The following is a 57553-nucleotide window of genomic DNA, read 5'->3' on the forward strand; positions in this document are numbered from 1 at the left end:
TGGAACTCAGCCAGCGGAGCGCCGCCAGTGTAGGCATCGCCGACAGGGCGAATGCCCCATGAGCGATCCTTGATTCCAAAAGTTGTAGCGCCGTCTACCACCAATTCTTTGCCATCGTAACGAATCCACCCTGACCAAAAACCAAATTGATCCAGGCGAGTCGCGTCCATCACAACATGACGTTCGTTGCGCAAGGTTTGGCGCCCTTCCTCAAGACAGGACGTGCGAGGGGTGAACAAGAGATCGCAGGAAATTCCAGTTTCGTTGTCTGCAATAATCAACCGGTGCCTACCCATTGGTTCGAGTATCTGCAATTCCATCGGCCCAATACTAAGATCCGTTGGCTCATGGGGCGCTCGGCAAGAGCCGTGAAAAGCGTATTGCCTGCCATCGATGGCGAGACTCAGGCTGCCATCAAGGATGCCCAGGTTAGGGTAGCGACACATGCCGACCCCAAAATAGAAGCTGCCGTCTTTTGCGTGAGCGTTATACCAGTACCGATCGTAATGAAAACGATCGCTGGAGGCGGTGTGGAAAATGGGCTGGACCGTCTGGTGAATCGGGTAGTCGTCTAACTTGGACAGCATCATCTGTCTCCATAATAGTTAACTGTACGCCCGCATAGTAGACAAGCGAGCCATCACTGAACAGCCATCTATTTGTACCGCAGGCAAGTCTTTATAAAACAGCGGCACCTTTCTGGCTCCGCTGCCTTGTAGGTCTGTTATTGGTGTCGCTTTATTTCTTTGTCTAAAAGAAGCCCAGCGGATTAGTATCATGGCTGACCAACATATTCTTGGTCTGCTGGTAGTGTTCCAATGCCATCTTGTGGGTTTCTCTACCGATGCCTGACTTCTTGTAACCTCCAAAAGCGGCATGGGCAGGATAGGCGTGATAGCAATTCATCCACACCCGCCCCGCTTTGATACCCCTGGCCATACGGAAGGCCCGATTGGTATCCCTGGTCCAGACGCCCGCCCCCAACCCATACTCGGTGGCGTTAGCTATCGCGAGGGCTTCCTCCTCAGTCTTGAAACTGGTCAGGCCCAGAGTGGGACCAAAGATTTCCTCCTGGAACACACGCATATCATTAGTCCCCTGAAGCAGCGTAGGCTGAATGTAATAACCCCCTGCGATATCACTGGCAACCTCTGCCCTGTCGCCGCCGATCAGGAACTTGGCGCCGTCCTGCCGGGCAACCTCCATATAGCTCATAATCTTATCGAATTGTTCCTTGGACGCCTGGGCGCCTATCATGGTCTCGGTATCCAGCGGACTTCCTTGTTCAATGTTCCTCGCGCGCTCCAGCACCCTTTCCACAAAGTCGTCGTAGATACTTTCCTGTATCAAGGCTCGGGACGGGCAAGTACATACCTCCCCCTGATTGAAAAAGCCCAGCAACACGCCCTCGACGCATTTACTAACGAAGTCCTCCTCCTGCTGCATGATGTCTTCAAAGAAAATACTGGGCGACTTACCGCCTAATTCGACGGTGGAAGGAATCAGGGTTTTCGCCGCATTTGCCAGAATCAAGTGCCCTACTGCCGTTGACCCGGTAAACGCAATTTTGGCAATACGATTTGAACTGGCCAAGGCTTCACCAATTTCCTCACCATAGCCGTTGATCACATTCACCACCCCATCGGGCAACAGGTCCCCAATCATTTCCATCAACACCAGAATGGATGCGGGAGTCTGCTCAGCCGGCTTTAAAACCACACAATTACCCGCTGCCAGGGCCGGCCCAAGTTTCCAACCCGCCATCAGAAGCGGGAAATTCCAGGGAATGATTTGACCGACCACGCCTAATGGTTCATGAAAATGATAGCTGACTGTATTGGCATCAATCTCTGCCGCGCTCCCCTCTTGCGCCCTGATACACCCGGCGAAGTAGCGAAAATGATCCACTAGTAACGGAATATCTGCATTGAGTGTTTCGCGAATGCTCTTGCCATTGTCCCAGGTTTCCACATAGGCCAGGGTTTCTAGGTTTGCTTCTATCCGGTCTGCAATTTTAAGCAACACATTGGAACGTTCTGTGGCAGACGTCTTACCCCAGACATCAGCGGCAGCATGGGCAGCATCAAGGGCCGCGGCAAGGTCTGGGTCACCAGATCGAGGAATTTCACAGAATGCCTGTCCGGTCACTGGAGTGATGTTCTCGAAGTAGTTTCCGGAGGCCGGCGCAACCCACTGACCGCCGATAAAGTTTTCATATCGTGACTTGAAGGTAAACAGTGCATCTTCACTGCCTGGCATAGCGTACAGCATGACTGGCTCTCCTGAGCTGTTGTAGTTAATGACAACTATAGTTCAAATTTCCGAAAAAAGGGGTCGGACTACACGCATTGCCCCGCGGGGTATGAGGCATTAACATCCTCAGCTGTCTATACCTGAGAATTGAACAAAAAATGGACCTGACTATTCTAGCTTTGCCGGTATTTGCCTTGTTGATGTTGGCCGAAGCCATCATCACGGCTGTTCGTGGACAGGAAGCCTATGAATGGCGCGATTTCGGTGCATCGATGTCGCAATTAGCAATGAATATCGTAATTAGATTTGGCTTCAATGCTCTGATTATCGGTCTGCATTTTTATCTCTACCAACACCGCTTTTTTGAGCTGGGGCATGGTCCGCTGCAATGGCTGTTCACCCTGCTGGTGCTGGACTTCATGTTTTATTGGTATCACCGTGCTTCCCACCGCATACGATTTCTATGGTGCGCCCACGTGGTGCATCATTCCAGCGAGCGGATGAACTTTGGCACTGCCCTGCGCCAGTCTCCCACCGGACCGCTGACGCGCGCTTTGTTTTATTGGCCTCTGCCGCTTCTGGGCTTCGATCCGCTGGTCATCGCCAGTGCTGGGGCCATTGCCACTATCTATGGCTTCTGGACGCACACTGAAATGGTAAAAAAGCTCTGGACTCCAGTAGAGTACCTGTTTGTCACTCCCTCACATCATCGGGCCCACCACGGTTCAAACCCCGAATATATCGACAAAAATTATGCCAACATGTTGATTGTCTGGGACCGGCTATTCGGCACTTTCGTCGAGGAAAAAGCGGCAGTGCAGTACGGGCTGATTAATAACATCGGCACCTACAATCCATTGCGAATTGCATTTAACGAATGGGTTAAACTATTTGTCAGCAGCGTCAGAGCAGACTCTATGGTCTCGGCCCTAATGCTTTGGCTCCATCCTCCCGGCTGGAGGCAGGATAAGCCGATTATGAAGGAGGCGCTTAAATGAAACAGCATGGCAATGCGCTACCCCGACGTGCCATATGGGCCAATCTATGGTTACTTGCACCTCTGCTGACCAACACACCGACGGCCTGGAGCCAGGGCGCGAGTCAATTAGAAGAAGTAATAGTGACCGCCAACCGCAGGCAATCAAGCTTGTTGGATACCCCAATCGCCATCAGCGCATTTGACGCGGCAACGCTTGGTAAATTTTCAATCAATAGCGCGCAGGACCTTGTGGCTCGTACCCCTTCGCTGAGTATGACCGGGACACCATCGAAGGTAAGCATCAGGGGTGTGGGAAGACCAAACAACGCTCTTGGGTCCGACCCCGGTGTCGCTCTTTATAGTGATGGCGTGTACACCACAGAGGCTGGTTTATTCGAATACACCAACATGTTCGACACCGACAGAGTTGAAGTACTGCGCGGCCCTCAGGGCACACTTTACGGCCGCAATGCGGTGGGCGGCGCCATTAACATCATCAGTATGGGCCCCACGATCACCTGGAAAAGCAAAGTCAACCTGGAACTTGGCAACTACGACTACCAGGCACTGCAAGGCCTCATCAGCGGACCTATAACGGACCAGCTGTCCATGGTTGCGGCTGCATCCTCTATCAAACGGTCGGGCTTTCAAGAAGAAGTGACTTCCGGCGAAGATTTCGACGACAAAGACACGCGCTATCTGCGCCTGTCGTTCAAGTATCACTGGAATAATCTATGGTACTCACGTATTCAGTTTTCCGATGTCGACTTAAACCGACGCCCATCCAACGGGTATCGAACTCTGCCTTTCAACACCGACTACCTGCAGATAGTGCCGGATGCCAGTAGCGGCGCTCCGCTCAATCTGCCAGGGACCTTTCCGGGACAAAATTTTGTCAACTTTCACCAGGGTTACACCAAGTCGAACGCTGCCATTTCTGATGAAAGCAAAACTCAGTCGGATATCATTCCGGTGGAAAGCACTGACACCCGCTCGGTTTATCTGCTGAACGAAATTGCACTAGGGAATTATCGCCTGAAGCATCTTGCCTCTTATTATGAATATGATTATGCCAAGCGCGTGGACAACGACGCCACCAACGCAGCAGATGCTGGCTTTAGCTGGAGCGAAATTTTTCTTGGCAACACTCCGGTGTCTGCACTAACCGGCATAGATCACGCTCCACCTATGGTGACAGACAATACGGCACAGGAAGCTAACTTTACCTCGCAAGATTTGCAGTTCTATTCCGAACTCGATGGTGCTATCAACTTTGTGTCAGGGCTCTATTACTATCGCAGCGATGAAGAGCAGTTCTTCGCTGTCCGCGAGGACAACGACGACGTGATGGCGGTCTACGCTTTTCTTGGCAATCTGGTCGGACGCAATACCAGCACAGAGAATTGGCTCTACCGCGGCAATTCTAATCTCATCACCACGACCTATGCCGCCTACGGGCAGGGCACCTGGGATTTCTCCAGCCAATGGCGACTGACAGCAGGGCTACGCTATTCTCAGGATGACAAAGACGGCGGCGATACGACATTCGTGCAATGGGTCGGCGATGGCGACATCAGCCGGAAAGCCAAAGACAATTGGGACAGCGTGGATTGGCGCCTCGGCCTGGACTATACCTTTATGTCGGGCCAGATGCTTTATGGCAGCTTGGCCACAGGTTATCGCAGCGGTGGATTCAATTTCATGAAGCCCACTGCTTCAACGGATGTTGACCGCGTTGCTCCTGAAGATCTGCTGTCACTGGAGTTGGGATACAAAGGGGCATTAATCGACAATCGTCTGCAATTAGCTGCCGCCGCCTATTTTTACGATTACCAGGATTTACAGGTTATCCGTCAGGATGTTGTCAATGGGGTCGCCTTGCGCAGCTTCAGCAACGCCGACGAGGCCCATGCCTACGGAATAGAAGTGGAGGCCACCGCTCTGCTAAACCAATACCTTAGCGCCGGTGCCGCCTGGTCCTGGAACCAGACCAGCTATGATGAGTTCGCCAGTACAGACGCCAATGCCTGCGCGTTGGGACCGCTGGCACAAGGCAACTCAGATGACCCACTTTGCACCGAAAAACAAAACCTTGAAGGCAATTCCTTTCCGCTCACCCCGGAACATAAATTCAGCCTGTGGGCCAGCGCCCAGTGGGAATGGCAGTGGGCACAAATGTCTGCATCGGTGAGCTACATGTATGTAGGTGATCAATACATGTCACCGTTTAATCTGGATGAGTACGACAAAGTAAAAGCCTGGGATCGCTGGGACAGCCAGTTGAGCGCTTCCTATGGCCCCTGGAGCATGACCGCCTTTGTCAAAAACATTGCCGATGAGCGCAACTGGATATTCCGTGAGCGCCCATCCAGCGTGACTCATAACTATGGACCAGGCACTCAGTTAAGCGCGCCCAGGACCTGGGGTTTGCGCCTGTCACACGAGCTTTGACAGAGGGCCCTGCAGCACCGTCACGAGCAGGGCATTCCAGGGCGACGCATGCCAGCGAACCAACCGCCGTCGGCAACAAACTCTGAGCCCGTGCTGTAACTGGCCTCATCCGTTGCTAAAAATAAAGTCACGTAGGCCACTTCTTCGGGTTGACCGGTTCTAGGAATTGGAAAATCCTTGTAAATAGATTTGTTCAGGTCATCCTCCGAGATCACCCCCTTGCCACCCATCTCGGTAAATATTCCGCCGGGATGTACGCTATTGACACGAATACCGTATTGGCCCAGCTCGATCGCTGCTGCTTTGGTGAAACCGCGCACCGCCCACTTACTGGCAGAATAGGCCCCAAGGCCGGCACATGAATGCAAACCATCAATGGAAGAAACGTTAATGATGGAGCCACAGCCCGCCGCTTTCATTGGCTCTATCACTGCTCGAACGCCCAGAAAAGTGCTCAACTGATTAACCTCGACTACTCGCATAAAGTCTTGCGGCGAGGTGTCCAGAATCGAGGCCATGTGCACCATACCCGCATTGTTAACCAATACATTCAGTGGGCCCAAAGCCTGGGCAGCGGCAACAGCTTTATCCCAATCGGCTTCCGATGTCACATCCATGCGACAGAAAACGGCCACCTCACCCAACTCATTTGCTAACGCCTGCCCCGCGTCCTCGGCAATATCACCGATAACGACCTTGGCGCCGTGTTCCACGAACAGCCTGACTGTGGCTTCGCCCATGCCATTCGCACCACCGGTTACGATAGCGACTTTTCCTGCTAAACGTTGCATCTGGACCTCCCTGATTGTTGCGCCCGATTATAAACCTGCTTCTGAAGGTCGCTGGTCCAACAGATTACACCAGCCCCCTAAGGCAGCTGCGCCTGAGCCCCAAGCGGCTCGCGAGTAGTGTATTTCGCACCGTGAGGCGTTATCTTGATGACTGTATATCAGACGGCCAAAGAGATAACAGCCATGTATGACCTCATCATTCGCAACGCGCACATTGTCGACGGCACCGGAGCTCCCGCTTTTGACGGAGACCTGGCCATAACCAACGGCCGTATCGCCGCTCTGGGAGCAGTTAACGGCACTGCCAGGCGTGAAATAGATGCAGAAGGCAAGCTCCTCACCCCCGGCTGGGTGGATGTTCATTCCCATATGGACGGTCAGGCTACCTGGGACCCTCTTTGCAGTCCTGCTGCCAATCACGGTATCACCACCCTGATTATGGGTAACTGTGGCGTGGGGTTTGCCCCCTGCGAGCCCAGCGATACCGCACATGACCGCTTAATCGCGGTGATGGAGGATGTCGAAGATATTCCCGGCTCCGCCCTTCATGAGGGAATCAGTTGGGACTGGGAATCCTTCCCAGAATATCTTGATGCGGTAGAGGCATTCCCTCGAGCAATCGACGTGGGTGCGCAGGTTCCCCACTGCGCAGTGCGCACTTATGTCATGGGCGACAGGGGTACGCACAATGAAAAAGCCACGAGTGAAGATATTGAGAAAATGGCAAGCATTGTTAAAGAGGGCGTAAGCGCTGGGGCGATCGGCTTCACCACGTCGCGGACCGAGCTACATACCACGCGTGAAGAGCAGGCGATGCCCGGCACTTATGCAGACGAAAATGAGTTACTCGGCATAGGAAAAGCGATCGGTGACCTTGGCGGCGAGGCTATATTTGGCCTGGTTTCCGACTTCACCAACTGGCAGGAAGAGATGGACTGGATGAAACGACTGTCCATCGACAACAACTGCCAGATTAACTTTGTACTATTTTTTCGCGAAGAATCTGACTGGCCCCGCGTTCAAGCCCAACTGGAGTTTTGCCGTAAAGCGGCAGTTGAAGGTGCCCAGTTAATTCCACATATTGGCGCAAGGCCAGTCAACCTGCTGCTGTCCTGGGACGGCACTATTCATCCATTCAGTTTTCACGCCAATTACGCACCATTGTCTATTCTTTCCCATGAGGAACGACTGAACGAACTTCGAAAAACACAAGTACGGGCGGCGATACTCGCTGAGGAATTGCCATTAATGGGCGACGACTTCATGGACACCATTATCGGTGGCTATGACAAGCTCTACGAGCTGGGTACGCCGCCTAACTACGAGCCAGGCCCACAGGACAGTATTGCCGCCAAGGCCAGGGAAGCTGGAATCTCGCCGCAGCAGTATTGCTATGATCTGATGATGGAAAGAAATGGCAAGAACGTTGTTTACTTCCCCTGCTTTGGCTACGGTGCCAATGACTTGAGCCGACAAGTTGAACTATTAGAAGATGAGGCGACGGTGATTTCGCTCGCTGATACCGGTGCCCATTGCGGCGTATTGTGCGATGCCAGCGTGCCCACCCAGATGCTCAGTTTTTATGTGCGTGACCGCGAGCGCGGCCATCGCCTGGGTCTGGAGCAGGCGGTCAAAATGCAAACTATGGATACGGCGCGCTGCGTGGGCCTTAACGATAGGGGCACTCTACAAGTGGGTATGAAAGCGGACCTTAATCTTATCGACTTCGAACAACTGCAATTGGAAGCCCCCGAGATTATCTTTGACCTGCCCGCAGGCGGCCGGAGAATGTTCCAGGGCGCCACTGGCTACCTTGCCACGATCGTCAATGGTGAAGTCATTATGGAGAACGGGCGTTATACCGGAGCAGTGCCCGGCAAGCTGATACGAGGAGCTCAAGCTGCTCCTGCCGTTTGATCACCGGATAACGCACTCATAAAAAAAGGGCCTTGCGGCCCTTTTTTTATAATCCAACTACAGATCAGTCCTGGGCTGAGACCCAGTCTTCCGAGTCGTCAAGCATAAGAGCGATCCATTCCATCAGCGGAACACCGCCCGCGGTCTGATCGGGTTCTGCCTGCAGAAAGGTGTGACCGACGGCTTTAGGGATCCAGTAATGACTGCGCTCCGGGTGTGCGTCTTCTAACTGCTGCATTTCCGGATATAGCGCTTCTTTCCAGGCATCGAAACCGATCATGAGAAACACCAACGCAAATACCGTATCGTCACTGTGGCTGAGCATGCCACGACGTACGTTGGGATCTTCATTCATTTGCCATACATGGTAGTCGCTCAAGTGACCATCCTCTGGGATACACTCGGGGCAACTCTCCGGGAAAAACGCCTCTGAATTCCAATCATTCGTCAACAGTTCCAGAAATTCTGGCTGATTCGGGCGGTTGACGCCCACGCCAGCGTCATTAACGATATCGATGCGCACATCGGGGAACTGGTAGCGCACCAAAGGTAGGGCAAACGTCGTACCCAGGCCGCCGGCGCTAGACCCCATCAGAACGACGCGGCGCGGATTGGGAAACTCTCGCAGTGCTACATCCAATCCTGCGGACAGATTATGAAGGCCACGCTGGAAGCGATCAGCGTCGCCGTCGCCGTCGGAGTCAGTATCCCTATCGCTGCCATGCAGTCCGCCGTCGCAGTAAGGAAAATAAGCTACGTTGTAATCCTTCACCGGATTATCAGCTCGCGTCGGGTCCAAAATGCCAGACTGTGGAATGCCCGAGCTAGCAGTTTCTGTGCACGAGTTAGGAAGCTCAGACCAGCACGCCCCGCCGCCCTGCAGGAAGATCACCAGGTCTTGTGATCCCGCGTCGAGGGTGGCCATCCTGAATTCAGACCCATCAATACACAGAGGGCCATCGCCTGTTCCGAAGCTGTGAGTGACGATGCCCTCTTCCTCTTCGGACAGCATCGGCGTGTATTCACCGATATACCGACTGATGCCCTGGTCGTACAGTTCCTGAAATGGCGCCACTACGGTTTCAGGAGGCTCCGGCTCTGGTGCTGCGGCTGGCCTGTCACTGCTGCTGTCTGAACACCCTGCCAGCGATCCCGCGGCTGCTAAAACAGAGACAGCAAGCCACTTGCTGAAGGGGGCAGAAAAAATGGGGTTTACCAGGTTTGGATTCGACATAATGGTTTGGCGGGCCTCAAGATTTTCGCGATGAATCAATTTGGTTCGGCATTTTCCTCACTTACACGCGTGGAAGCAAGGCTTTGGAGGTGGCATTTACGTTACTTTTCAGGTTTCACACGCACCCAATAACTCATACGGGCGCTATCGTCTATCGGATGAGTTATCCTGACCAAATGGGCTCTGAATTTAAGATGGTTTGGCTACTGGCACTGATTAGTGCTATCGCTATGTCTGCGTCACCCATGCTAATGCTGATTGGCAGTATTATCGGCGCCCAATTGGCCAGCAACGCCCAATTGGCCACGTTGCCCATCGCTTTGATGGTGGTCGGCACCGCCTTAGGCGTTCTTCCTGCATCACGCGGGATGGCGCGGTTTGGTCGCAAAAAAACATTCCTGGCTTTCACCGGCCTGGGCATTACCGCCACCCTGCTTGCCGGCCAAGCCCTGGCACTTGGCAGCTTCACTTTGTTCTGTGCCAGCTCGGCAATTCTGGGAATCGCCAATGCCGCAATGCACCAAATCCGCTTCGCCGCTATGGAGTGTGTGCCTCTGAAGAAAGGACCGACAGCCGCATCTATCATTATGTGTGCCGGTATCGTCGCCGCTTTTTTAGGGCCAGAAATGGCCCTGTGGGGGCAGCACCTTGATTCTGTTCCGTTCAGAGGCTCGTTCTGGCTCGGCATGGTCGGATTTTTCACTGCAGGACTATTATTGTTGTTCTACGTACCCGCCGAGCGGTTTGGTCAAGAACACCATGGGCAGGCCAGACCACTGCGCGAGATGCTGAGCAACCCTTCTTTGGTACTGGCCATGGCAAGCGGCACCGTCGCTTTCGTGGTCATGTCATTTGTGATGACGGCAACCCCCATCAGCATGCACATTCATAATGGATACAGCATGGAAGATACCAAGTGGGTCATACAGTCACATATTGCAGCCATGTTCCTGCCTTCCCTGCTCACAGCCTGGCTCTTTAAAGCCTTCAGTATCAGGGGACTTATGATTGCTGGGCTAGGCTGCTATGGCCTGACTATTGTGATCGGCCTCAGCGATGCAACTGTCATGGGTTTCTGGGGACAGCTAGTGATGCTGGGTATTGGCTGGAATTTCTTATTTGTCGCCGGTACAGCCCTGCTTCCAATGTCCTACGAAGGAGGTGAGCAGCATAAGGCTCAGGCTATCAACGACACCGCTATCTTTTCCAGCCAGGCCATCGCTTCTCTTTCAGCGGGTCTTGCGGTTAGTTTGCTTAGCTGGGAGTCCATATTATTGCTATGCCTGTTACCTATCGCGGCAATGATCGGGGCTCTGGCGTGGAATAGAAAACAGCTTTAGGCCTATTCAGCATCCAAAAGAGCCGCCCTGCTGCGAATGACGCAAACAGATGACAGGAGCCTGCGACTGCCTGAACGGCGCAGAGTGACGTCAATAATTTGCCGTGGATGTGGTGATAAGCAGGCTGTTTGTCTGCCATGACCCTCCGTTCCAAACACAGTGCCTCTGGTAAGACCTGTGAGCCCCGACGATTTTAGGCAAGAAAACTCAGTAACTTTTTTCGCGCGAAGCCTAGCGGACCTGCCTGGGAGGCGCGGAAAAAAAAGATTCAAGAAGGCATATCAATTGGTCCACCATAAGCTTTCTATTTGCCACCGGACTGGTTGGCGTTTGTTGACTGGTTCGGTAAATATCGGCGAGGGTATGAAAGGTAATGGTTACCACCAGGTAGATACGCCGCCGTGCCTCCCGGGAAGACACTGCGACTAGCGCGCGATTGAATACGGCCTCCAGTGATTTGGTGCGGGGAAAGTGAACTCCCCCCGCTGGGCCTGAAGCAGTGCCGTTCTGGTAAACCGCCGCAATCTGGGAAACCAGCCTCACGAAATTCACCCCGTCTCCGTTGCTCTCCATGTAGTCGACAATTGGCATCACCAGACAGCGAGCCGCAGCTTCGCCCGGCGACCATTTCTTTTCCTGTGTATCCCTAATATAAGCGTCGCGTAACAGCCCGATTTGAGCTGAATGCTTATCGATGATTGCCTGCAGCAGCCCATCTCTATCGCCAAAATGATATTGCAGAGCGTTGGGATTCTTCTGTCCCGCCTCCACGGCAATCTCCCTGAGAGACACGGCATCCATGCTGCTATTCCCATAAAGCGAGACCGCTGCATCGATCAGTTTGTCTCGGGTTTTGGCAGAGTTCAGCTGCCGCTTGCCAATGGCAGACACCGCCACTAGCCCATCCCCGTTGAAAATCCGCCATCCACAGCGAGAGTCTGCCCCGTCACCCAGCTTGCGGCAGGCGATGTCAGGAACAACACAGCTGCGGCAATATCTTCCCCCTCCCCAACCCGCTTCAAACCCTGGCGTTCAAACATGCCTTCGATTAATTCTGGCATGCCATCAATAACCGGCGCAGTCAGGTTACTACGCGTCATTCCCGCGGCCACCGCGTTGGCGCGAATTCCGCTGGGGCCCCAGCTGATTCCCAGTGTTTTGACTAACTGCACCAGTCCCGCCTTGGCGGCGCCGTAACCGGGCGTCCACTCATAACCAAAATAAGAAGTCATCGAGGCAATTCCAACAATACTGGCGCCACCCTCAAACTGGCTGGCTTCAAGTAAATGCTTGCAGGCAGCACTCAGATGATAGGCACTGCTCAGGTTGATACTGACTGACTGGTCAAAGCCGTCGTGCCCCCACTCGTCTGCCTGCGCACCTCCAGCGTTATTAATCAGTATGTCGAGAGTGTCAAGACTATTGGCCAACTCGATCAAAGCATCACGCGAACTGACATCCAGTTGCCGGTAATCCAGCCCACTCAAGTCATGCTCATAATCACTGGCGCCTTCCCTACGACCGGTAATCATGACGCTGGCACCTGCGGCCAGGTATTCACGGGCGATCGCCAAACCGATACCATTGGATCCGCCTGTCACCAGTACCGATGCTCCGCTGTAGTTAAACGAAACGCGCTTGTTCATAACCCTACTCCCAAACCAGTGGTTTACTTGTTTATCCAACTGGCGAGAATTATATTTATGCACTTGTTATATTACAACAGTTGTTTTAATTTGAGCTAATCGAATCATCTGTAATCAACCGCGGAGCTAACGAAGGAGGCAAAATGAGTACTGATTTAAGAGACACACTTGAATTACCTGAAGTCGATCAAATTGGATTTGTAGTGCAGGATCTTGAGAAAGCATTGGCGCACTACGAGCCTTTGTTTGGCCCATTCACTGTCATGGATGCGCTCGACATGGAGTGGGACTATCGCGGAGTTCAGGAAACCAGCTCGCTGAAAATCGCTTTTGCGAAAAGCGGTGAAATAGAAATAGAACTCATTCAATGGATATCGGGAAAAACACCACACAAGGAATTTCTTGATGCTGGCCGTGAAGGGATGCACCACTTACGCTTTATTGTAGATAACGTTGAAGGCAAAGTGGAGGAGGCAAAAGCATGCGGCTACCACCAAATTTGGTATAAGCGTTTTGGTGAGGGTTTGGCTGCCGCCTACCTGGAACGTGAAGGAGACCCCTTGATTCTCGAATTTTTTGAAAATAAACATGGCTAGTTCGAAGTTCAAAAGCCAGAAGGTGAGCGAGACTATTCGAATTACGGATCTCGCGGATCCAGAGCTGAACGAGCTGCAACAATCGATACATGCCTTCGGCAGAACCCTAAATGTAACGCTGGATCCAGGTGACATTCTGGAGGAGGCATCCAACGCCACTGGCCTTGAAGACTTCGGGGCGAAAGATTTTCGCGGAAGACTGGACTTGCTGTGCAACGAATGGAGCAACGATCAAGGCCTAAACAATCTGGGCAGGATGAGCCTGCGCAACAAGCTGCTGTTATTTGCAAAGAATCGCTTGCTGATACAAGACCTGCTCACGCGTCACCCCGAAATTCACGACGTTACTATCAAAGCGCCTATCATAGTGGCAGGCCTGCCGCGCTCTGGTACCACCCATTTACTAAACCTGATGGCTGCAGACAGCAGATTGCGCTCGCTGCCGCTTTGGGAATCTTATGAACCCGTACCCATGCCCGGCGAACCGGCTTTGGAAAGCGGTGTAGACCCGCGCTACCAGCGCTGCGCAGATACCTGGGAGATGATGCAGCAGACCGTACCCAAACTAGCTGCCATGCACCCGATGAACCCCGATCACATTCACGAAGAACTCGAATTGATGGGTCCGGATTTTGCCTCCTACAACTTCGAGTGGCTGTGCCAATGCCCCGACTGGCGTGATCACTACTATGCCACTGACCAAACACCTCACTACGAATACATGAAAACGGTACTGAAAATTCTGACCTGGCAGGATGGCGATGACGGTAGTCATACGCGCTGGGTGTTGAAGTGTCCACAGCACCTTGAACAACTAACGGTTTTACAAACAGTGTTTCCAGATGCAACTGTCGCCATCACCCACCGGGACCCTGTAGCAGTTATCCAGTCAGCAGCCACCATGCTCGCCTATGGTCAACGCATGTCGCGCAGCGCAATTGATATGCACGGAATTATTGACTACTGGTCGGAGCGTGTTGTGCATCTTTTAAAGGCGTGTTCACGGGACCACCAGAAGCTTGCGGACGCAAATCGTATAGACGTGCCGTTCCATGATTTTATGACCGACGATATCGGCATGGTCCGCAAAATATACGCCAAGGCAGGTCTACCTATGAACGAAGAAGCGACAAATGAACTGCGACAGTTTCTCGAAGAAAACCCGAGAGGCAAACACGGTCGCATTGTTTACAACCTACAGGACGACTTTGGCATAAACCCGGAAAAATTACGCGAGCGCTTTAGCTTCTATTTTGAACAATTCCCAGTGCAAGCAGAGCGCTGATCACCCGCGCAGGGACAAGGAAAGCACAGACCAATGAGAGATCCGATTTACAAATCCAGACCAATAGAGCCCAACCCCGCCAGGTTCGGTGGCGAACGCATCAACGACTTTATCTTCTTGTCAGAGGCGTTTTCCAACAGCTACCTCATCGAAACCTGTGCAGGCAACGTGCAAATCAATTCTGGCATGGGCATGGAAGCGCCGGTTATTGACGCCAATTTCAAAAGCTTCAGTGACAACTCACTGCACACGCTTATTTTTACCCAGGGGCACGTCGATCATGTGGGAGGTACCGCCTTTTTCCGTCAGAAGAATCCTGGCTTACGCGTAGTTGCAAGTGACAGAAATGCCGAACATCAGAGTTATGATAAACGCCTGGCGGCCTTTCGCAGCAATCGATCAGCCTTTGCGTTTACCGAAAAATTCGCAGATGCTTTTGCTTACTATCAACAGCATGACCACACTGAATTTCCTGCTCAAGACAGTCCGACAGCCGATCTATTAGTAGAGGATCGAATGGAGTTCGAACTGGGAGGTGTTGAATTTGAAGTTATTGCTGTTCCAGGCGCTGAGACCAATGACTCCCTGATCGTCTGGCTACCTCAGCACAAAATATGTTTTACCGGCAATCTGTTCGGTTGCACCTTTGGCCATTTTCCCAACCTGGTGACTATTCGCGGCGATCGCTATCGAGAAGCGCTGGTCGTGGCAAATGCGGTAGAGACTGTTCGCGCATTAGAGCCGGAGATGATTTGCTATGGCCACCACGCACCGATAGTGGGCAAACAGTTAATTCTTGGTGAGTTGAATGCGTTACATCAGGCTATCCACCATGTTCATGACGAAACTGTGAAAGGCATGAACGAAGGCAAGGACGTGCACACACTGATGCAAGAGATTACCCTGCCATCTGACATGGAAGTGGGCCAGGGCTATGGCAAGGTGAGTTGGAGTGTTCGCGCTATCTGGGAAAGCTATGCGGGATGGTTTCACCACCGCTCCACCACCGAGCTCTATTCAGTGCCCTCTTCCAGCATCTCAAGTGATATTGTGGAACTCGCTGGAGGCGCAGCGGCAATACTGCAGCGAGCGCAGGAAAAATTTGACGCGGGAAAATATGAGGAAGCTATTTACCTGCTGGACATTATCAGGGACTCCGGTGCAGACAATAGTCGAAGTCGTGAGCTAGGCATTCAGGTACACAAAGCAATGTTACAGGCTACCGACAACTTCTGGCTGTCCTCCTGGTTAAAAAACCAGATTCACCAGCTCGCTTCTTGACTATTGGCATACTGGCAAAGGCAAACTCAATGACCATACCGCTCGTTCGCGTTCACGGTGTCGACGATGTCCGCCTGGATAACATTGATAAACCCAGGACAGCCCCAGGGGATGTCCTGATTGAAGTCTTACTCTGCGGTATCTGCGGTTCCGACCTGGGTTACATTGGCATGGGTGGCCTGGGCATGACCCATCCTATGCCGCTAGGCCACGAACTAGTGGGCTCTGTCGCTGAGGTCGGCGAGCGCGTAAGCCATTTGCAAATTGGCGACAGGGTGGTTGTCAATCCAATGGCGGGAGGCAACAGTATTGGCAATGGCGGGACCGAGGGCGCCTTCTCGCCCTATCTGCTCGTCCGCAACGTCGCTGCAGACGAAAGGGCGGTGATTAAAATACCGGACGGCCTCTCTGTCGATCAGGCCGCGATGGTAGAACCCTTATCAGTGGCCTTGCACGGCTGCCGTCAGGGAAACGCCAAAGCTGGCGATAAGGTCGTTATTTTTGGTGCAGGCCCAATCGGGCTATGCGTCGCATTATGCCTTAACTATCTTGGAGTCGAGCGGCTTGTCATTGTCGATCAATCGAGTCACCGATTGGCCGCCGCAGAATCAATAGGCGCGGTACCTTTCAAGGCTGGCAGTAATAATCTCGGTGAGTTTCTGATACAACAACATGGTCAATCAGAACTGATGGGTATGCCCGTTCCGTCTAGCGATATCTACATCGAGGCAACCGGCGCAAAACCCGTATTTGAACAGATTATGAACACCGCAAAGACGGGGGCCAGAGTCGTTGTTCTGGGGCTGCACAAGCAATCAGTGCCATTGGACCTCGCCAACGTGTTATTACGTGAACTCAACATTGTCGGCTCCATGGCCTACTCCGACGAATTTCCGGCAGTCATCGAAATGTTGACCGGCGGAAAAATCGACCTGCAACCCATCATCTCTCATCGCTTTCCGCTGAGCCAATTTAGCGAAGCTATCGCGCAGGCAAGTGAACCTGACGAGGCGATAAAAGTATTAATCGACTGCCAGTGTTAACTAACCGACTGACAGCCAGACAGGAATTAATATGAAATTCTGGCAACCCGTATCCTGGGCGGAAACGGAGCAACTTTGTGACATTGCCAGGTTTGCAGAGCAATGTGGGTTTGAAGGCTTGATGGGTGCCGATCATGCCCTGTTTCCGCAAGCAATGGCTCCAGACTACCCCTACTCAGACACTGGGTTGCCACCGCAAACTGCCGACCACGAGTACCCGGACATGTGGAGCTCGTTTGCAGCAATGGCTGCGGTAACAACGCGAATCAAACTGGTTTGCGGAGTATATGTGCTCCCCATTCGCAACCCTATTGAGGTAGCAAAGCAAGCCGCTACTTTGGCCATATTAAGTGAAGGCCGCTTCGCACTGGGCGCGGGTACCGGCTGGATGAAAGAAGAATTTGATGCCTACGGCGTAAGCTTTAAAAGCCGCGGCAAACGCATGGATGAGATGCTGGACATCATGCAGGGCTTGTGGACTGGAGAATGGTTCGAGTATCACGGACAGCACTTTGACTTTCCTCCAATTCAAGTCAGCCCGCACTCCAAATACCAAGTACCTCTGTATTTCGGCGGAACCGCTAAAGTTGCACTCAGGCGCGCCGCCAGGATAGGAGATGGTTGGATTGGTGCTGGCAACGCAGCAGAAGATGTCCCAAGGGTCATGAGCGAACTGCAGGAGCTAAGAAAAGAGTATGGTCGTGATCACCTACCCTTTGACTCGCTGGTAGGCGTTTATGCGAAACCTGATAAAGCCCTGTTCGATTCGCTCTACGACAGTGGCATGACATCTGGCCTTAATATGCCATTTGCCTATGCACTGGGAACGCGCTCATCACTGGATGAAAAAAAACGCATGATGGCCCAGTTTGCCGAAGACGTTATACGGCACTTTTAGGCAGCAAAAGCTAAAGTAAAAACGAAAATCGCCAGGAATCTTAAGGAGAAAAAGATGGGAACTTATGCACTCACAGGCAGCGCGTCAGGCATTGGCGCCACATTGAGCCTAGCACTTGCAGAGCAAGGTCACTCGCTCATTACGGTTGATCTGAAAGACGCCGATATCACAGCTGACCTGACCACTGTGGAAGGCCGCAGCAAGGTCATCAGCGAAGTTTTGGAGCGCGCGCCGAACGGACTCGACGGTTTTGTTCCGTTAGCCGGATTGGGCGGTGGCACTGCACCTGATTTACTGATCACTCGCCTGAACTACTTCGGCACAGTGGCGTTAGTAGAAGGGCTGCGCCCTGCCTTGGCAAAGAAATCAGGTTCTGTTGTACTGCTGTGCTCAAATTCCGCACCTATGGTACCTGGCGACGAGGCATTTATTGAAAGTCTTATCGCAGGTGATGAGGAAAAAGCGCTGGAAATCGCAGCTGGCATTTCACCTGGAACTCATTATATGCAAACCAAACGCGCCCTCAACTATTGGATGCGTCGCCACGTTATGGAATATGGGCGCGAGGGAATACGAATGAACGCGATAGCACCCGGTCCCACTCTGACACCAATGACCACTCCCCTGTTTGAAAGTGAAGAATATGCACCAATAATGCAGGCGTTGCTGGATCAAACACCGGCAAACCGCGCCGCCGACGCTGAAGAGATATCAAACTGCATACTGTTCCTGCTGAGCCCTGCCGCCAGCAATGTCTATGGCAGCCTACTTTTCGCGGATGGCGGGTTCGATGCCCATGTGCGACAAGATCACGTCTAACGCTTTACCAACGGCATCTATCTGGGGCCGCTGCCAACGAATCAGTTGAGCCGGCCCCAGCGGCAATTCAAATAGCCAACCAACAGAACTCGGACCGAGGACATCGCCTACTCTTCGGCCTGCTTATTGGTCACTCAAGAAACTCTTTGGCACCCAGGTCAACACAGTGCTGCAGGTGACGTTGAATCATAGTTAGGAACATAGCATCGCTGCGCTCGGCAGCAGCGGTAAAACTTGCACCGAGGATAGTAATCATAAGGCCATGCATCGCCTGCTCGCGATACTGTTGCCAACAAGCTTCGGAATCCAGCTCAATTCCCTGCCCCGCCAGCAGGCCGCTGTAATCGTCAACGAGTTGACGCTCCCACATTCGACGATCTTCCAGCTCAACGCTGCCGCCCATGAAGTAGGCCAAGTCAGTCAGTGCGCTGCCCTCGCTGGTCGTTTGCCAGTCGACAGTGCAAGCCCTGTCTCCATCGAAGAGGATGTTCTCACTGCGGAAGTCGCCATGAGCCAACGTTCGCGGACCGTCAAAACGCGTGGCAAAGCGAGTGTGATGATCCACATAGAAGGCACCGAACGCCTCGCACTCTCCATTAATTCCATGGCCAAACCGCTGCAAAAAACCAGGCCAGTATTGCTGTAACAGCGCCTGACCAAAAGCTCCTCCATCATCCCTGACCTGGCTCATCACAAAATCATGCGCCCCAACAGATTCATCTCCGTAGAAGGCAGCGGCCAATTTCGCCGCTTCGCCCATTGCCACTCTTACGTGCTCCAGGCTCTCACCAATCAGTTGACTGCCAGGCTCTGCGGGCGCCATATCTTCCATGACTGTTACAAAAGCCAATCGATCGTCACTGACTTCATTGGCATAAATCGTCGGCGTACGCATAGAGGTCCTATCGGCTAGGTGCCGATAAAACATCACCTCGTTGTAGTAGGCACCCTGTGCCCCGGCCATAGCTCGCGCAGTCTCGTCCTCAGCGGGAAACTTGATAATCACCGATGCCGGCGCATTGCCTTGCCCTCCCGTATATTCCAATCGATAGCGGGCATTGTCACCCATCTTACCGGTCCCGATGATTTGATAGCTCAGGCGGTTCACGACAGCACCATTTTCGAGATACCCGGAACTCGCCAGGGCTTCACTCATCCATTGTGGCGTTACATTCCCGGGACGGGTGACTATTGCTGACATTGTTATCTCTCCATTTAAGCGCTGCTCAAGGCGCTTACTAATACATAGGTTCTTCGCCGGACAAGCCAAACTCAGGCCACGCACCATGAACGTACGTCTGGCAATTGCCATAGCCAGTCGCCCCGGTCAGGGTATCTTCTACCTGAATCATGCAGTCACGGAACTGGTGATAACGCTCTATAACCTCTGGCAAAGCTGCATTTTCTACATAATCGCCATCGACGTGAAGCGGCCCGCGCCAACTGCCATGGTGATGTCCATCGCCGCCATGGTAATGGCCTGAGCCCAAATAAAAACCGGTCTCTGACAACTTCTTGAACTTCAGCAAGCGGTCACTACCATCTTCCATGTGCAGTAGGAACTCACCTTCCTGCAATCGTTTACTTGGCGAGTCAAAACACAGTTGTGGTGTCATTCCGATCACTTTCTCTCGTTGCCCGCTGTCACCTTCAAAACCGCCCTGAATACGTTGATGAGAAAAACCAGGGCCACTAAACTGCAAATAATAATGATGAAATGCATAGCTGGCCCCGACGTCATCAAGAAATACAATAGGATTCCAAATAGCCAATGCCTGGGGTATGTGCTGATGGTAGTCTGGCTCCAGGTCCGCAGCAGGCAAACCCACCATTGGGCGAATACCCCAGGACTTGTCGCGAGTTGCCACCCAGGATTCCCTGGCAATTTCAACGCGCTCGCCATCTACTTCCAGCCAACCGCTTGCCAGCCCACTCTGGTGATAGCGAATTTGGTCAGTCGCCTTACGAAAGCCGTGCATATCCCGCCGATCTTCTCGATCTTCAACGACGCAAGCTACAGTGGCATGAAAAAACAACTCAAAGGCAATGGGCTGAACTTCGTTAGCCTCCAGCGTTACTTTAATCTGCTGTAGTGGTTCAATGACTTCATAGCGAATGGGGCCGACGTTAACCGAATCAGGCTCACTATCGAGCGAGCGACTGGCCCTTACTACCCATTGCTCGGCGCCTCTGGAAACTCCCGCATAGGCATCGATTACGTTTCGATTGGTATACTTGCCAAAGCCGAAACCAATCTGCAGTGAGCCATCAATCGCCGCAGCCATGCCGCAGACTTTTTCTGTCCAGGCCGGGTCGCTCTGGCCTACCGAAGCGAAGGTCTCTACCACCTGATGATTGAATTGCTCGTCGCTGGCCAGCAGAGGCCCTATCGTTCCCGCCATGTTAAGACTCCCAATAAAACAGCTCAAAAGCGCACACTTTCATTAGCAAGACGATAGTTTTTGGGCGCATTCGTCGACTACGAGGGTAGCCTAGTGAGAGATGCCTAACAAATCATCTCGCTGTGACATAAACGTTTCTGCGCAGTAGCCAAAATCTACTGGCATGTTAATCCCACTGATAAAGCTTGCCAGCTTGCTATTAAGCAACACCAGCGCTTCACCCATTTCTTCACCTGTGGCATAACGACCATTAGAAGGGAGAAACAGGTCAACTACTTCATCAGGCATTTGGCCTTCACCTTTCAACTTATCCATGAATCCGCTGGCGGTAGGTGAAGGGGAAATACAATTGATGCGTATATTGCTCGCTGCAAGTTCTCTGGCCATTTGCATGGTGTAAACAATGATGCATTGCTTGGAGAAACCATAGCCATCAGCACAGGCATCAGGGTGTTCGGACATCCACTGTGCTGAAGCGTCAAAAGAGTTTTCGGTCGACAAAAAATCTTGCACTGAAGCAAGTCCGGCGCGCCACGCCATGCCTGCGGTAGACGCTATGGATGCGATACCGCCACCTGTTGAAATACGCGGAACCAACAGTTCAGTCAGATACCGTAAACCGACAAAATTGATAAGCAGGGTGTCTTGCGCAGAAAACGGAGGACTGGGCACGCCTGCACAGTTAAACAAGGCATCGATGTTTTGAGGAAGCTTAGCGACCGCATTATCGATGGAGCGAGCATCTTTCATATCAACATGGATGGCGTTCGCCACAGGTGCGCTCACTGGCGCCACATCGAGTGCGTATACCTCTGCTCCAAGATCGACCAACAACGTCGCGGCGGCCTGCCCCATGCCGGAGGCTGCTCCCGTAATGACCACGGTCTTCCCTTTGTAACCCAGAATATCATTCACACTTGCCTTCCTTTACTGAAAATTCGTTGAGTCTGCGCTCGCTTCAAGCCGCACTGTGGCTTCGATAAAATTCTTTTACACTTTTTTCATAAGCCGCTTGGGACGTAACTCCAGCAAGTCAATGGCAACACCAGCGGGTTGCGACAGCGCAAAAGCCACCGCCTCACCAACCTGTTCTGTTTCCATGCCCACGTTCATGTAGGTGCCGCTATCGCGCCAAGCTTCAATGCCAGCCATTAAGGCGTCTGAGTCCCAGGCATCAGCAAAGCTGGTACCAGCACCGCCGGGGCGTACGCAGGTAACTCCAATTTCATCAACTTGTAGCTCACTGGCCAGATCGCGCGTAAATCGCTCCACAGCAGCCTTGGTAGATGCATATATTGATAAGTGGCTCATTTCGTCGTAGTGATAAGCCGATGCCGATGAGATATTTACAATGCGAGGATTCTCGCCGCCCCGCAACAATGGAATCGCTGCCTGGCTGGAAAAAACCGTACCCAGATAGTTGGTATTGACCTGCATTAAAACCTCGTCCTCAACAAGATTTTCAATTCTATTAGGACGTGCCATACCAGCATTATTGACCAGGCCGTCGAGGCGACCAAAGTGAGACTTCACCTTCTCAAAGCCTGCCACCAGTTCACTTTTACGAGTGACATCAGCCGAGATTGCACAGGCGTGATCACTTCCAATGTCAGAGATCGCTTTGTCCAGCCCTGCTTTACTACGACTGAGCAAGCCCACCTTGGCGCCCTTATCTATCAGGCATTTTGCAATCGCAAGGCCAAAGCCCTGAGAGCCCCCGGTAACGATATAGACCTTGTCATTCAGCTCACCGCTCATACAGAAATCGCTATCGTCTTGGTTTCCAGGTACTCCTCGAAACCTTCGAGTCCCATCTCACGCCCAATACCACTTTGTTTGTAGCCTCCAAAGGGGGCATCGGCCGCGTAGAAATTACCGCCGTTAACGTTAATGGTGCCAGTACGAATCCGCCGGGCGACGGCTAGCGCACGCTGCTCACTGCCAGACCAGACGCTGCCCGAAAGGCCAAAATCTGAATCATTGGCAATGCGCACCGCATCGTCATCTCCATCATGCGCGATCACGCAGAGCACTGGCCCGAAAATCTCTTCCTTGGCAATGGTCATTTCATTCGTCACGTCGACAAAAACGGTGGGTTCTACGTAATAGCCCTTGGTGAGGTTTGCCGGCGCTCCTCCTCCAAGAAGCAGTCTCGCCCCCTCTTCCCTGCCTTTATCGATGTAAGCCAACACCCGTTCACGCTGCCTGGCGTTGACCAGGGGTCCCATGATTTCACTATTGGAGCTGGGATCACCATAAGCAATAAAGCCAAAATAGGTTTTTAACAATTCCTCAACTTCTGCCTGTTTTTCGCGGGGCACCAGTAAGCGCGTATTCAAGGCACACCCCTGGCCCGCGTGAAAACACACGGCCAAGGCACTCAACAAGCTCGCGCCCAGGTCGGCATCGTCCAGAATAATATTTGCAGATTTTCCACCCAACTCCAGAAACACCTTTTTAACCGTGCCAGAGGCAAGCGCCATAATATGTTTGCCCACTGCTGTAGAGCCAGTAAACGAGACCATATCTACCCGTGGGTCCGTCACCAACTGCTCACCGACAGTCTTTGGGTCTGCAGAAGTAATCACGTTGAATACGCCAGCAGGTATATCCGTATGCTCCTTTACGATCCGCCCCAGGGTGGTCGCCGACCAGGGGGTATCCGGGGCCGCTTTTAGCACTACGGTACAGCCCGCCGCCAGAGCCGGAACGCACTTGGCCAGGTTAATCTGTAAAGGCACGTTCCACGGCGTAATTGCTGCCACAATACCAATGGCTTCCTTCTCCACTAAACGACGGCTAATGCCCCCCATAATGTCGTGCTCGCCTATGTCACGACTCCAAGGGTAGTTAGGCAGGTTATTCAAGCTGTAGTCGATAAACCCGATAGGGATTTCACAATGAGGACCTGACGCACCGCATATGCCCATGGGCGCGCCAGTCTCAGCAGCAATTTGCTCCTTGAAATCCTCCATTTCGGTCAGAAGCCCATGCTTTAACTGTTCAAGGCACTTGAGACGGAAATTATGATTGGTAGACCAGTCAGTGTCGTCAAATGCGCGCCTAGCGGCGTCAATTGCCTGGTCCATATCCTCCAACCCGGCATCTGCCACCTCGCCCATAATCGCCTCGGTAGCGGGATTCACATTGACGTAGGTCTGGCCGCTTGCCGCAGGCACCAATTGACCATCGATTAAAAGCCGGGTTTCGGGGTTCATTGGATCGTTCCTTTCAGCAATAGGTTATTTAACGGCAGGACGTGATTCGTCTCGGGCAAGAAACACATCCACGATACGTTCGCGCAGGAATTCTGCTGTAGGCAAAGCGATGCCATGGTCGCCTGCACTATCCAGGACACACTGTAAGTCCTTCTGACCCAAGGCTCCCAAGGGCCCGAAAATGTCCGCCATCTGCTCTACGCTGCAACTCAGTGCCAGATTATTTCTACCGGATACGAACAGATGCATTTGTTCATTAATAACGCCATTAGATAACCCTACCTCTCGCAGCACGTCCACTGAGAGCCCACTGGCCTCTGCCAACCGGGTAGCCTCCGCCATAGCGACAAACTCGGCGTACTGAATAAAATTGTTACACAGTTTTAGCGCAATTCCTGCGCCCAGGTCGCCGGCGTGAACGACTTTTTCTGCTGACGTTGCAAAGATGGAGCGACAGCGATCAACTACAGCCTCATCTCCGCCAACCATATAACAAAGCGTGCCGTCAGCGGCTCGACGCGCGCCGCCAGTAATTGGCGCATCCAGTAAATAAAGTCCCGAGTGATGGGCGTCCTCCGCCCATTGCAGCAATTTAGACTGCGTCACCGTACTGTGCACTGCAATGACAGTACCCTTCGCTGCATTAGCGAGAATGCCCTCTGCTCCGTACAACAATGCTTCGACTTGCATGTCATCTCTAACGCAAATACCGATATACATGCATTGTGCAGCGACCTCGGCCACTGATTGACAGGCCTCAGCACCCTGCTCGACGAGTTCATCAACCACAGGCTGAAGCAAATCATAAACATGAAGCTTAAACGCCTCTGAGATCAAGCGCGTCGCCATCGGTTTGCCAATATCACCAAGCCCTATAAAACCTACATTCTGCGCAGTCAACGGTCTATTTCCTCGGAAACCTGATCAGCTTACGAGCTTATGTGGCGAACAAATTTATGTCAAGCTAGATTGACATATAGTCAATTCGCATTTACATTCGTTGCATGCGAAGCCCCGCCAACATAGAATTCTCACGCGATATCGAACGGCGTTATCAGGACAATGTTGCTCGCCACATTCTCAGCATCAGCCTTTACATGCAGTCTGAAATCATGGGTGCTTTAACCGTGAGCCATGGTCACAGCCAACTCAGAATCAACTTCGAGCCCTACATATCCATGGCAGCGCGGTCTGGCGCCAGACTTTCTGAAATCGCTGAAATGTTGGGTATTTCTCGACAAGCAGCAAACCAGACAGCCAATCAAATTGAGAGAGCTGGATACCTGCGGCGCGCCTCCGATCCATCCGACGGACGAGCAAAACTACTAGTCACTACGCCCCGCGCGATGATGCTGGTGAAGCAAGGTGCTGCCGAGGCACTGGCACTGGAAAATCAATTTGCAGAGCTCGTAGGTGAAGCCAACATCGCACAGCTGAATCTATCAATGACAAAGCTCAGTCGCAGGCTTGGACTTCTTTTCCCTTATCAAGGCGAGCAAGCATTGACACTGGCTGCCACTCTGCCGCGAATGTCCGATTACATCACCCGTCGCTTGCAACAGCTGACGATGCAGAAGGGCCATCCCCAACTGAAGCGAAGTTTTGGCACAGTACTTACCGCTATAGGCCCGCGGGGCGGTCGTATTCAGCAAATGGCCCGCAGTCGAGATATCAGTAAGCAGGCAGTCAGCGCCATTGCTACTGAATTAGAAGCGCTTGGCTATATCGAACGCGTGGCAGACGCGGCTGATGCTCGGCAAGTGGTCTTACAATTTACCAAAGCAGGTAGAGCACTTATTGCCGATTCCGTCGACTCCGTAAACCAGCTGGTGGCCGAATTTGCTGAGGCGATTGGCGATGACGAACTTGAGCACTTAAAACACACTGTTGCCAAAATTTATCGCTTACAGCATCTGGAAGAAGACATCTTTGGTAATGCCTCCGGCAACGACATTCAGGCAATGGCTCAGCAACTAAGCATGCAACTGGGCGAGCAAGGCGCTATAAATCTAGGTCGGTTGTTGCTGGCAGGTAACTCCGGGCACTAAGAAAGGAAACAGGAATGAGCACATCTTCACGACGCCAGCAGGGCGAAGAAAAAATCAAGCAGGTCTATGCTGGCGACGTGGTAGTACCTCCCGAGGGTTACGCGTTCACCGACATTATGCTGGAAACGCTGTTTGCCGAAGTCTGGACAAGAGACACACTGTCCATGCGTGACAAACGCATTCTGCTGCTGGGCATGATTGCAGCACAGGGAGAAGGCATGACATTCAAAATACAGACTAAGGCCGGCATCAAAAACGGAGAATTGACGGCTGAAGATGTGCGTGAACTGCATCTCTTCATCGCCCAGTACTGTGGCTACCCCAGAGCAGCTGCAATGCTAGGCCCCATGGAGGAAGGCATAGCAGAAGCGCACAAAGATAACGTAGCTGCGGCGGGCGAATAGACATGGAAATGAGCTATCACTGGCTGGCTGGACTGGTCACCGTCATTGGCACCATAGTCGCCATTGCCCTGGGTCAACTTTTAGTCTTCAAGATTCCTGCGATCGCTAAAGCGCGCGACCTGAATAACGCGCAAAACAAGGAAAAATGGCGTAACCGGGCAAAAAAATACCATGGCAGAGTCAAAATCAGTCAGAAGCTCGGCTTAGGTGTTAATTTAATATTCTACATACTTTTCATGCCATTTCTCGTCACGCTACAGACACAGCCCGTTGCTAAAATTGCGCTGGATGTACTGATGATCATGATGATCTACGATTTTTTCTACTATCTCATGCATCGCTTTCTTTTCCATGGCCAGGGCTATTTACGCCAGGTTCATGCCGTTCATCACCAGGCCAGAAGTAGAATCAGCTCCATCGACTCTCACCTGCTCCATCCTGTTGAACTGATTATGGGCGTGGCTCTTTTTTACGCTGTGATCAGCGCCATCGCGGTTGTTTCGGGTCAAGCGCTTCATGTTTCGACCATCATTATTGCCACCGTTATTTACACGCAGCTCAATCAAATTAACCATTGTCGAATTGACCTGCAAGGCTATCCTTGGAAAACACTTAACTGGATAGCGATCAGACACGACGCCCACCACCTGGATATGCACAAAGGAAACTTTGCGACAATCACCCTGCTCTACGACTGGATGTTTGGGACTTTGGAAATTCACCCCATTGAACAAACAGCTGTAGGCCAAAACCAGGCGACCGGTAAGTAAACTTAAAAATCAATAAATCAGGGTTCACTATGAGCGACTATTTCGAATGCACTCCCGTTGGGCTCGACTTCCTTGAACATACTAAAAACGTCTTCAAGGCCGAAGAGATTGTCAAAGCCTCTCCAGAGCAAATTTTTGAAGTTTTCGAAGATGCGCATGCCTGGACAGTCTGGGCAATGCCAATCCAGAAGGTCGAATGGACCTCACCGAGGCCATTTGGCGTTGGTACGACTCGCACGGTTTCAATGATGGGTGGCATGGATGGCTACGAAGAATTCATCGCCTGGGAACCGGGCAAACGTATGGCATTTACTTTTGTAGGCTGCAGTAAAGACTCTACGGACAAATTTCTTGAAGACTATCGTGTCACTGACCTTGGCGATGGCAGTTGTCGCGTCGAATGGCACATGGCCATGGAGACGCGCGGAGCATCACGACACATGATGTTTCTGACTCGTCCTTTGATGCGTCTAGCCAATCGCAGTATGTTCAAAAAATTTCGTAAATATACAGAGGCCTACGCTGCAAGGGCTAGCCAGCCGGAACCTTAAGCCACTCAATACTGACTGGCACAGTTTGAAACAATGCAAAGAACGATTCGATCAATTGAGCAAGTGCTGAAAATGATCGTGTTCAAAACCCCGGTATTGCATAAAGCGGCTGCGCTTTGCCTTTTCTTTGATATCTTCAGCAGGCAGGCTGCCAAACTTTCGGTGAAAAACCAGCTTGGCTAGCGCATACCAGTCCGGCTGCTCTGCATTGATTGCTAGCTGTATCCCAGTATCGCTGATCCCCTTCCGGCGCATTTCCTGTCGAATACTAATCGGGCCGCGGCCGCGGGATATGCGTTGGCGCAAATAACTTTCAGCAAATCGCTCATCGCTTTGCAGGTTTTCCTCTGTTAGGCGTAACAATTGCTCATCGACAAGGGCAGGTTCGTCGAAGCGTTTGAGAAGTTTCTGTCGTAGCTCTTTAGAGGAGTGCTCTCTTCGCGCCAGCAGGTTCATTGCCGAAAAGCGAATATCAGTCGGATTGACTGCATTCAGCTGTTCTAGTTCCTGCGGGGAGATATCACCCTGAATCGAAATATCAGACATGTGCTAAAAAAGAGGCGCCGGGGGCGAGAGTGGGATAAGTGGACCCCCGGCACCTCATGGAAAAGCTATGCAGCTGAGAAGCGAGCAGGATTACTCCTGCTCAGCGGCCGGCTCTTCGCTCTGAACCTCTTCTTCCGCTGGCTTGGGCGCACTTAGCGTTTGCTCACGGATAGCGGCCTCGATTTCATTAGCTACTGCAGGATTAGCCTCCAGGAACTTGGACGCATTGGCCTTACCCTGACCAATCTTATCTCCTTTGTAGGCGTACCAGGCACCGGATTTGTCGACCAGATTGAGTTTAACGCCCCAGTCAATGACTTCACCCATGTGGTAAATGCCTTTGCCGTACATGATTTGGAATTCGGCCTGCTTGAAAGGTGGCGATACCTTATTCTTCACCACTTTCACTCGGGTTTCATTGCCAACTACCTCGTCTCCATCTTTCACAGCACCGATGCGACGGATATCCAGACGCACCGACGAATAGAACTTGAGGGCGTTACCACCAGTGGTGGTTTCAGGGGAACCAAACATCACACCAATCTTCATACGAATCTGGTTAATGAAGATCACCAGGCAATTAGTTTGCTTAATGGCGGCTGTAAGTTTGCGCATAGCCTGACTCAACAGACGAGCCTGTAAACCCACATGGGAGTCTCCCATGTCACCTTCAATTTCGGCCTTGGGCGTTAGCGCCGCGACAGAGTCTATAACCAACACGTCTACCGCGCCTGAGCGTACCAGCATCTCGGCCACTTCCAGCGCCTGCTCACCAGTGTCTGGCTGGGACATGATCAGCTCGTCCATCTTCACACCAAGTTTCTCGGCGTATTGTGGATCGAGCGCATGCTCCGCATCGATAAAGGCTGCTGTTCCGCCTGCCTTTTGAGCCTCGGCAATCACCTGCAGGGTAAGTGTTGTCTTACCGGAGGACTCCGGTCCGTATATTTCGCAAATTCGGCCTTTAGGCAAACCGCCTATGCCCAGGGCAATATCCAGACCCAGTGAACCGGTTGAGATGGAGGGGATGGCCTCGTGCTTAACATCCCCCATACGCATCACGGTACCTTTGCCGAACTGTCGCTCGATCTGGGTGAGTGCTGCGTCCAACGCCTTTTCTTTGTTCGCATCCATAGTTTTGCTCCCTTTACTCTTTTTGACCACTTGTTATAACCACCTGATTGTTTACCACTATGATCGCCGTGCATTCGCTGCACTGCCAAACTACTGTATATATACTCAGTGCTTTGAAAGTGAATTGCAAGCCCCAAAAGCCATTAAATTCAGCCAGCCGGAATCACCTGTGTGAATTAGCGACAGGTGCAGAATCGCACAAGACGCCGATACAGACGTCTCCCCGCCTCCCGACCCCGGATCAACCTACCTTCGAGTGTAGTATTCTCAGTCGCTATGTTGTGGCATCCTTTCTTCCACACTCAGCTGGCGGTAGAGGCCAGTTCAAACGAGAAGCACGCATGTTGTCAAAAACCACCGATCAGGAAGCACCTGTTCAAGCTCGCGAAGAGAGCATCACTGTGCTGGGCCGCGCGCTCACCTCGGTCATTTCCGCCGGCAAAGAAATCCTGGCCAAGCGGCGCCCATTCGCCGAATCCGCCCAGGGAGCTACTGAGTCATTGGTGTCGCTTTGCTCTGGACTGCTGGAGCACCGGGGCGAAGCCTCCGGCCTCGCGCTCGCTCAGGAAGTAACCGACGGCTATCGGGCACTGTCTGCGACAGAGCAGCTAGCATTCTTCATCCGGCTGGCCACTGACTTCGATATTGATCAACAGGCGTTACTGAGCGCCACCGAACGTTACCGCGAAAACCCTGACTACGACCGCTTGCAGGACATCACCCGGGCTGTTGAAGCTCCAAGGCAAAAACTGTTTCGCCGCATCAATATGGCACCGGATGGCACCCGAACACTGGTCGCACTGCGTGGCGACCTGCTGCGGGTGCTGCGAGCCAATCCGCAACTTAAAGCGGTAGACTCAGACCTCAAGCACTTGTTCATATCGTGGTTTAACAAGGGCTTTCTTGAGTTGCGCAGCATTGACTGGTCGTCTCCCGCCGTCGTGCTGGAAAAATTGATTGCTTATGAAGCTGTGCATGAAATTAATGGCTGGGAGGATTTGCGCGGAAGACTGCGTGAAGACCGCCGTTGCTTTGCCTTTTTCCACCCGGCCATGGGTAACGACCCGCTGGTGTTCGTAGAAGTAGCACTAGTCGACGAAATCCCGGATGCGATCGCTCCGCTAATCGATCGCAACCGCGAAACTATCGCCGCTGACAAGGTCAATACGGTGGTGTTCTACTCAATCAGTAACTGTCATCCGGGATTGGCCGGTATCTCTTTCGGTAACTTCCTGATCAAGAATGTTGTCGAAGTTTTGAACAAGGAAATGGAAGGCCTGAAAACTTTCGTCACCCTGTCACCAGTACCCGGCTTTCGTCGCTGGCTGAAATCTGCAGATCTTGAGGGATTGGCTGATGAGGCGCTTGTTGACAAGCTGAGGGAACCAGTCGGTAGAGTCGTTGAAGGTGTCGTGCAAGCCGCCCTGGTAAGGCTCTGCGCCCACTACCTGCTTAACGTAAAGTCCGGTGACTTAGCCAAGGACCCAGTAGCGCGCTTCCACCTGGGCAACGGCGCGCGACTGCACAAGCTGCACTGGGGAGCAGACACCACCACCAACGGCAGAGAGCAGTCCGGCAGTATCATGGTCAACTACCTCTACGACCTGCAAAAAATTGAGATCAATCATGAGGAATATTTCGATGAAGGCATCATCAGCGCATCGAAATCAGTGAAGCGCATGCTGGACTAGTTGGCGCCAGCAATTCAGCGCCCGGTTCTCAGCGCTAGCCAAGAATTAAACGGTTTACCGTTGCGGGGGCCTCATACATTGCCCAGTGCCCTACCCCGGGTAGCTCGTGAAATTCAGCATCGGCTTGGGCTTGCAGAAACAACTGGCGACGAGCTTCAATATTCACTCTGCCGCCTGCGGTCGCATCATATTGGCCCCAAATACCCACCACGTGAGCCTCGATCTGGGAAAGGACCCCTGCCAGATCGTTACTGCCAGCCATACGCCGACTGCGCAGCCTATGCTGTTTCAGGTTATTGCTGTGGATATGCACTGCAAGGTCATCAATACAGCTGGGGTCATGCAGCATCAGTCTTGCCAGATTCTCCCGGTGTATACCCTCTGCTGCTGCTTGATCAAGTTCGGGACCCGGAAGCGGCAATAGCTGGGCTTGCACGTGCAGCGCGCCAAAACCCGAAGCTCCTATCAACACGCAGCGAGCGCATTGCGAACCGGCCGAGGCAGCCACAAGACCCGCTATCAGGCCACCAAAGCTGAAGCCCACGAGCTCAAATACCTGTTTGTCGCCGTGCAGTTCACGCCAACCGGCCAGCACTAATTCACTGATTTTCGCGGTGTTCCAGGGCTCAGGCAAGTCACCGGAAGAACCCAAGCCCGGAAGGTCCAGTGTCCACACCGCGTAGTGCTCGCTCAGCGCTTCAATATTGGAAACCCAATGATTCCAGGAGCCGAAACCACCGTGCACCAGCAATAAGGGAGTAGCATCTGCCGAACTGGCAGGCCACTGCTGCCAAGCCATCCTGCAGTTCGCTTGGTCAGTCCAATGATGCCGGGCGCATTGGGAGAGCGCCGACAGCACTCTCTGCGGTGATTCCATGCTCTCAGTCCTGCATTTGCTCCAGGATACTGGAGAAATCGCGCTGTCCGTTGCCTTTCTGCTGATGCTGCTCATAGAGCGACTGCGCCAGCTTGCCCATACGGTTGTCAACGCCAGACTGCTCGGCAATGCCGAGCGCGAGGCCAAGGTCCTTGGCCATCAGGTCCACCATAAACCCGGGCTTGTAGTCATTACTCGCAGGCGCGTTTTCCATCACCCCCGGGTAGGGATTGTAGACTTCCAGAGACCAGTTCCTACCGGAAGAAGCCAACATGATTTCCGACAGCACTGCGGGATCAAGACCGTTGCGTGCGCCCATTTCCAACGCTTCGCAGCTGCCAATCATGTGGATGGCTAACAACATGTTGTTGCAGCCTTTAGCCACCTGGCCTGCTCCCGCTGGTCCGGCGTGAAAGATATTCTTGCCCATATCAGCGAGGATTATTTTTGCCCTGGCAAAGGCTTCTGCGCTGCCGCCACACATGAATGCCAGAGTACCGGCGGCGGCGGCCGCAACACCCCCGGAAACGGGAGAATCCATAAAACCAATACCGGCTGCAGATGCCGCCTCTCCCACGGTTCGCGCGGTTTCAGCGTCAATGGTGCTGCAGTCCAGTACCGTGGTACTCGAATCCAGCCTTGCTAACAAACCATCGTCTCCGAGGTAAGTTGCAGCGACATGCTTGCCCGCGGGCAGCATAGAAATCACATACTCTTTGCCTGCTACTGCCTCAGCTGCTGAAGCCGCAACCGCCGCGCCGGACTGTTGCAGGTCTGCACAGGCGGCGGGCATTAAATCAAAAACAGTGACTTCATGTCCGGCCTTGATCAGGTTCTTGGCCATGGGGCCGCCCATATTACCGAGGCCAATAAATGCTACTAGGGACATTGTTTTCTCCAATTAATGTTTCGGGTCTCCCCGCTGCTACTTTCACTCAATGCCGCAATACTGCTGTTCTTTGCGGGCACCGGGATTCTCGCGTTAGCGATAAGGATGGTGCATTAGCCAAGGTCCGCCAATGGGTTGCTGTCCCACGGGGCAGTGAAAAAGCCATCCAAAACATCACCGGGCACATCGCGAGAAGACGGGTACTGCCACACAGGATTACGATCCTTGTCAATCAGCAGCGCACGAACGCCTTCAGCAAATTCCGGATGACGCACGATATTGGTCGCCAATTGCACTTCCGCGCGGAAAATATCCGCCAGCCCCATATGCCGGGTTTCCCACAACTGTCGGTGAATCCACAGCGCGGCTAATCTGGAGCCCTGCTGCAAACTGTCGCGCGCTTTTGCCAACCAGGGGTCGTCGGTGTCCTGAGAGGTAATTCTGTCGATGATATCGTGCACATCTTCACCATCGAGGAGTTGGGCAATCGTTGCCGCATGCGGCTCTACCTGCCCCGCTGGAGAAGCGGTAATGCTTTGCTCGGCAAACGGCCTCAGCACATGGCGCACCTGCGCGTGATTTTTCTCTACATCATCAGTCCAGGGCTGAACGAGTAATTCAGCGATGACGGCATCCTTGTGTTCACTGGCAATAAATCGGTCGGCAATACCAATGTAAATAGCATCGGCCGCATTGATCGATGCGCCGGTCAGCGCCAGAAACTCTCCAGTGTTACCGGGCGCGTGATTAAGAAACCAGCTGCCGCCAACATCAGGGAACAGGGCGATGGTGACCTCTGGCATTGCGATCCGGGTACGCTCAGTAACGACCCTGTGCGAACAACCAGCCATCACCCCCAGGCCACCCCCCATGACAATGCCATGGCCCCAGCACACAATAGGCTTGGCATAAGTATGCAGGGTGTAATTCATCCGGTATTCGCGGGCGAAAAATGCCTCCGCATAGTCGCAGGGACCCCCCGGCTTATCGATCGCAGATTGGTGTAACGCTTGAACGTCTCCGCCGGCGCAAAAGGCCTTTTCGCCAGCGCCTTCTATAAAAACTGCAACGATATTGTCGTCATTCGCCCAAACATCCAGTTTCGCCTGCAGTAGGTCCACCATCTCCAGGGTCAGCGAATTAAGTGTGGCAGCAACGCTTAATGTGACGCGGCCCACCTTGCTACCCGCGGCGTCCAGCTCTGCAAACAGTACCGAATCACTCATCAGCAATTTTTCCACTGAGGTTTACGCTTCTCCAGAAAAGCGTTGACCCCTTCACGCTGGTCTTCCGTGCTGAACAAATCCACGAACTCGGTACGCTCGTCGGCAAGGCCTTTGGAAATAGTGATGTCACTGGCACTGTGGATAAGACGCTTACAGGCGGCAACCGAAATGGGGCTTTGCTGACCCACTTGCTCTGCCAGCGCCATGGCGCGCTCCAAAGCCGTACCTGTGGACACTATCTCTTCTACTAAACCAATCTCATGCGCCACTGATGCTTTAACGCGTTCGCCACACAAAATAATTCTCTTGGCCCAACCAAGACCGACCAGCTGAGTCAAACGCTGGGTGCCACCGGCGCAGGGCAACAAGCCTACTTTCGCCTCAGGCAAGGCCATTTGCGCCTGTTCTTCAGCGATACGAATGTCACAGGCTAAAGCCACTTCCAGACCACCGCCCATGGCAAAGCCATTGATCGCAGCAATAGACACGCCGCGAAAATCAGCCAGTTTTTCAAATGCTTTACCGAATTCCGCAGCCATTTCCCCCGCCGCCTGGGGGTCTCCATCAGCAAAAATATTGAGGTCCGCGCCCGCCGAAAAAAACTTCTCCCCGGCACCGGTTATCACCAGGGCATAGACTTCCCGCGTGTTGTTAAGCGCCTCGACCAGGTCTTCCAGGGCGGGCAAACTTTCGGTATCCCAGGTGTTGGCTGCGGGGTTATCAATGGTCACAACTGCAGTGTGCCCAACGATATCGACCTTGATTTTCTCAGAATTACTTAAGCTCATTTAATTACCTCTAATGCACCTTCCATTAACAGTCGACGCGAAACAATAACCCGCATGATTTCGTTTGTACCCTCCAGAATCTGGTGTACACGCGTATCACGCACATGCCGTTCCATAGGGTACTCCTTGATATAGCCGTAACCGCCGTATAACTGCAGTGCGTCATTGCAGACATTAAAGCCTACATCGGTGGCAAAGCGTTTGGCCATCGCGCAATACGTAGACGCCTGGCTATCTTTGTTATCGAGCTTGCTGGCAGCCAGACGCACCATTTGCCGCGCTGCAACCAGGTCGGTCAACATGTCGGCCAACTTGAACTGCGTGGCCTGAAAATCAGCAATCGCTGTATCGAACTGTTTACGTTCCTGCACATAGGCAACCGCTTCCTCCAGTGCCTGCTGGGCAGTGCCAATTGAACAGGTGGCAATATTGATTCGACCACCGTCAAGACCTTCCATGGCGATCGCAAAGCCCTGGCCTTCCCTTCCCAGTCTATTCGCTACCGGCACCCGCACGTTATCGAAGGTCACCATACGAGTGGGCTGCGCGTTCCAGCCCATTTTGTCTTCTTTCTTGCCATAGCTAATGCCCTGGGCATCAGCTGGAATCAGTAATGCCGATATCCCCTTGGGACCTGCTTCCCCGGTGCGCAGCATGACCACCAATACATCGGTTTCGCCAGCGCCTGAAATAAATACCTTGGATCCATTCACCAGGTAGTCGTCGCCATCTTGCACCGCACTGGTGCGCAGAGAACCTGCATCAGAGCCTGCGCCGGGCTCGGTTAAGCAATAAGAGGCCAACTTGCTGCCCGAGACCAACGCTGGACACCATTGATCCATCACTGCCTGCGAGCAGTACTTCCCCACCATATTGGTGGCCATATTGTGAATCGTAAGAAACGCCGCGGTTGCGGTACAGCCTTTGGAGAGCTCTTCAACGATCAGGCTGGCGTCCAGCCGGGACATACCCAAACCGCCCGCTTCTTCGGGTGTATACATACCCATAAAACCGAGCTCACCGGCCTCGGCTAATACTTCTTTCGGAAAAATGGATTCTTCATCCCATTTCGCAGCGTGGGGAGCGAGTGCTCCCTCGGAAAACGCGCGAGCACTCTCTACGAACGCCCGCTGGTCGTCACTCAGGGAAAAGTCCATGATCTAGCTGAACTTCGCCATTACCGCACCAAACAACTCCTCATCAGAAGGAATAGTCTTGGTGGTAGCGAGGGGCTTGGACACCCAGGTTTCGTTAATCAGGTCACGCCAGGTGATATTGTGGTTGATGGAATTGCCACCCCAGGAACCGCAGCCCAGTGAGAAAGTCTGACGCATTCCGTTCCAAAGATTACCGCTATTGGAGGCGGCCTGTGGCTGGTTGACCATAACCCGGGAAGTACGGGTAGCGTCGGCCAGCTTGAGGACGTTATCGTCATTGTAAGAGTAAATGCCGCAACTGTGACCCTGGCCCTGATATGCCTGAATCTTGTTGGTCATTTCAATGGCTTCATCGATATCCTTCACCTTGTAGAGCGCCATTGTGACGGTCAGTTTCTCTCCCGAGAAAGGATGGTCGGCGCCGGCACCTGTTTCAGGAACAATAAGAAAGCTCTTGCCTTCCGGCAGATCGATGCCGGCTTGTCCGCAGATAGTCTGCGCATGTTGAGCAACAATTTTTGCGTTCAGGTGATCATCTTCCCAAATCACGCTTTGCAATTTTGCTTTATCATCACCCTCGATCACAAAGCCGCCTTCATGCTTCAACTTTTCCAGCAATTCGTTGTACACAGACTCGAACACCAGCACCGAGTTATCGGAGGAGCAAGAGGCCGCCAGGTCCAGTGTCTTGGAAATACGGATTTTCTCAGCCGCCTCATCCAGGTCAGCAGTATCGTCTACGGTAATAACTGCGTTGCCAACACCCACACCCAGAGCGGGCGTGCCAGAAGAATACGCCGCCGTTACCATGGCCTCACCGCCTGTCGCCAGTACGCGATCACACTGAGCCATCAGCTCATTGGTTTTGTCCAGCGAGGGAACATCAATGCTCTGTACCAGGTCGGCAGGAGCGCCACAGAGTTCTAGGGCTTCACGCATGTAATCGCAAATTTTCTTGTTGGTCAGCTTGGCGCGAGGATGAGGCGCTACAATGATGGCATTGCGTCCCTTTACAGCGGAGATCGCTTTAATCACCGGGGTAGCTTCGGGGTTAGTCGAGGGCGACAGGGCTCCGATCACACCAACTGGCTTGGCGATCTTAACAATATTGCGTTCCGGTAATTCTTCAATCACTCCCACAGACTTGTCATCAATAATGTCCATTAAGGTTGCCCGAGTCTTGCGATGAATCTTCAGGTACTTACCTTCGTAATTGCCCAGCTGGGTTTCCTCAACCGTAAAGCGGGCGATCTCTTCAGAGCGGTCCTCACGTGCCACGGCGTATACCATCGCAGTGATGAGCTCATCCACCTGCTCCTGTGTATAGTCGGCAATCTGCGCCTGGGCCGCGCGAGCGCGGGACATCATCTCGGCGACTTCCTGCGCCGGGCTTTGTGCTTCTGACATGCTAAGTCCTCTCACCAGTAATTTAAGATAGCTCCAAAGTTTAGCACTGGCCTGCAAACCGCCATATTGACTAAATTGCTAAATACATGGACTATATTGTTTTATGAGCAATCCTTCGAAATGGCCCCTGCCCCATGCTGGTGTGCGCTTTATCACGCCCACTTTTATGCTGGAGAAACTGGCGAGACATCCCTTAACAAAGGACTGTTATCCCACGGCCATGGGCTACTACCCCGCCGCCAGCGGCCACCGCATGCAGCGTGAGCGCCATGATGACAACCTGCTGCTATATTGTACCTCGGGTCGCGGTCAGCTTACCGTTGGAGACTGGCACAGCCAGGTGACGGCTGGACACATCATGCTTTTACCTCAGGGCCTGGCCCACACCTACGAGGCAGATGGCGACGATCCGTGGACCCTTTACTGGGTCCACTTCCAGGGCGCCAGTACCCGGGTATTCATGCAGTATCTTGGCTATAGAGAGGACCGACCGCTGACGAGTGCCGGCGTCTCTCCATTGCTCATAGGGGCCTTTACCAATCTGCTGGAGGTACGACGCACCGGCTACTCCACCCGGGCATTTATCAATGCTTCCAACCACCTTCGCCACCTGATCACTCAAATGTCGATGGAGATCAGCGCGCACGCGGGGCGCCTGCAGTCTGGATTTGAGTTGGATCACGTGCAGGCGTATATGCTAGAACACATCGACCAAACCATCACCCTGGACGCCTTGGCCCAAGTCGCCAACATGTCCAAGTATCACTTTTCTAACCGCTACAAGACGCTTACTGGTTACCCGCCGATCAAACATTTTCTCAATATGAAAATGGAGCATGCCTGTCACCTGCTGGATTCCACTGACATGGGAGTGAGTGAGATTGCCCGGGGGGTAGGTTATGACGACCCACTCTACTTTTCCCGCCTGTTCAGTAAAACCGTTGGCAGTTCGCCCAGGGGGTATCGCTCGTCGACCAGGAAGTAGACCTGCAACTTAGCATTACTTTGTTGTACCCTTTAGCCCGGCTTTAAGATGACGGAGATACCGCAAATGAAAACACTCATCCAACGACTGGCACTGCCGCTCGTCACCCTGTTAGTGCTGAGCACACCGGCACTTTCAGCTGGACCAAAGATTTCCTGGGATCTGGACGACGCGCTCAAGCAGGTAGACCGGCAGGCCGATGACTTCAAGTCGGCCATGGCGCGAGTAGAAATTGTGCGCCGGGATTTAGGCGGCGTAGAACTAAGCAGAGAGCAAGGCACCGTCTTTGTCGACCGCAAAGGCAAGATTCGTTTGGACACCGATGCGCCCAAGCACAGAAGCTACATTGTGGAGGGCAGCACTCTGCACATCCATTACCCGGGTGAAAAGCGGGTCGAGGAATATTCTTTATCACGCCATAAGAACCGCATGGAGCCATTCATTCGCCTGGGCTTTAACAACAGTGGCCGTGACCTCAAAGACGACTACCTGCTGACATCACTGGGCGAACGAGACATTGGCGAGAGTCGCACTCTGGGGCTGGAGCTCACACCAGAGAAAGAAAAGACCCGCGCGGTAATGGGAAAGGCCCAGCTGTGGATTGACCAGGCATCCTGGATGCCAACTGAGCAAGTCATCACTGCATCAAGCCAAGGTGAAGAGATCACCCTCACCTACACATTTGTAGCCCGCAACCTGGAGCTGAATCCTGACCTTTTTTCTACGCGTTGGCCGCGAGGCACCGACAAGCAGAAGATAAAGTAGGTTAACGCAGCCTGGTGGCCGATAAAGGCATCACCAACCCAGCACTTGCTTGACGAAAGGAATCGACAAAGCACGTTTCTGCACCAGAGAGGCCCGGTCCAGTTGGTCCAGCAGCTCGAGTAACCGCTCCAAATCCCGTGGTACGCGATTGACGATAAACACGGCGACCTCATCAGGCAGCGCCAAACCACGGCGAGTGGCTCGAAATTGCAAGATCGCCTGCTTTTCTTCATCGCTTACTGAGGGCAGCTGGTAGACGACACCCCAGCTGAGCCTGGAGCGAAGGTCGGCCAGCGAAACATCAAGTACTCGTGGAGCGCCGCTGGCGGCGATCAGCAAGCGGCAGCCCCACTCTTTGCTGCGATTGTAAAGGTCAAACAAAGCCAGTTCCCAGGCCTCATCCCCCAACACTGCATCCAGGTCATCCAGAGCGACCAGACCCAGAGTTTCCACACCCGCCAAAACCTCCTCAGGTGGATAAACCTGTAGCTCTCGCAGCGGCAGGTATAGCGCTTGCTCACCGGCCAGATGGCAAGCTGCCTGCAGCAGATGGGACTTGCCGCTGCCCCGGCTACCGTGCAAGAAAACAACTGAATCACCTTCGCCAGCGCACAGCGCCTTGACTCCCTGCAGCAGCGCTTCACTGAGCGGAAACGGCAGAAAGTTCTCCAGAGTTGCATCGTCGCGCAGCTGCACCAGCAATGGCAGCTGTTGACCGGACTGGGCCACTTCAATCGCCCCCGTACAGCTCACTGGAGCGGTACTGCTGCAGGGCATGACGCAGGAAAACCATGATGACTGCCCCCACGGGCAAAGCCAGCACTACCCCTACAAAGCCTGCCACCTGCGCGCCCGCCATCAGCACAAAAATCACGGCCACCGGATGAAGACCGATTCGATCTCCCACCAGGATAGGGGTCAGCAACATGCTCTCAACAGCCTGTCCCACGCCAAACACAAGCACGACCCAGAGCAACATAGTCCAATCGTTGAATTGGGCGTAAGCAGCAATCAGCGAGGCGACAATACCGACCATAAAGCCCAAGTAAGGCACAATACTGGACAGACCCGCGATCAACCCCAGTAGCATGGCCAGTTGCAGACCTACCAGCCAGAGCCCGGCAGAATAAATAGCACCCAGAGCGCACATCACCAGAAACTGTCCGCGAAGAAACGCACCAACCACCTCGTCGGCCTCGCCCGCCAGTTCGGAAGTACGCTGTTGCCAGGAAAGTGGAATAATACCCAGCGCTTTGTCCAATAGCAGGTTCCAGTCACGCATGAGGTAAAAAGCGACAACTGGCACCAGGGCGAGATTGGCAAGACTCAGCAACAGATTTGCCCCGGAACCGGTAATTCGCTTCAGTGACTGGGCAGTAAACTTACCCACTGACTGCCAGTTATCCGCAAGTTGGCCGGACCAATCTACCTGGGGCAGTCGCCTCTCCGGAATAGCCAGCCGCTGCTGCAACCAGGGAAGAGCATCTTGAGTCAGCCAACGATAGATCTCGGGGACTTTGCTAATCAACGCGTCCAGCTGATGCAATAGCATAGGCAACGCAAAAATAATGGCCAGAGTGATAATCGCGCTGAACAGCAGAAACACAACGGCAACGCCCAGGGTGCGACCAACGCCCCGACTTTCCAATCGATCAACCAGAGGGTCGCCTAAATAGGCAATCAGGCCACCTAAAACGAAAGGACTCAAGATAGGCTGCAACAAATACAGTGCAACGCAAATAACGGCGGCCAGCGCAATTGCAACGGGCCAACGATAAACTTCGCTTGGTTCAGAAGGGGTCAATTGCGCCATTGGTAAACTAACTCTCCAGGCAACGACTCTACAGGCTGCAAGCGGTCGTTCAGTTCAATAATTGAAATTAACTGGGCAGCATCGGCCGCAGCGTCAAGACCAAACTCCACACTGTCGCCGCGAATCGACTCGATATTAGCGTGTTCTATCAACTCCAGACTCTCCAACCAACTCACAATAGCCGTGTAATCGGAAAACTCGTATACACCACTTACCGTCATTTGCACCCGATCGTCGACGACACCGGTCGCTGCAACGGCATAACGCGAGGCTATTTCCTCTGCCGCCAGAGCGACGCCATCCTGTAAAAAACCGGCAGCGAGCGGTGCGCTACTACTGCGATCGAGGCGGTGCTTGCCATAAAGGTAGCTCCAATCCCCAGTCCAGGTTCCACTGGAGATAACCACTCCACGTCCGACCAGAATATCCTGAATATCGTAGCGATTGGACGCGGTCTGGATGATCGGTCCGCGCTGTTCCCAGACATCCTCTACCGCTATTGAGGTAGCATCACTCAAGTCAAAAAGTGGTAATTGCACCGGCAAACCACGGCGCTCAAACTCTGTGACCAGTTGCGCCGCCAAATCGGGTGTGTCCGCGAGACTGACGAACTGCCTGCGACCGTCAAGATCGACCACCATCCATACCAGCACCCGCGGCCGATTAGCCGTCCAAAGCGGCAAACGCGCTTTGGTGAGCAGGCCGTTCACAAAAGATGCTTCAAATTCAAAACGAGCATAAAGCGCTTTATCAGGGCCGGAGTCCCGTAAAAAGACGTACTGCTGCACATGATCGCGGGCGTTTGGAAGCACCGCAACCACATCTGGGTGTCCAAGTATGTCCTCGCTTCCGGAGACTTTAACCAGCACCTCCGCCAGCGCATCCTGCGAAGCACTCGCCAATGCACTGCTACTCTGATTTTCAATAGGCAAACGCGCCGAGTGCAAATTCTTCACCACCTCGGCTACTACTCCGTTCCCGGCCACGAGCATTAAAGCCACGACCAGACCGGACAATCTCTTGAACACAACCGCTTCCTGCAACAATAGAATATCGCTGCATTGTAACAGCCCTGTTCCGACAGGGGCAGCGCGGTGCTATTTAACGATATTGGTAGGTGCGCCAGTGCCTCAACCGTACTAAAATAGCCAGCCTTTTTAATCCTGCGTGGACCACCCAGCCAATGACTGATGACAGCAGCAAGCCTTCCCTGAGCTACAAAGACGCAGGAGTAAACATTGACGCCGGAAACGCATTGGTTGAGCGCATTAAGGGAGTTTCCCGGCGCACCGCCAGGCCAGAAGTCCTGGGAGGACTGGGAGGGTTCGGGGCGCTGTGCGAAATCCCCGAGGGTTACAAACAACCGGTTCTGGTATCGGGCACTGATGGCGTAGGCACTAAGTTGCGACTCGCCATGGACATGGGCATCCACAACACCATCGGCATTGACCTGGTTGCCATGTGTGTAAACGACTTGGTCGTGGCCGGTGCAGAACCCCTGTTTTTCCTCGACTACTACGCCACCGGAGCACTGAATATCGATACTGCGGCAGACGTTGTCGAAGGGATTGGTCGCGGCTGTGAATTAGCAGGTTGTGCCCTGGTCGGTGGCGAAACGGCGGAAATGCCAGGCATGTACGAAGGCGAGGATTACGATCTGGCCGGATTTTGCGTCGGCGTAGTCGAAAAATCAGAAATAATCGACGGTAGCGCGGTAGCAGCAGGTGACGTGCTGCTTGGGGTGGGCAGCAGCGGTCCCCACTCCAACGGCTACTCGTTAGTCCGCAAAATTCTGGAGGTCAGTAGTGCTGACCTGTCGCAACCTATGGGTCAAGGCTCGCTGGGGGACGCACTTCTCGCTCCCACCACTATTTATGTCAAGGCTCTGCTCAGCCTGTTCAGTTCAGTAAAAGTCAAAGCCCTGTCCCACATAACAGGCGGCGGACTGCTCGAGAATATACCCCGGGTACTGCCCGATGATTGCGACGCCCAGATAAGTACTCAAAGTTGGCAGTGGCCAGAGGTTTTCCATTGGTTGCAGAGCAACGGCAATGTCGAAACACGAGAAATGTATCGCACCTTCAACTGCGGCGTTGGCATGGTGATATGCGTGAGCCAAGACGAGGCGGCAAGCGCGCTTGAAATCCTTAATCAGTCTGGTCATGAAGCCTGGCAGATAGGCCATATAAGCGCTGGCAGCAATGAGGTTGAGCTGCAGTCGTGACCAGCAGCCGCAAAGCCCGGCTGGTCATACTGATCTCCGGCCGTGGCTCTAACATGCAGGCATTTATCGAAGCCTGCAAGACCGGGCAAATTGACGCAGACATTGCCCTGGTACTGAGTAACTCGCCAGACGCAGCGGGACTGGCAACCGCAGCAGCAGCCGGCATTGCCACAACTTCCATCGATCACCGTCGTTATGAAAGCCGTAAGGACTTTGACGCCGCCCTGGTCTCAACATTGCAAAAGTATCAGCCCGACCTGGTCATACTGGCGGGATTCATGCGCATCCTGACGCCGGTATTTATTACACCTTTTGCGGGAAAATTATTGAACATTCACCCTTCTCTGTTGCCCAAATATCCTGGGCTGAATACCCATCGTCGTGCCCTGGAGGCCGGCGACAGGGAGGCGGGAGTGACAGTTCATTACGTAACTCAGGAGCTGGACGGCGGCCCGCCCATCATTCAGGCAAGAGTGCCCATAGAACAAGGGGACAGCCCCGAGACATTGGCCACACGAGTGATCGTGCAAGAACATATTATCTACCCCATAGCGGCCAAATGGCAGCTGCAGGGAAGACTGCAACTTGACGAACAGGGAGCAACTCTGGATGGAAAACGTATACCGGCCACTGGCATCGACTATGTTCAGGGCATTGAATAGACGCCTTTTTGCGATAGCGGCGATGGCGGCCGTTGCAGCGCTATGCGCGGCTGGCAGTGCCTCTGCTGCAGACGAGCCTCAGGGCCTGCTGCCCTATTCGGTCGAGTACAAGACAACCGCCCGTGGCATGGCCCTGAAACTGAACCGGAAACTTGAGCAAAATGCCGACGGCAGTTACACGCTGACCAACGGCGGCAAAATCATGGTGGTGGGCTTTCACGAGATGAGTGTATTCTCCGTGGACGGGAGCGCTATCAGGCCAAAGTCCTACGTTTATCAGGGCACCGGCTTGATCAATCGCAGGCGCGAAGTCCATTTTACCCCCGGAGCAGCAACGATCCGCAGCCTTTACAAAGAGCAGTGGTATGACCTTCCTTACAAGGAAGGGACACTGGACAGGATGAGCCAGCAAGAGCAAGTGAGGCTGTTACTTCTCAACGATCCCACACCCAAAGAAGACATTTTGATCACCGTGGCAGACGGAAAGAGGGTCAAGGACTACCAGCTGAGATACGTGGGCGAGGAGACCCTGAATACGCCCATAGGTTCTCTGAAAACGTTGCACTTTGAACGGGTCCACGATGACCCAGACCGTAAGTCGGACACCTGGTTAGCACCTGAGCTGGGCTACTTAATGGTAAAAACTGTCCACATTGAAGATGGAAAACCCACCGAAGCCATTGTCACCAAAGCCTCTGTGGGTGGCAAAAACTAACATAGACCTGCGGCGTCAGGCCTTGGGCAGCGTGACGCCTGTCTGGCCCTGGTATTTGCCTCCCCGGTCCGCGTAACTGACCTCACAAACCTCATCTGATTCAAAAAACAGCATCTGGGCCACACCTTCGTTGGCGTATATTTTGGCTGGTAGGGTAGTGGTATTGGAGAACTCCAGCGTGACATGCCCCTCCCATTCAGGTTCCAGGGGCGTCACATTGACAATAATGCCGCAGCGGGCATAGGTGGATTTACCCAGGCAGATGGTCAGCACATTGCGCGGAATACGGAAGTACTCCACAGTGCGGGCCAAGGCGAAGGAGTTGGGCGGTATCACGCAAACATCACTGCTCACATCAACAAAACTGCCCTCATCAAAACCCTTGGGGTCGACTGTAGCGGAGTTGATATTGGTGAAAACCTTGAACTCGCTGGAACAGCGCACATCGTAGCCGTAACTGGAAGTGCCGTATGAAATCAGGCGATCGCCGCCCTCCCCGGTGCGAACCTGCCCGGACTCATAGGGTTCAATCATGCCCTGTTCTTGCGCCATTCGGCGAATCCATTTGTCTGCTTTGATACTCACTTTCGTTTTCCCGTTCAGTCGTCTGAAATTTGTATATTGGGAAATTGACGCACACCGTCATCGCCCTCTTGCACCAATACCGCTCGTATTTTGTCCGCCATCTGCAGGTAAAGTGCAGTCACCGGAGAGTTGGGCTGGGCCATAACCGTCGGCTGCCCCGCATCCATCTGTTCACGAATTCCGCGATCCAAAGGCAAACTGGCCAACAAAGGAACTCCGTACTCAGCCGCTATTTGCTCTCCGCCATTCTCACCAAAAATATGCTCCTGATGACCGCAGTTACTGCAAACATGAATCGCCATGTTTTCCACGATACCAAGAATAGGCACATCCACTTTGCGGAACATTTCGATTCCCTTCTGGGCATCGAGCAAGGCAATATCCTGAGGCGTGGTCACTATAATCGCCCCGGCTAAAGAGGCTTTCTGGGAAAGAGTGAGCTGTACGTCGCCTGTTCCCGGTGGCATATCAATGATGAGGTAGTCCAGCGGCCCCCAAAGTGTCTGTTCCAGCATTTGCGCCAGGGCACCACCCGCCATAGGACCACGCCAGACCATAGGCGTTTTTTCTGTCACCAGATAGCCCATAGACATTGTCCGCAGCCCGTGTGCCTTGATGGGAAGCAGAAACTGACCGCCTTGTTGCTCCGGGCGAACTCCCTCGGCCACGCCCAGCATCAATTGCTGGCTGGGACCATATATATCGGCATCCAGCAGCCCCACCTGAGCACCGCGCGCCTGCAGCGCCAGAGCGAGGTTAGCCGCTGTAGTGGATTTACCTACTCCGCCTTTGCCTGAGGCAATAGCGATAATATGCTTGATTTCGTTCATGAGTTAGCACGTCGATTAGCTGAGCCGACACAAGTCACTGGCCCAATTGAGGCGGCTAGTATACGGACAAGCGCTGGCGCCGACTAGCGTCCCCGCACCGGGCAAAGACTATCGCCCTCACAGCTCAGCATAACGGGTGAAAGCGGCGGTCAAAACCGCTATAGTAGCGCCCCGTTTTTAAGCACTCGGACACCTTGGAACTATGGCTGCAAACGCCCCCCGAAAAATACTGGTAACCAGCGCGCTGCCCTACGCCAACGGACCCCTGCACCTGGGCCACATGCTGGAGCAAGTGCAGACCGACATCTGGGTGCGGTTCCAGCGGTCGAGGGGCCATGATTGCCTTTACGTCTGTGCTGATGACGCTCACGGTACCGCCATTATGCTGGCGGCAGAAAAACTGGGCATCTCTCCAGAGCAGCATATTGAGAGCATGCGAGAGCGTCATATACACGACAGCAGTGGTTTTCTCATCGACTTCGCTAACTTTTACAGCACCCACACTGAGGAAAATCGCAAGTGGAGCGAAGATATCTACGGCCGTCTGAAAGCGAACAATCACATTGCTTCCAGAACAATCACCCAGGCCTTTGACCCGGAAAAGGAGCTATTCCTGGCGGATCGCTTTATCAAGGGGACCTGCCCCCGCTGCAAGGCAGAAGATCAATACGGCGACAACTGCGAGTCCTGTGGCGCCACCTACAGCCCGTCGGACCTGATCGACCCCGTTTCTGCAATATCCGGCGCTACCCCGGTAGACAAAGAGTCAAAGCACCTGTTCTTCAAATTGCCCGAGTTTGAAGCCATGCTGAAACAGTGGCTGGACTCAGACACCTTGCAACCTCAGGTTGCCAACAAGCTGCGTGAATGGACCGACGCCGGATTACAGGAGTGGGACATCAGCCGCGACGCCCCCTACTTCGGTTTTGAGATTCCAGGCGAATCGGGGAAATACTTTTACGTCTGGCTGGACGCACCGATTGGCTACATCGCCAGCTTTGACAATTACTGCCAGCGCACCGGCCATAATTTCGACGAATACATTGAGCCCGGTGGGGATACCGAGCTTTACCACTTTATCGGCAAAGACATTATCAATTTCCATGGCTTGTTCTGGCCCGCCATGCTGCATTCGGCAGGCCTGCGCACGCCAACGGCGATCTTCGCCCACGGTTTCCTCACGGTGAACGGAACCAAAATGTCCAAAAGTCGCGGCACGTTTATCAATGCCAGTACCTACCTGGAACATCTGGACGCCGAATATTTACGCTACTACTACGCCGCAAAGCTCAGCAACTCGGTAGACGATATCGACCTGAACACCGATGATTTCATTCAACGGGTAAATTCTGATGTCGTTGGCAAGGTTGTCAATATCGCCAGTCGCTGTGCTGGCTTCTTGCGCAAAGGTTTTGATAACACTCTCAGTCCAGAATGCGCTGAGCCCCAGTTGTTGGCTGATTTTATCGCCGCCGGCGACAACATTGCCGCTCTTTATGAACAAAGAGAATTCAACAAGGCTATACGAGAGATTATTGCCCTGGCCGACCGCGCCAATCAGTATATCGATGACAAAAAGCCCTGGGTGCTGGTGAAAGAAGAAGGACAAAAAGCAGAAGTTCATGCGGTCTGCAGCGTCGGCATCAACCTTTTCAGGGTACTGATGACTTACCTCAAGCCTGTACTTCCAGCAATGGCGGCAAAGTCAGAGGCTTTCCTCAACATTTCCCTGGATTGGACGGCACTCGAATCTCCGCTGGTGAATCACACGCTGTCAAAGTTCAAACCGCTGATTCAGAGAATCGATCCAAAACAGGTTGAAGCGATGGTTGATGCCAGTAAACCAGCGGAGCAAAACACACCGACCGCAGCCCAGCGGCCAGTGACGCAAACAAAATCGGATGATGACATGCAGCAAGCCGAGACTATTGAGTTTGACGACTTCGCCAAAGTAGACCTGCGAATTGCTAAAATTACCGCGGCCGATCACGTGGAAGGAGCGGACAAACTGCTGCAACTGACACTGGACCTTGGAGAACTGGGCAGCAGGCAGGTATTTGCCGGCATCAAGTCCGCTTACCAGCCTGAAGACCTGGTCGGTAAGCACACCGTCGTCGTAGCCAACCTGGCTCCCCGCAAGATGCGCTTTGGTGTCTCCGAGGGCATGGTGCTCGCTGCTGGTCCGGGAGGCGAAAACATCTACTTACTGGAACCTCATGACGGCGCCACGCCCGGAATGAAAGTCAAATAGACAGAGGCTTTGAAAGCCAAAGGCCTGTTCCGCGTGCCTTACCTGGTCAGCATCCAGACTAACGACCATCGGTCAACTTGAACATGCTGATATCAATGCGGGGACGGGTTAAACTACATGGTGTAAAAAAAATCAAAGCTGACTGTTTTTGCGGTAACATACTCTGATGCTTACAGATTATTCCATCCTGTTGATCGGCGCGATTCTGGTCAACAATTTCGTTCTGGTGCAGTTCCTCGGACTGTGCCCGTTCATGGGTGTGTCTAACAAACTCGAAACAGCGATGGGCATGTCCATGGCAACTACGTTTGTCCTGACCCTTGCATCCGCTTGTAGTAACCTGACCTATCACTTCCTTTTGCAGCCTCTAGGGCTGGGCTACCTCAAGACCATATCCTTTATTTTGGTGATTGCTGTGGTAGTGCAATTCACTGAAATGGTGGTGCGCAAATCCAGTCCATTACTGCATCGCGTACTGGGTGTATACCTACCGCTCATTACCACCAACTGCGCTGTTCTAGGTGTTGCGCTGCTCAACATTAATAAAGAGCACAATTTCATGCAGTCGCTGTTTTACGGATTCGGCGCTGCCGTAGGTTTCTCGCTGGTGTTAGTGCTATTTGCGGCCATGCGCGAGCGCCTTGCGGTCGCCGACGTTCCCTCCCCTTTTCAGGGCGCCGCCATTGGCATGATTACCGCTGGCCTGATGTCACTGGCCTTTATGGGCTTTGCGGGATTGGTGTAGGCGCTAGTGTACGAATTAATTGCACAATATCCCCTGTTTGCCGCCCTTTTTGCGCTGGTTGGCCTGGGCGTTGTTTTCGGCGCACTGCTTGGCTACGCGGCGGTTCGCTTCAAAACTGAAGGCAATCCGATTGTCGACCAGATTAACGAAATTTTGCCTCAAACCCAGTGCGGCCAATGTGGTCACCCCGGTTGCCGGCCCTACGCCGAGGCTATAGCAGACGGTGAACCCATTAATAAGTGCCCTCCGGGCGGCCAGGCCGGTGTTCAGGCATTAGCCGACCTGCTCGACGTAGAGGCTATTGCCCTCGATGAGGAACACGGTGAGGAGAGCGTAACCCAGGTCGCCTATATTCGAGAGGACGAGTGCATTGGTTGTACCAAGTGTATTCAGGCCTGCCCGGTCGATGCCATTCTTGGCGCGGCCAAGCATATGCACACCGTTATCGTCAGCGAATGCACGGGCTGTGATTTATGCGTTGAGCCCTGCCCGGTCGATTGCATCGACATGATTTCGGAAAAGGAGTCGCTGCAAACCTGGAGCTGGCAGCTACCCAACCCAGTGAGTCGAGAAGTAGATATTATCGCCACCGACGACGCTGCCGAGGAAGCGGCATGAGACAGGTTTATGACTTCCATGGCGGCATTCATCCGCCGGAGAACAAACATCAGTCGATTGCAGCGCCGATTGCAGACGCCGGCATTCCCGAAGAACTTGTTCTTCCACTGGCACAGCACATTGGCGCGCCTGCCATCCCGGTGGTTGAAATCGGCCAGAAGGTGTTGAAAGGTCAGTTGATTGCCGAACCCGCAGGATTTGTCAGCGTTCCGCTACATGCCCCGACATCAGGCACCGTTAGTGCAATTGAGGAGCGGCAGATTGCCCACCCCTCCGGGCACTCTGCTCGCTGTGTAGTCATTGCCACCGACGGTAAGGATGAGTGGATTGATCATTCAGGCTTGGCAGATTACAAATCGGTCGATCGCTCCGAACTACTCACCATAATTCGCAACGCCGGTATTGCGGGGATGGGCGGCGCCGGATTCCCTACTGCGGTCAAACTTTCGGTAAAGGCTGAAGTCGGCATTGAAACACTGATTCTCAACGGCACCGAATGCGAGCCTTATATCACCGCAGACGATATCCTGATGCGTGAGCGGGCAGAGCAAATTATCGAAGGCGCGCAGATCATCGCCCACCTTGTTCAGCCAGACGAGATCCTGATAGGCGTTGAAGACAATAAGCCCGAAGGCATCGCAGCTCTGCAGACTGCTGCTGAAGGAACCGGGGTGGAGATTGTAGTATTTCCGACAAAATATCCCTCTGGCGGAGAAAAGCAGCTCATTGAAATTCTAACGGGCAAGCAAGTGCCCAGTGGCGGCCTGCCATCGGCTGTCGGCGTCGTCTGCCAGAATATCGGCTCTGCGGTGGCAGTGCGCGATGCGGTTATTGATGGCAGGCCACTGATCTCAAGAATCACCACTGTCACCGGTGAGGGCGTGAACGATCCGCGTAACTATGAGGTACTTCTGGGTTCCTCACTAGCGTACTTACTCGAGCAAGCCGACTACCAAACCAACAAAAATAAACGCCTGATTATGGGCGGCCCAATGATGGGATTCACTGTCCCCGACGCACACGTGCCCATCGTGAAAACGACCAACTGCGTGCTTGCGCCAGCAGAGACAGAGCTTCCTGCGCCGCCTCCGGCCCAGGCCTGTATTCGCTGTGGCATGTGTGCGGAAGCCTGCCCCGCCAGTTTGCTACCACAGCAACTTTTCTGGTTTTCCCAAGGCAAGGAATTTGAAAAAGCCGAGCAACACAATCTCTTCGATTGCATCGAGTGCGGTGCCTGCTCCTTTGTGTGCCCCAGCAATATCCCGCTGGTGCAGTATTATCGAGCAGCCAAGGCAGAAGTCGTACAACTGCGTAAAGACGCGGAGAAGTCCGAACACTCGCGGATACGCTTCGAAGCGCGCCAGACTCGACTGGAGCGAGAAGACGCCGAGAAAGAAGCCAAACGCGCCGCACGCAAGAAGGCTGCCGAGGAAAAGGCCCGCCTCGCGGCGGAACAAGGCAGCACTGAAGAAGATCCTATTCAGGCAGCAATAGAACGCGCCAAAGCCAAGAAAGCGGCGCAGGCAGAAGGCAGTAATAGCGCCGAGAGCGCCGAGGAAAAACTGGAAAAAGCCGTTGTCACCACGCGCAAACGGCTGGACACGGCGACTGCCAAATTAACCGCCGCTAAAGAAGATGGCTCAGACCTTGTTGATGCGCTGCAGACCGGCGTGGACAAGACCAGGGCCAAGCTGGAAGCCGCAGAAAAAGCCCTGCGTGAATACCAGCAGGCTGCTGCAACGAAAGAGCAACCCACTGAAGAGGCCAAGCCGATTGACGCCGCCCAGGTCGCGATTAAAAAAGCGATGGCTGCACGCGTGGCAGACGCTGACAAAAGCCCTAAAGAAAAAGCCCGTGAGGCTCTCCAGAAGCTTGAAGCGAGATTGCAAAAATCAGAAGCCAGACTGGCACAAGGCAAAGCCGCAGGTGAAGAGGAAAAAATTATCACTGCCTTGGAGTCCACGGTCGAGAGATTGCGAGAAAAAGTAGCCCAAGCGCAGTCGCAGGCTAACGAGACGGAGGTTTCCTGACGTGGCATTGATGCGCATCACATCGCCCCACGCGCATGGGCCGATGAGCACCGCCCGAGTCATGCAAAACGTATTATTGGCAACCGTGCCGGGAGTCATAGTACTAACGCACTTCTTCGGCTTCGGCACGCTGGTCAATATTATCTGGGCCTCCATTCTTGCGCTCGCTTTTGAGGCGTTGGCGCTACGTTTGCGTAAACGTCCACTGGGTTTTTATCTTGGCGATTACAGTGCCTTGGTTACCGCCGTACTGCTAGGTATTGCCCTGCCTCCTTATTCCCCCTGGTGGCTAATCGCGGTTGGCATTGCTTCCTCTATTCTTTTGGCCAAGCATCTCTATGGCGGCCTGGGCTACAACCCCTTCAACCCTGCAATGGTCGGCTATGTCGTCCTGCTCATCTCATTTCCGGTTCAGATGAGCAGCTGGGCCGCGCCCCGGGGGGTCGGCGAGCTGCCGGGGCTGCTAGATGCACTACAGGCATGTTTTACACCCGGTAATTTCGATGCGGTGACGATGGCGACGCCACTGGACCTGCTGAAGCAGAACAACAGCTTGTTAATGGACGATCTGTGGCAGCAAAATGTCCAGTTTGGGCGCTGGGCCGGCATCGGCTGGGAATGGGCCAGCCTGGCATTTTTGGCTGGCGGTCTGTGGCTGCTATATCAGCGAGTTTTCACCTGGCACGCACCGATCGCCATGTTGGTGGCTCTGGCACTGACCGCAGCATTGTTCTATGACGGGGGCAGCAGTGCCAGTGGCGGCTCACCTTTATTCCACCTGCTCAGTGGCGCGACTATGTTCGGTGCATTTTTTATTATCACCGATCCGGTCAGCTCAGCAGTATCCACCCGGGGCAGGCTGGTTTTTGGCGCGTTGATTGGACTGCTGGTTTACCTGATACGTGTTTATGGCAACTATCCCGATGCCGTCGCTTTTGCCGTGTTGATAATGAATTTCGCGGCTCCGTTTATAGACCAGTACACCCAACCACGCTCATACGGACACGCAGCGCGCAGGGAGAACAATGAATGATAGGCCAGTCCATCACTCGTAACTCGATACTTCTTGGCTTGTTCGCCATTGTTACCGGCACGCTTCTCGCCGGCAGTTACTTACTGACCAAGGATCGCATTGCCGAAGAAATTCGCAAGGCGGAAGAAAAAGCACTGCTGCAAATTATACCGAGGGCACGTCACGACAATTCCATGCTTGATGACACTGTACCTGTTGGGACTGGAGCCACTGAATTGGGACTCCGAACCGACAAGACAATCTATCTGGCGAAGCAGGGACAGAGCGTCGTGGCGGCAATTATTCCGGCCACTGCGCGAGACGGCTACAGTGGTGACATTGACCTGATTGTGGGCGTTAACGCCGATGGTAGTGTGGCGGGTGTGCGCACCCTTTCTCACAAAGAAACGCCCGGCCTCGGTGACAAAGTTGACCTTGCAAAAAGCGACTGGATATTGAGTTTCAATGGCAAGTCTCTTGGCTCCCCCCAAGCCAGTGGCTGGGCCGTAAAAAAAGACAATGGCCAGTTTGACTCTTTCACCGGCGCTACCATCACGCCACGGGCTGTGGTTGTGGCGACACGCAAAGTTCTGGAATATGCGGCCGCTAACGCCGAGGCTTTGTACGGAACGCCTCCCTCCAATTCCGAAGCAGGAGTACAGTAATGGCCGAAGTCAGCTACAGAGAACTGTCCCTCAATGGACTGTGGAAGAACAACCCTGCTATTGTCCAACTACTCGGCCTTTGCCCCTTATTGGCTGTTACCGGCTCGGTAGTTAATGCGATCGGCCTGGCCCTGGCCACCTGTCTGGTGCTGGTAACCTCTAATACGGCTGTCTCCCTCATCCGCAATATTGTCTCTGATGCTGTGCGCCTGCCAGTCTTCGTGATGATTATTGCCTCAGCCGTCACCTGCATCGAACTGCTGATGCAGGCCTTTGCCTACGAGCTCTATCAAATTTTGGGGATCTTCCTGCCGCTGATTACCACCAATTGCGTGATTCTCGGCCGAGCCGAGGCCTTCGCCTGTAAAAATGGCTTACTGCCCTCTATCTACGACGGACTGATCATGGGGGCGGGCTTTGGAGTCATTCTGATACTGCTGGGTGGCTTGCGCGAGCTGGCTGGCACAGGGGCACTTTTCGCCGATATGCAATTGCTGTTTGGGCCCGGCGCTGCGGACTGGAAGATCGTGATCGTCGATAACTACCAGGCGTTTCTGCTGGCTATCCTGCCGCCAGGTGCGTTCATCTTCACCGGGCTGATCATCGCAGTGAAAAACATCATTGATGCGCGCATTCAAACGCGATTGGATTCGCTTAAAGAAAGGCCCGTCAAGGGTTCCAAGCGGGTCAGGGTCACCGGCACTATCAGTTAGAGACCGCGATCAGGGTATCCAAAATTTCATCGACCGCAGAATCGTCCATACCCCGGTTTTCGTCCTCGCAGCTATAGGTAATAAATAGCAGCAAGGAACCTCTGGCCACATACCACTCCCGAATTGCCACGCCCTCCTCCTGATAGTCCGCACTTACGCCGCGAAAGTCTCCCAGGCTGACCGTGCTCCACTGCAGTGATTGCTCAGCTTCATCCCTCGCGATTTTTTCAACGGAGTCGGTGGCGAATTCGCCGCTTTCTTTATGCAACGTTGAAATCTCGATACAGCCCACATCATCATGGTCACCCACAAGGATACTGTCCTCCTCGGACTCAGCCCACCATTCCGGCGGCACCGCCATGCTCCACCACTCTGTTTCCAATACGCTGAAAGACACGCTACAACCTCCTGGACATTAGCAGGGCATCTTCGCGGCCTTGCTGCGTTTTGTAGTACTGGGGCCTCACCCCATCGATCACGAAACCATTGTTCTCATAAAGCGCCCTGGCTGCAACATTAGACTCTCGCACTTCCAGCATGCAACGCTTGAGGCCAATAGCGCACATATTGTCGAGTGCCGTCAGTAAGAGAGCCCGGCCGAAACCCCGTCCCTGGTAATGAGGGCTGACCGCGACATTGTCGATATTGGCCTCATCCAGCAGTCGAGAATAAATAAGAAATCCAGAAAAGCTAAGAGACACTTCACAGACGAATGCACAGTGCGAGTCAGCTGGAGCAGGTTCACAGTAGCGCGCCAAGGACTGTCGACTCCAGGGATTAGCTGACACCAGTGAGTCCAGGAACATCATTGCGTCGAGGTCTGACACCGCGGCGGCCCTCACCGCCGCACCGCAACGTTCAGGCACGCAGGACAATCGGTTGCAAGTCAGCCCACACCTGTTGCTTACAACCCGGTTCTTCAAGCATTTGCACAGTGCTGCAGGTTTCTACCCGATTAATGCCGCTTAACGGGGTGGATGGAACGAGGGCACCGCAGTCAGCTCCCAGTATCACCAGCGCACGGCACTTTTGTTCTTCAATATGACGAAGCAGAAAAGCGGCTACTCCGGCCTTGGCCGCCTCTTCGCCCTGATCTAACTGCGGGTTGTTGTGAATAGGCCAGTCGAGTTGGGCAATGCGCGGGCTGCCTGCTTCGCCGCAAACGGCTCTCGTCATGCCCCGCACCAGTTGCACTTGCTCTTTCGCCAGAGGCCGCCCGTTCAGTGACTCTACCCAGGCGATTCCGTCGCAAAATATCGCCACCAGGCTGAAACGAACGGCCGGTGTTAGTGGCTTTTCGCTTACCGCTGGCGCCACGTTTGCTACTGGCTTATCAACGGCCAATTCCACGCGCTGTCTCTGCGGTGGTTTTCCCTGAGGGGAAGGCTGTTCTTGCGCTGGCAGTGTTATTCTGGCCATCGGTGATTGCGCCTTGCGGACCAAAGCCAATCGCCGGGTAAGGGCGGCGCCGGGCAACTGTTGGCGAGAGACATAACTGTCTATCCCCATTGCCTGCAGGTATCGCATTCTGTTGAGTTCATTCATCGGCATCGAAATTATCGCTCCCCAGTGCCCATGTTAACAGCTTTCAATCCGGCGCTATATCCAACGCCAACCATGCTGGCGAAAAAAGCGAAATCCAGAGCTTGCAAACATCCTCAGATGTCTCCAACCCTTGCTGGCGGCATAGCCACCATGATGCACGATACGAACTGAGGGTGCATATAAGAGCGCGCCGAGACTCCCAAGTCGCATGGAAAGGTCAAAGTCTTCAAAATAGAGAAAATATCGCTCGTCAAAGCCTCCAACTTGGACCAGTTGGTCTTTGCGCATCAGCATAAAACACCCACTGGCCAGAGGTACGTGCACGTTATTATCTGCGCCGCAGACATCACTCATCTCATATCTCTGGAGCGCTGTCGCAAAAAAGCGGCGCCCAATCACGGGCAAAAAAGCCCGAAGTGCGAGCACCAAAACAGAGGGGTAGCGTTTACAAAGAAACTCTTGCTGCCCATCAGACCCTTGGGAATATGGGCTCACCAGCACTGTGCCCGGATCAGCACTGAGCAACGATATCGCTGCTTTTAACGCGTCGGGAGCCACATCCACGTCGGGGTTTAATACCAAGTGATAACCTCCCTGCCCCCGGGCAATGCCTCGATTGTGGCCTGCTCCAAATCCACGGTTTTCCAGCGAGCGCAGCAAAGAGTATTCGAGGCCCTCAACTCTCAGCGCTTCCAGTCCTGACTGGTACTCCATAGAGGAACCGTTATCTATTATGGTCACCTGCAGCGAAGCCACGTCTGAACCCACCACTTTCTCGGCTGCTACCCTCAGACTTTGGAGAGTTTGTTCCAACAATGGCAAGGAACTGTTAAACACCACAATGGCGACGGAAAGAGGCGGCAAATCAAAGACATTGTTAGACATGGTGTCAGTCTAACAGTAAGCACTTGTAAGATCGCCAATAGCGCATAATTTCGACAATCTCAGGCCAAATAGCAATATAAGTCTAAGTTTTATAACTTTTCCCGATATTTTTCTTTAATTCGCATGCCACGAGCTTATTATTTACTTTGGCATCCCGATACCAGCCTCCCGGCAAAGCCATAAAAGCTAATCGCCGTTATTCTTCGCAGGGCTTTTTCAGGGACGCATGATAAGCTGTAACAATGTGGGAAGGTGAATGGTTGACACTCTGGCGTTAAGACCCAGAATCAGGGATGTTGAATCACGATATTAAGACTCACTGGACAGTGAGCAATAGAGGACCAAGATGATGACACGATTCGCGACTTTCACCAGCCGACTGGCTGTCGCTTTGACCACGACGCTCGCTATTGCTGCATGCGGCGGCGGAGGCGGCGGAAGCGACGGCGGGTTCAAAGGGCCCGGTGAATCTGGCCCTGTAGAAGAATATATTGCGACTTACGACCTACAAGTGGCTCTCAAGGACTCAGAAGGAAACCCCAGTAGCACTGTAACCGCAAATCAGCCCGGCACTTTACAAGTGCTTGTGCGTGAACTCCAACTCCTGATTATTGACGGTGTACCGGTTACTGAAAACGATCCAAATGACATTGGCCCGCCGGTTCCTAATCTTATCGTTACCGCGTCTACCGACAGCGGGTTACTAGATCCATCCAGTGGTAATGGCCTGACCAATGCAGAAGGCGCGGTAACGTTCACTGTCCGCGCCGGCGCAGACCGCGGCGCGGGAACCATCGGTATTCAGGTGACTGATGAAAACGGTGAAATCATCGAAAAATTTGTAAACTTCGAAATTGGTGTGGGCAACC

The 57553-nt window shown here is 53.4% G+C and carries 57 protein-coding genes (2 of these 57 only partly in view); 28 read left to right on the forward strand and 29 right to left on the reverse strand.

Features of this window, described 5'->3' with window-relative positions; all coding sequences use genetic code 11:
• Window positions 1–590, reverse strand: partial view of an Rv3169 family protein gene (locus tag EYC87_RS13385; RefSeq protein ID WP_279253321.1) — the 5' portion only. Its footprint begins 541 nt before the window's first position; 590 of the gene's 1131 nt are visible here — the first part of the coding sequence; its start codon is at window positions 588–590; its stop codon lies beyond the left edge, outside the window.
• A 160-nt stretch (window positions 591–750) separates the two neighbouring features.
• Window positions 751–2271, reverse strand: a complete 1521-nt coding sequence (exaC, locus tag EYC87_RS13390) for an acetaldehyde dehydrogenase ExaC (RefSeq protein WP_279253322.1) — start codon at window positions 2269–2271, stop codon at window positions 751–753.
• 140 nt (window positions 2272–2411) lie between these two features.
• Here exaC and EYC87_RS13395 point away from each other — a divergent pair, with 140 nt between their 5' ends.
• Window positions 2412–3251 (forward strand): sterol desaturase family protein, encoded by an 840-nt coding sequence (locus tag EYC87_RS13395; protein WP_279253323.1) that lies wholly within the window; start codon window positions 2412–2414, stop codon window positions 3249–3251.
• Window positions 3248–5683 carry a TonB-dependent receptor gene (locus EYC87_RS13400; protein ID WP_279253324.1) on the forward strand — a complete coding sequence of 812 codons (2436 nt, stop codon included), beginning with the start codon at window positions 3248–3250 and terminating at the stop codon, window positions 5681–5683. Before EYC87_RS13395 ends, EYC87_RS13400 begins: the two co-directional genes overlap by 4 nt.
• A 20-nt stretch (window positions 5684–5703) precedes the next feature.
• Here EYC87_RS13400 and EYC87_RS13405 read toward each other — a convergent pair whose 3' ends face one another.
• On the reverse strand, window positions 5704–6474 hold the full coding sequence (locus EYC87_RS13405; protein ID WP_007228703.1) for a glucose 1-dehydrogenase: 771 nt from the start codon (window positions 6472–6474) through the stop codon (window positions 5704–5706).
• 147 nt (window positions 6475–6621) lie between these two features.
• Here EYC87_RS13405 and EYC87_RS13410 point away from each other — a divergent pair, with 147 nt between their 5' ends.
• On the forward strand, window positions 6622–8391 hold the full coding sequence (locus EYC87_RS13410) for an N-acyl-D-amino-acid deacylase family protein (protein WP_279253325.1): 1770 nt from the start codon (window positions 6622–6624) through the stop codon (window positions 8389–8391).
• Between the two features lie 64 nt (window positions 8392–8455).
• Here EYC87_RS13410 and EYC87_RS13415 read toward each other — a convergent pair whose 3' ends face one another.
• Window positions 8456–9664 (reverse strand): pectin acetylesterase-family hydrolase, encoded by a 1209-nt coding sequence (locus EYC87_RS13415; RefSeq protein ID WP_279253326.1) that lies wholly within the window; start codon window positions 9662–9664, stop codon window positions 8456–8458.
• 137 nt (window positions 9665–9801) lie between these two features.
• On the opposite strand from EYC87_RS13415, the gene EYC87_RS13420 reads away from it, so the two are divergent.
• Window positions 9802–10965 carry an MFS transporter gene (locus EYC87_RS13420; RefSeq protein ID WP_279253327.1) on the forward strand — a complete coding sequence of 388 codons (1164 nt, stop codon included), beginning with the start codon at window positions 9802–9804 and terminating at the stop codon, window positions 10963–10965.
• Between the two features lie 231 nt (window positions 10966–11196).
• Here EYC87_RS13420 and EYC87_RS13425 read toward each other — a convergent pair whose 3' ends face one another.
• On the reverse strand, window positions 11197–11862 hold the full coding sequence (locus EYC87_RS13425; protein ID WP_279253328.1) for a TetR/AcrR family transcriptional regulator: 666 nt from the start codon (window positions 11860–11862) through the stop codon (window positions 11197–11199).
• Window positions 11862–12611, reverse strand: a complete 750-nt coding sequence (locus EYC87_RS13430; RefSeq protein ID WP_007228616.1) for an SDR family NAD(P)-dependent oxidoreductase — start codon at window positions 12609–12611, stop codon at window positions 11862–11864. The genes EYC87_RS13425 and EYC87_RS13430 overlap by 1 nt, the downstream gene beginning before the upstream one ends.
• Window positions 12612–12754: 143 nt before the next feature.
• On the opposite strand from EYC87_RS13430, the gene EYC87_RS13435 reads away from it, so the two are divergent.
• The 6 genes from EYC87_RS13435 to EYC87_RS13460 are packed head-to-tail and all read left to right on the forward strand — an operon-like array spanning window position 12755 to window position 18533.
• Window positions 12755–13207: a VOC family protein gene (locus EYC87_RS13435; RefSeq protein ID WP_279253329.1), complete on the forward strand. Its 453-nt coding sequence runs from the start codon at window positions 12755–12757 to the stop codon at window positions 13205–13207.
• Complete coding sequence (locus tag EYC87_RS13440; protein WP_279253330.1) at window positions 13200–14492, forward strand: sulfotransferase family protein; 1293 nt, start codon at window positions 13200–13202, stop codon at window positions 14490–14492. Before EYC87_RS13435 ends, EYC87_RS13440 begins: the two co-directional genes overlap by 8 nt.
• 33 nt (window positions 14493–14525) lie before the next feature.
• Window positions 14526–15773 (forward strand): alkyl sulfatase dimerization domain-containing protein, encoded by a 1248-nt coding sequence (locus EYC87_RS13445; RefSeq protein ID WP_279253331.1) that lies wholly within the window; start codon window positions 14526–14528, stop codon window positions 15771–15773.
• Between the two features lie 29 nt (window positions 15774–15802).
• Window positions 15803–16816, forward strand: coding sequence for a zinc-dependent alcohol dehydrogenase (locus tag EYC87_RS13450; protein WP_279253332.1), 1014 nt, complete (start codon window positions 15803–15805; stop codon window positions 16814–16816).
• Window positions 16817–16847: 31 nt separating this feature from the next.
• Entirely contained in the window at window positions 16848–17714 is an 867-nt protein-coding gene (locus EYC87_RS13455) for an LLM class F420-dependent oxidoreductase (RefSeq protein WP_279253333.1), read from the forward strand.
• Window positions 17715–17768: 54 nt separating this feature from the next.
• Window positions 17769–18533, forward strand: a complete 765-nt coding sequence (locus EYC87_RS13460; protein ID WP_279253334.1) for an SDR family oxidoreductase — start codon at window positions 17769–17771, stop codon at window positions 18531–18533.
• A 130-nt stretch (window positions 18534–18663) separates the two neighbouring features.
• On the opposite strand, the gene EYC87_RS13465 is transcribed toward EYC87_RS13460, so the two are convergent.
• From EYC87_RS13465 to EYC87_RS13490, 6 genes are all read right to left on the reverse strand, one after another.
• On the reverse strand, window positions 18664–19734 hold the full coding sequence (locus EYC87_RS13465; protein WP_279253335.1) for a phosphotransferase: 1071 nt from the start codon (window positions 19732–19734) through the stop codon (window positions 18664–18666).
• Between the two features lie 37 nt (window positions 19735–19771).
• Complete coding sequence (locus tag EYC87_RS13470) at window positions 19772–20935, reverse strand: Rv3169 family protein (RefSeq protein ID WP_279253336.1); 1164 nt, start codon at window positions 20933–20935, stop codon at window positions 19772–19774.
• A 90-nt stretch (window positions 20936–21025) separates the two neighbouring features.
• Window positions 21026–21850 (reverse strand): SDR family oxidoreductase, encoded by an 825-nt coding sequence (locus EYC87_RS13475; RefSeq protein WP_279253337.1) that lies wholly within the window; start codon window positions 21848–21850, stop codon window positions 21026–21028.
• A gap of 75 nt (window positions 21851–21925) precedes the next feature.
• Complete coding sequence (locus EYC87_RS13480; RefSeq protein ID WP_279253338.1) at window positions 21926–22693, reverse strand: SDR family oxidoreductase; 768 nt, start codon at window positions 22691–22693, stop codon at window positions 21926–21928.
• The gene (locus EYC87_RS13485; protein WP_279253339.1) at window positions 22690–24153 is read right to left on the reverse strand and encodes an aldehyde dehydrogenase family protein; all 1464 of its coding nucleotides are present in this window, start codon (window positions 24151–24153) and stop codon (window positions 22690–22692) included. The genes EYC87_RS13480 and EYC87_RS13485 overlap by 4 nt, the downstream gene beginning before the upstream one ends.
• Window positions 24154–24177: 24 nt before the next feature.
• A complete protein-coding gene (locus EYC87_RS13490) occupies window positions 24178–25053 on the reverse strand; it encodes an NAD(P)-dependent oxidoreductase (RefSeq protein WP_279253340.1) in 876 nt (291 codons plus the stop codon).
• Between the two features lie 104 nt (window positions 25054–25157).
• Between EYC87_RS13490 and EYC87_RS13495 the strand changes: the two genes are divergently transcribed.
• From EYC87_RS13495 to EYC87_RS13510, 4 genes are read left to right on the forward strand one after another with little or no spacing between them, the layout of a single operon-like run.
• On the forward strand, window positions 25158–26201 hold the full coding sequence (locus tag EYC87_RS13495) for a MarR family winged helix-turn-helix transcriptional regulator (RefSeq protein ID WP_279253341.1): 1044 nt from the start codon (window positions 25158–25160) through the stop codon (window positions 26199–26201).
• Between the two features lie 14 nt (window positions 26202–26215).
• Window positions 26216–26605 carry a carboxymuconolactone decarboxylase family protein gene (locus tag EYC87_RS13500; RefSeq protein WP_007228634.1) on the forward strand — a complete coding sequence of 130 codons (390 nt, stop codon included), beginning with the start codon at window positions 26216–26218 and terminating at the stop codon, window positions 26603–26605.
• A 2-nt stretch (window positions 26606–26607) separates the two neighbouring features.
• Window positions 26608–27375 (forward strand): sterol desaturase family protein, encoded by a 768-nt coding sequence (locus tag EYC87_RS13505; RefSeq protein ID WP_279253342.1) that lies wholly within the window; start codon window positions 26608–26610, stop codon window positions 27373–27375.
• A gap of 29 nt (window positions 27376–27404) precedes the next feature.
• The gene (locus EYC87_RS13510; RefSeq protein WP_279253343.1) at window positions 27405–27926 is read left to right on the forward strand and encodes an SRPBCC family protein; all 522 of its coding nucleotides are present in this window, start codon (window positions 27405–27407) and stop codon (window positions 27924–27926) included.
• Window positions 27927–27977: 51 nt separating this feature from the next.
• Here the strand turns inward: EYC87_RS13510 and EYC87_RS13515 are convergent, their stop codons facing one another.
• Both EYC87_RS13515 and recA read right to left on the reverse strand, forming a co-directional pair.
• Complete coding sequence (locus EYC87_RS13515; RefSeq protein ID WP_279253344.1) at window positions 27978–28472, reverse strand: regulatory protein RecX; 495 nt, start codon at window positions 28470–28472, stop codon at window positions 27978–27980.
• Window positions 28473–28562: 90 nt separating this feature from the next.
• A complete protein-coding gene (gene recA / locus EYC87_RS13520; RefSeq protein WP_007228464.1) occupies window positions 28563–29606 on the reverse strand; it encodes a recombinase RecA in 1044 nt (347 codons plus the stop codon).
• A gap of 341 nt (window positions 29607–29947) precedes the next feature.
• On the opposite strand from recA, the gene EYC87_RS13525 reads away from it, so the two are divergent.
• Window positions 29948–31297, forward strand: coding sequence for a malonyl-CoA decarboxylase (locus EYC87_RS13525; RefSeq protein WP_279253345.1), 1350 nt, complete (start codon window positions 29948–29950; stop codon window positions 31295–31297).
• Window positions 31298–31331: 34 nt separating this feature from the next.
• Here EYC87_RS13525 and EYC87_RS13530 read toward each other — a convergent pair whose 3' ends face one another.
• The 6 genes from EYC87_RS13530 to EYC87_RS13555 all read right to left on the reverse strand — a co-directional run bounded on the left by EYC87_RS13530 (window position 31332) and on the right by EYC87_RS13555 (window position 37641).
• Window positions 31332–32174: an alpha/beta fold hydrolase gene (locus tag EYC87_RS13530; RefSeq protein WP_279253346.1), complete on the reverse strand. Its 843-nt coding sequence runs from the start codon at window positions 32172–32174 to the stop codon at window positions 31332–31334.
• A gap of 4 nt (window positions 32175–32178) precedes the next feature.
• On the reverse strand, window positions 32179–33063 hold the full coding sequence (mmsB, locus tag EYC87_RS13535; RefSeq protein ID WP_279253347.1) for a 3-hydroxyisobutyrate dehydrogenase: 885 nt from the start codon (window positions 33061–33063) through the stop codon (window positions 32179–32181).
• 113 nt (window positions 33064–33176) lie between these two features.
• Window positions 33177–34289 carry an enoyl-CoA hydratase/isomerase family protein gene (locus EYC87_RS13540; RefSeq protein ID WP_279253348.1) on the reverse strand — a complete coding sequence of 371 codons (1113 nt, stop codon included), beginning with the start codon at window positions 34287–34289 and terminating at the stop codon, window positions 33177–33179.
• On the reverse strand, window positions 34289–35077 hold the full coding sequence (locus tag EYC87_RS13545) for an enoyl-CoA hydratase (protein ID WP_279253349.1): 789 nt from the start codon (window positions 35075–35077) through the stop codon (window positions 34289–34291). Before EYC87_RS13545 ends, EYC87_RS13540 begins: the two co-directional genes overlap by 1 nt.
• Entirely contained in the window at window positions 35074–36234 is a 1161-nt protein-coding gene (locus tag EYC87_RS13550; protein WP_279253350.1) for an acyl-CoA dehydrogenase family protein, read from the reverse strand. Before EYC87_RS13550 ends, EYC87_RS13545 begins: the two co-directional genes overlap by 4 nt.
• A 3-nt stretch (window positions 36235–36237) precedes the next feature.
• The gene (locus EYC87_RS13555) at window positions 36238–37641 is read right to left on the reverse strand and encodes an aldehyde dehydrogenase family protein (protein ID WP_007228620.1); all 1404 of its coding nucleotides are present in this window, start codon (window positions 37639–37641) and stop codon (window positions 36238–36240) included.
• Window positions 37642–37744: 103 nt separating this feature from the next.
• Between EYC87_RS13555 and EYC87_RS13560 the strand changes: the two genes are divergently transcribed.
• Together EYC87_RS13560 and EYC87_RS13565 are read left to right on the forward strand one after the other, a co-directional pair.
• Window positions 37745–38626 carry an AraC family transcriptional regulator gene (locus EYC87_RS13560; protein ID WP_279253351.1) on the forward strand — a complete coding sequence of 294 codons (882 nt, stop codon included), beginning with the start codon at window positions 37745–37747 and terminating at the stop codon, window positions 38624–38626.
• Between the two features lie 66 nt (window positions 38627–38692).
• The gene (locus tag EYC87_RS13565) at window positions 38693–39391 is read left to right on the forward strand and encodes a LolA family protein (RefSeq protein WP_279253352.1); all 699 of its coding nucleotides are present in this window, start codon (window positions 38693–38695) and stop codon (window positions 39389–39391) included.
• A 30-nt stretch (window positions 39392–39421) separates the two neighbouring features.
• On the opposite strand, the gene hda is transcribed toward EYC87_RS13565, so the two are convergent.
• The 3 genes from hda to EYC87_RS13580 are packed head-to-tail and all read right to left on the reverse strand — an operon-like array spanning window position 39422 to window position 42232.
• Window positions 39422–40144 (reverse strand): DnaA regulatory inactivator Hda, encoded by a 723-nt coding sequence (hda, locus tag EYC87_RS13570; RefSeq protein WP_279253353.1) that lies wholly within the window; start codon window positions 40142–40144, stop codon window positions 39422–39424.
• Window positions 40122–41204 (reverse strand): AI-2E family transporter, encoded by a 1083-nt coding sequence (locus tag EYC87_RS13575; protein ID WP_279253354.1) that lies wholly within the window; start codon window positions 41202–41204, stop codon window positions 40122–40124. Before EYC87_RS13575 ends, hda begins: the two co-directional genes overlap by 23 nt.
• On the reverse strand, window positions 41192–42232 hold the full coding sequence (locus EYC87_RS13580; RefSeq protein ID WP_279253355.1) for a DUF2066 domain-containing protein: 1041 nt from the start codon (window positions 42230–42232) through the stop codon (window positions 41192–41194). Before EYC87_RS13580 ends, EYC87_RS13575 begins: the two co-directional genes overlap by 13 nt.
• Window positions 42233–42387: 155 nt before the next feature.
• Here EYC87_RS13580 and purM point away from each other — a divergent pair, with 155 nt between their 5' ends.
• Genes purM through EYC87_RS13595 form a run of 3 tightly spaced genes read left to right on the forward strand, consistent with a single transcriptional unit; the run spans window position 42388 to window position 44805 of the window.
• Complete coding sequence (purM, locus tag EYC87_RS13585; protein WP_279253356.1) at window positions 42388–43428, forward strand: phosphoribosylformylglycinamidine cyclo-ligase; 1041 nt, start codon at window positions 42388–42390, stop codon at window positions 43426–43428.
• The gene (gene purN / locus EYC87_RS13590; RefSeq protein ID WP_279253357.1) at window positions 43425–44090 is read left to right on the forward strand and encodes a phosphoribosylglycinamide formyltransferase; all 666 of its coding nucleotides are present in this window, start codon (window positions 43425–43427) and stop codon (window positions 44088–44090) included. Before purM ends, purN begins: the two co-directional genes overlap by 4 nt.
• Entirely contained in the window at window positions 44038–44805 is a 768-nt protein-coding gene (locus EYC87_RS13595) for a DUF3108 domain-containing protein (RefSeq protein WP_279253358.1), read from the forward strand. The genes purN and EYC87_RS13595 overlap by 53 nt, the downstream gene beginning before the upstream one ends.
• A gap of 15 nt (window positions 44806–44820) precedes the next feature.
• On the opposite strand, the gene dcd is transcribed toward EYC87_RS13595, so the two are convergent.
• Entirely contained in the window at window positions 44821–45390 is a 570-nt protein-coding gene (gene dcd, locus EYC87_RS13600; RefSeq protein WP_040540749.1) for a dCTP deaminase, read from the reverse strand.
• Between the two features lie 14 nt (window positions 45391–45404).
• Complete coding sequence (apbC, locus tag EYC87_RS13605) at window positions 45405–46220, reverse strand: iron-sulfur cluster carrier protein ApbC (RefSeq protein ID WP_279253359.1); 816 nt, start codon at window positions 46218–46220, stop codon at window positions 45405–45407.
• A 202-nt stretch (window positions 46221–46422) separates the two neighbouring features.
• On the opposite strand from apbC, the gene metG reads away from it, so the two are divergent.
• The 7 genes from metG to EYC87_RS13640 all read left to right on the forward strand — a co-directional run bounded on the left by metG (window position 46423) and on the right by EYC87_RS13640 (window position 54254).
• Window positions 46423–48471, forward strand: a complete 2049-nt coding sequence (gene metG, locus EYC87_RS13610) for a methionine--tRNA ligase (RefSeq protein ID WP_279253360.1) — start codon at window positions 46423–46425, stop codon at window positions 48469–48471.
• 166 nt (window positions 48472–48637) lie between these two features.
• The gene (gene rsxA, locus EYC87_RS13615) at window positions 48638–49216 is read left to right on the forward strand and encodes an electron transport complex subunit RsxA (protein ID WP_007228699.1); all 579 of its coding nucleotides are present in this window, start codon (window positions 48638–48640) and stop codon (window positions 49214–49216) included.
• Between the two features lie 6 nt (window positions 49217–49222).
• Window positions 49223–49834, forward strand: a complete 612-nt coding sequence (gene rsxB / locus EYC87_RS13620) for an electron transport complex subunit RsxB (protein ID WP_007228516.1) — start codon at window positions 49223–49225, stop codon at window positions 49832–49834.
• Complete coding sequence (gene rsxC / locus EYC87_RS13625) at window positions 49831–51864, forward strand: electron transport complex subunit RsxC (protein WP_279253361.1); 2034 nt, start codon at window positions 49831–49833, stop codon at window positions 51862–51864. The genes rsxB and rsxC overlap by 4 nt, the downstream gene beginning before the upstream one ends.
• 1 nt (window position 51865) lies before the next feature.
• Window positions 51866–52897 carry an electron transport complex subunit RsxD gene (rsxD, locus tag EYC87_RS13630; protein ID WP_279253362.1) on the forward strand — a complete coding sequence of 344 codons (1032 nt, stop codon included), beginning with the start codon at window positions 51866–51868 and terminating at the stop codon, window positions 52895–52897.
• Window positions 52894–53541 carry an electron transport complex subunit RsxG gene (gene rsxG, locus EYC87_RS13635; protein WP_279253363.1) on the forward strand — a complete coding sequence of 216 codons (648 nt, stop codon included), beginning with the start codon at window positions 52894–52896 and terminating at the stop codon, window positions 53539–53541. The genes rsxD and rsxG overlap by 4 nt, the downstream gene beginning before the upstream one ends.
• On the forward strand, window positions 53541–54254 hold the full coding sequence (locus EYC87_RS13640) for an electron transport complex subunit E (RefSeq protein ID WP_279253364.1): 714 nt from the start codon (window positions 53541–53543) through the stop codon (window positions 54252–54254). Before rsxG ends, EYC87_RS13640 begins: the two co-directional genes overlap by 1 nt.
• Here EYC87_RS13640 and EYC87_RS13645 read toward each other — a convergent pair.
• Genes EYC87_RS13645 through EYC87_RS13660 form a run of 4 tightly spaced genes read right to left on the reverse strand, consistent with a single transcriptional unit; the run spans window position 54247 to window position 56684 of the window.
• The gene (locus EYC87_RS13645; protein ID WP_279253365.1) at window positions 54247–54651 is read right to left on the reverse strand and encodes a DUF3805 domain-containing protein; all 405 of its coding nucleotides are present in this window, start codon (window positions 54649–54651) and stop codon (window positions 54247–54249) included. The genes EYC87_RS13640 and EYC87_RS13645 overlap by 8 nt on opposite strands.
• A gap of 1 nt (window position 54652) precedes the next feature.
• Entirely contained in the window at window positions 54653–55120 is a 468-nt protein-coding gene (gene rimI, locus EYC87_RS13650; protein ID WP_279253366.1) for a ribosomal protein S18-alanine N-acetyltransferase, read from the reverse strand.
• Window positions 55113–55805, reverse strand: a complete 693-nt coding sequence (locus EYC87_RS13655) for a hypothetical protein (RefSeq protein WP_279253367.1) — start codon at window positions 55803–55805, stop codon at window positions 55113–55115. Before EYC87_RS13655 ends, rimI begins: the two co-directional genes overlap by 8 nt.
• A 48-nt stretch (window positions 55806–55853) precedes the next feature.
• Window positions 55854–56684, reverse strand: a complete 831-nt coding sequence (locus EYC87_RS13660; RefSeq protein WP_279253368.1) for a glycosyltransferase family 2 protein — start codon at window positions 56682–56684, stop codon at window positions 55854–55856.
• 346 nt (window positions 56685–57030) lie between these two features.
• Between EYC87_RS13660 and EYC87_RS13665 the strand changes: the two genes are divergently transcribed.
• Window positions 57031–57553 carry the start of a hypothetical protein gene (locus tag EYC87_RS13665; protein WP_279253369.1) on the forward strand. It continues 1823 nt past the right edge of the window, so 523 of the gene's 2346 nt are visible here — the first part of the coding sequence; the start codon lies at window positions 57031–57033; the stop codon falls past the right edge of the window.

Origin of the sequence: Candidatus Seongchinamella marina, from assembly GCF_026262685.1 — a bacterium.
Classification (GTDB): domain Bacteria; phylum Pseudomonadota; class Gammaproteobacteria; order Pseudomonadales; family Halieaceae; genus Halioglobus; species Halioglobus marinus.

Excerpts from the sequence above, each read along its gene's own strand:
- exaC (WP_279253322.1), bottom strand. The coding sequence starts at position 2,271 with ATGCTGTACGCTATGCCAGGCAGTGAAGATGCACTGTTTACCTTCAAG.
- EYC87_RS13395 (WP_279253323.1), top strand. The coding sequence starts at position 2,412 with ATGGACCTGACTATTCTAGCTTTGCCGGTATTTGCCTTGTTGATGTTG.
- EYC87_RS13400 (WP_279253324.1), top strand. The coding sequence starts at position 3,248 with ATGAAACAGCATGGCAATGCGCTACCCCGACGTGCCATATGGGCCAAT.
- EYC87_RS13405 (WP_007228703.1), bottom strand. The coding sequence starts at position 6,474 with ATGCAACGTTTAGCAGGAAAAGTCGCTATCGTAACCGGTGGTGCGAAT.
- EYC87_RS13410 (WP_279253325.1), top strand. The coding sequence starts at position 6,622 with ATGACTGTATATCAGACGGCCAAAGAGATAACAGCCATGTATGACCTC.
- EYC87_RS13420 (WP_279253327.1), top strand. The coding sequence starts at position 9,802 with ATGGGCTCTGAATTTAAGATGGTTTGGCTACTGGCACTGATTAGTGCT.
- EYC87_RS13430 (WP_007228616.1), bottom strand. The coding sequence starts at position 12,611 with ATGAACAAGCGCGTTTCGTTTAACTACAGCGGAGCATCGGTACTGGTG.
- EYC87_RS13435 (WP_279253329.1), top strand. The coding sequence starts at position 12,755 with ATGAGTACTGATTTAAGAGACACACTTGAATTACCTGAAGTCGATCAA.
- EYC87_RS13440 (WP_279253330.1), top strand. The coding sequence starts at position 13,200 with ATGGCTAGTTCGAAGTTCAAAAGCCAGAAGGTGAGCGAGACTATTCGA.
- EYC87_RS13445 (WP_279253331.1), top strand. The coding sequence starts at position 14,526 with ATGAGAGATCCGATTTACAAATCCAGACCAATAGAGCCCAACCCCGCC.
- EYC87_RS13450 (WP_279253332.1), top strand. The coding sequence starts at position 15,803 with ATGACCATACCGCTCGTTCGCGTTCACGGTGTCGACGATGTCCGCCTG.
- EYC87_RS13455 (WP_279253333.1), top strand. The coding sequence starts at position 16,848 with ATGAAATTCTGGCAACCCGTATCCTGGGCGGAAACGGAGCAACTTTGT.
- EYC87_RS13460 (WP_279253334.1), top strand. The coding sequence starts at position 17,769 with ATGGGAACTTATGCACTCACAGGCAGCGCGTCAGGCATTGGCGCCACA.
- EYC87_RS13465 (WP_279253335.1), bottom strand. The coding sequence starts at position 19,734 with ATGTCAGCAATAGTCACCCGTCCCGGGAATGTAACGCCACAATGGATG.
- EYC87_RS13470 (WP_279253336.1), bottom strand. The coding sequence starts at position 20,935 with ATGGCGGGAACGATAGGGCCTCTGCTGGCCAGCGACGAGCAATTCAAT.
- EYC87_RS13480 (WP_279253338.1), bottom strand. The coding sequence starts at position 22,693 with ATGAGCGGTGAGCTGAATGACAAGGTCTATATCGTTACCGGGGGCTCT.
- EYC87_RS13485 (WP_279253339.1), bottom strand. The coding sequence starts at position 24,153 with ATGAACCCCGAAACCCGGCTTTTAATCGATGGTCAATTGGTGCCTGCG.
- EYC87_RS13495 (WP_279253341.1), top strand. The coding sequence starts at position 25,158 with ATGCGAAGCCCCGCCAACATAGAATTCTCACGCGATATCGAACGGCGT.
- EYC87_RS13500 (WP_007228634.1), top strand. The coding sequence starts at position 26,216 with ATGAGCACATCTTCACGACGCCAGCAGGGCGAAGAAAAAATCAAGCAG.
- EYC87_RS13505 (WP_279253342.1), top strand. The coding sequence starts at position 26,608 with ATGGAAATGAGCTATCACTGGCTGGCTGGACTGGTCACCGTCATTGGC.
- EYC87_RS13510 (WP_279253343.1), top strand. The coding sequence starts at position 27,405 with ATGAGCGACTATTTCGAATGCACTCCCGTTGGGCTCGACTTCCTTGAA.
- EYC87_RS13515 (WP_279253344.1), bottom strand. The coding sequence starts at position 28,472 with ATGTCTGATATTTCGATTCAGGGTGATATCTCCCCGCAGGAACTAGAA.
- recA (WP_007228464.1), bottom strand. The coding sequence starts at position 29,606 with ATGGATGCGAACAAAGAAAAGGCGTTGGACGCAGCACTCACCCAGATC.
- EYC87_RS13525 (WP_279253345.1), top strand. The coding sequence starts at position 29,948 with ATGTTGTCAAAAACCACCGATCAGGAAGCACCTGTTCAAGCTCGCGAA.
- EYC87_RS13530 (WP_279253346.1), bottom strand. The coding sequence starts at position 32,174 with ATGGAATCACCGCAGAGAGTGCTGTCGGCGCTCTCCCAATGCGCCCGG.
- mmsB (WP_279253347.1), bottom strand. The coding sequence starts at position 33,063 with ATGTCCCTAGTAGCATTTATTGGCCTCGGTAATATGGGCGGCCCCATG.
- EYC87_RS13540 (WP_279253348.1), bottom strand. The coding sequence starts at position 34,289 with ATGAGTGATTCGGTACTGTTTGCAGAGCTGGACGCCGCGGGTAGCAAG.
- EYC87_RS13545 (WP_279253349.1), bottom strand. The coding sequence starts at position 35,077 with ATGAGCTTAAGTAATTCTGAGAAAATCAAGGTCGATATCGTTGGGCAC.
- EYC87_RS13550 (WP_279253350.1), bottom strand. The coding sequence starts at position 36,234 with ATGGACTTTTCCCTGAGTGACGACCAGCGGGCGTTCGTAGAGAGTGCT.
- EYC87_RS13555 (WP_007228620.1), bottom strand. The coding sequence starts at position 37,641 with ATGTCAGAAGCACAAAGCCCGGCGCAGGAAGTCGCCGAGATGATGTCC.
- EYC87_RS13560 (WP_279253351.1), top strand. The coding sequence starts at position 37,745 with ATGAGCAATCCTTCGAAATGGCCCCTGCCCCATGCTGGTGTGCGCTTT.
- EYC87_RS13565 (WP_279253352.1), top strand. The coding sequence starts at position 38,693 with ATGAAAACACTCATCCAACGACTGGCACTGCCGCTCGTCACCCTGTTA.
- EYC87_RS13575 (WP_279253354.1), bottom strand. The coding sequence starts at position 41,204 with ATGGCGCAATTGACCCCTTCTGAACCAAGCGAAGTTTATCGTTGGCCC.
- purM (WP_279253356.1), top strand. The coding sequence starts at position 42,388 with ATGACTGATGACAGCAGCAAGCCTTCCCTGAGCTACAAAGACGCAGGA.
- EYC87_RS13595 (WP_279253358.1), top strand. The coding sequence starts at position 44,038 with ATGGAAAACGTATACCGGCCACTGGCATCGACTATGTTCAGGGCATTG.
- apbC (WP_279253359.1), bottom strand. The coding sequence starts at position 46,220 with ATGAACGAAATCAAGCATATTATCGCTATTGCCTCAGGCAAAGGCGGA.
- metG (WP_279253360.1), top strand. The coding sequence starts at position 46,423 with ATGGCTGCAAACGCCCCCCGAAAAATACTGGTAACCAGCGCGCTGCCC.
- rsxA (WP_007228699.1), top strand. The coding sequence starts at position 48,638 with ATGCTTACAGATTATTCCATCCTGTTGATCGGCGCGATTCTGGTCAAC.
- rsxC (WP_279253361.1), top strand. The coding sequence starts at position 49,831 with ATGAGACAGGTTTATGACTTCCATGGCGGCATTCATCCGCCGGAGAAC.
- rsxG (WP_279253363.1), top strand. The coding sequence starts at position 52,894 with ATGATAGGCCAGTCCATCACTCGTAACTCGATACTTCTTGGCTTGTTC.
- EYC87_RS13640 (WP_279253364.1), top strand. The coding sequence starts at position 53,541 with ATGGCCGAAGTCAGCTACAGAGAACTGTCCCTCAATGGACTGTGGAAG.
- EYC87_RS13655 (WP_279253367.1), bottom strand. The coding sequence starts at position 55,805 with ATGCCGATGAATGAACTCAACAGAATGCGATACCTGCAGGCAATGGGG.
- EYC87_RS13660 (WP_279253368.1), bottom strand. The coding sequence starts at position 56,684 with ATGTCTAACAATGTCTTTGATTTGCCGCCTCTTTCCGTCGCCATTGTG.